The organism is Nocardia sp. 2TAF39 (genome assembly GCF_052114905.1).
Lineage (GTDB): Bacteria > Actinomycetota > Actinomycetes > Mycobacteriales > Mycobacteriaceae > Nocardia.
In genome coordinates, this window is sequence record NZ_JBFRFQ010000015.1 from 115,344 (window position 1) to 172,697 (window position 57,354).

55 protein-coding genes and 2 pseudogenes (1 of these 57 cut by a window edge) are annotated in these 57,354 nt (G+C 67.1%); 26 read left to right on the top strand and 31 right to left on the bottom strand.

Features of this window, described 5'->3' with window-relative positions:
* Nucleotides 1–13: 13 nt before the first annotated feature.
* The 3 genes from AB4Z47_RS12105 (at nt 14) to AB4Z47_RS12115 (ending at nt 2,342) form a co-directional block, all read left to right on the top strand.
* Nucleotides 14–526, top strand: coding sequence for an SgcJ/EcaC family oxidoreductase (locus AB4Z47_RS12105; protein WP_441950350.1), 513 nt, complete (start codon nt 14–16; stop codon nt 524–526).
* A 252-nt stretch (nt 527–778) separates the two neighbouring features.
* Nucleotides 779–1,318 (top strand): GNAT family N-acetyltransferase, encoded by a 540-nt coding sequence (locus AB4Z47_RS12110; RefSeq protein ID WP_441950352.1) that lies wholly within the window; start codon nt 779–781, stop codon nt 1,316–1,318.
* Between the two features lie 127 nt (nt 1,319–1,445).
* Nucleotides 1,446–2,342 carry a hypothetical protein gene (locus AB4Z47_RS12115; protein ID WP_441950354.1) on the top strand — a complete coding sequence of 299 codons (897 nt, stop codon included), beginning with the start codon at nt 1,446–1,448 and terminating at the stop codon, nt 2,340–2,342.
* Between the two features lie 11 nt (nt 2,343–2,353).
* On the opposite strand, the gene AB4Z47_RS12120 is transcribed toward AB4Z47_RS12115, so the two are convergent.
* The 7 genes from AB4Z47_RS12120 to AB4Z47_RS12150 form a co-directional block, all read right to left on the bottom strand.
* Nucleotides 2,354–3,487 (bottom strand): SCO2521 family protein, encoded by a 1,134-nt coding sequence (locus tag AB4Z47_RS12120; RefSeq protein ID WP_441950355.1) that lies wholly within the window; start codon nt 3,485–3,487, stop codon nt 2,354–2,356.
* Nucleotide 3,488: 1 nt separating this feature from the next.
* On the bottom strand, nt 3,489–4,502 hold the full coding sequence (locus tag AB4Z47_RS12125; protein ID WP_441950357.1) for an SCO2522 family protein: 1,014 nt from the start codon (nt 4,500–4,502) through the stop codon (nt 3,489–3,491).
* A 55-nt stretch (nt 4,503–4,557) separates the two neighbouring features.
* Nucleotides 4,558–5,469, bottom strand: a complete 912-nt coding sequence (locus tag AB4Z47_RS12130; protein WP_441950358.1) for an SCO2523 family variant P-loop protein — start codon at nt 5,467–5,469, stop codon at nt 4,558–4,560.
* A 4-nt stretch (nt 5,470–5,473) separates the two neighbouring features.
* Entirely contained in the window at nt 5,474–7,366 is a 1,893-nt protein-coding gene (locus AB4Z47_RS12135; protein WP_441950360.1) for an SCO2524 family protein, read from the bottom strand.
* Nucleotides 7,367–7,536: 170 nt separating this feature from the next.
* Nucleotides 7,537–8,388, bottom strand: a complete 852-nt coding sequence (locus tag AB4Z47_RS12140) for a TIGR02569 family protein (RefSeq protein WP_441950361.1) — start codon at nt 8,386–8,388, stop codon at nt 7,537–7,539.
* Between the two features lie 346 nt (nt 8,389–8,734).
* Nucleotides 8,735–9,919, bottom strand: coding sequence for an adenylyltransferase/sulfurtransferase MoeZ (gene moeZ / locus AB4Z47_RS12145; RefSeq protein ID WP_441950363.1), 1,185 nt, complete (start codon nt 9,917–9,919; stop codon nt 8,735–8,737).
* Nucleotides 9,920–10,314: 395 nt separating this feature from the next.
* The gene (locus AB4Z47_RS12150) at nt 10,315–11,493 is read right to left on the bottom strand and encodes a DUF3152 domain-containing protein (protein WP_441950364.1); all 1,179 of its coding nucleotides are present in this window, start codon (nt 11,491–11,493) and stop codon (nt 10,315–10,317) included.
* Nucleotides 11,494–11,776: 283 nt separating this feature from the next.
* On the opposite strand from AB4Z47_RS12150, the gene AB4Z47_RS12155 reads away from it, so the two are divergent.
* Nucleotides 11,777–12,442, top strand: a complete 666-nt coding sequence (locus AB4Z47_RS12155; RefSeq protein WP_357266911.1) for a TetR/AcrR family transcriptional regulator — start codon at nt 11,777–11,779, stop codon at nt 12,440–12,442.
* A 78-nt stretch (nt 12,443–12,520) separates the two neighbouring features.
* Here AB4Z47_RS12155 and AB4Z47_RS12160 read toward each other — a convergent pair whose 3' ends face one another.
* Together AB4Z47_RS12160 and AB4Z47_RS12165 are read right to left on the bottom strand one after the other, a co-directional pair.
* Nucleotides 12,521–12,748, bottom strand: coding sequence for a DUF3107 domain-containing protein (locus AB4Z47_RS12160; protein ID WP_441950545.1), 228 nt, complete (start codon nt 12,746–12,748; stop codon nt 12,521–12,523).
* 298 nt (nt 12,749–13,046) lie between these two features.
* Nucleotides 13,047–13,598, bottom strand: coding sequence for a YceI family protein (locus AB4Z47_RS12165; RefSeq protein WP_441950366.1), 552 nt, complete (start codon nt 13,596–13,598; stop codon nt 13,047–13,049).
* A gap of 102 nt (nt 13,599–13,700) precedes the next feature.
* On the opposite strand from AB4Z47_RS12165, the gene AB4Z47_RS12170 reads away from it, so the two are divergent.
* Complete coding sequence (locus AB4Z47_RS12170; RefSeq protein ID WP_441950368.1) at nt 13,701–14,537, top strand: helix-turn-helix domain-containing protein; 837 nt, start codon at nt 13,701–13,703, stop codon at nt 14,535–14,537.
* A 15-nt stretch (nt 14,538–14,552) separates the two neighbouring features.
* Here the strand turns inward: AB4Z47_RS12170 and AB4Z47_RS12175 are convergent, their stop codons facing one another.
* The 3 genes from AB4Z47_RS12175 to AB4Z47_RS12185 are packed head-to-tail and all read right to left on the bottom strand — an operon-like array spanning nt 14,553 to nt 16,537.
* Nucleotides 14,553–15,254: a ferritin-like fold-containing protein gene (locus AB4Z47_RS12175; protein ID WP_441950370.1), complete on the bottom strand. Its 702-nt coding sequence runs from the start codon at nt 15,252–15,254 to the stop codon at nt 14,553–14,555.
* Between the two features lie 27 nt (nt 15,255–15,281).
* Entirely contained in the window at nt 15,282–16,337 is a 1,056-nt protein-coding gene (locus AB4Z47_RS12180; RefSeq protein ID WP_441950372.1) for an alpha/beta fold hydrolase, read from the bottom strand.
* A gap of 56 nt (nt 16,338–16,393) precedes the next feature.
* Entirely contained in the window at nt 16,394–16,537 is a 144-nt protein-coding gene (locus AB4Z47_RS12185; RefSeq protein ID WP_441950374.1) for a hypothetical protein, read from the bottom strand.
* 404 nt (nt 16,538–16,941) lie between these two features.
* Here AB4Z47_RS12185 and AB4Z47_RS12190 point away from each other — a divergent pair, with 404 nt between their 5' ends.
* From AB4Z47_RS12190 to AB4Z47_RS12210, 5 genes are all read left to right on the top strand, one after another.
* Nucleotides 16,942–18,690, top strand: a complete 1,749-nt coding sequence (locus tag AB4Z47_RS12190) for a DEAD/DEAH box helicase (RefSeq protein ID WP_441950547.1) — start codon at nt 16,942–16,944, stop codon at nt 18,688–18,690.
* An 18-nt stretch (nt 18,691–18,708) separates the two neighbouring features.
* Nucleotides 18,709–19,938 carry an Rv3212 family protein gene (locus tag AB4Z47_RS12195; protein WP_441950376.1) on the top strand — a complete coding sequence of 410 codons (1,230 nt, stop codon included), beginning with the start codon at nt 18,709–18,711 and terminating at the stop codon, nt 19,936–19,938.
* A gap of 62 nt (nt 19,939–20,000) precedes the next feature.
* On the top strand, nt 20,001–20,606 hold the full coding sequence (locus tag AB4Z47_RS12200; protein WP_441950377.1) for an acid phosphatase: 606 nt from the start codon (nt 20,001–20,003) through the stop codon (nt 20,604–20,606).
* Nucleotides 20,603–21,133 carry a GNAT family N-acetyltransferase gene (locus AB4Z47_RS12205; protein ID WP_441950379.1) on the top strand — a complete coding sequence of 177 codons (531 nt, stop codon included), beginning with the start codon at nt 20,603–20,605 and terminating at the stop codon, nt 21,131–21,133. Before AB4Z47_RS12200 ends, AB4Z47_RS12205 begins: the two co-directional genes overlap by 4 nt.
* A 68-nt stretch (nt 21,134–21,201) precedes the next feature.
* A complete protein-coding gene (locus AB4Z47_RS12210; protein WP_441950380.1) occupies nt 21,202–21,855 on the top strand; it encodes an endonuclease V in 654 nt (217 codons plus the stop codon).
* On the opposite strand, the gene AB4Z47_RS12215 is transcribed toward AB4Z47_RS12210, so the two are convergent.
* The gene (locus AB4Z47_RS12215) at nt 21,852–22,271 is read right to left on the bottom strand and encodes a hypothetical protein (RefSeq protein ID WP_441950382.1); all 420 of its coding nucleotides are present in this window, start codon (nt 22,269–22,271) and stop codon (nt 21,852–21,854) included. The two genes, AB4Z47_RS12210 and AB4Z47_RS12215, sit on opposite strands and share 4 nt — an antisense overlap.
* Nucleotides 22,272–22,555: 284 nt before the next feature.
* Here AB4Z47_RS12215 and AB4Z47_RS12220 point away from each other — a divergent pair, with 284 nt between their 5' ends.
* Together AB4Z47_RS12220 and AB4Z47_RS12225 are read left to right on the top strand one after the other, a co-directional pair.
* Entirely contained in the window at nt 22,556–23,500 is a 945-nt protein-coding gene (locus AB4Z47_RS12220; RefSeq protein WP_441950384.1) for a diacylglycerol/lipid kinase family protein, read from the top strand.
* Between the two features lie 253 nt (nt 23,501–23,753).
* A complete protein-coding gene (locus AB4Z47_RS12225) occupies nt 23,754–24,008 on the top strand; it encodes a WhiB family transcriptional regulator (RefSeq protein ID WP_011211115.1) in 255 nt (84 codons plus the stop codon).
* A gap of 135 nt (nt 24,009–24,143) precedes the next feature.
* Here AB4Z47_RS12225 and AB4Z47_RS12230 read toward each other — a convergent pair whose 3' ends face one another.
* The gene (locus tag AB4Z47_RS12230) at nt 24,144–25,658 is read right to left on the bottom strand and encodes a sensor histidine kinase (RefSeq protein ID WP_441950386.1); all 1,515 of its coding nucleotides are present in this window, start codon (nt 25,656–25,658) and stop codon (nt 24,144–24,146) included.
* Nucleotides 25,659–25,680: 22 nt separating this feature from the next.
* A complete protein-coding gene (locus AB4Z47_RS12235) occupies nt 25,681–25,896 on the bottom strand; it encodes a biotin/lipoyl-binding carrier protein (RefSeq protein ID WP_441950387.1) in 216 nt (71 codons plus the stop codon).
* Nucleotides 25,897–25,986: 90 nt separating this feature from the next.
* Here AB4Z47_RS12235 and AB4Z47_RS12240 point away from each other — a divergent pair, with 90 nt between their 5' ends.
* Entirely contained in the window at nt 25,987–26,061 is a 75-nt protein-coding gene (locus tag AB4Z47_RS12240; protein ID WP_110293457.1) for a 50S ribosomal protein bL37, read from the top strand.
* A gap of 80 nt (nt 26,062–26,141) precedes the next feature.
* On the opposite strand, the gene rsrA is transcribed toward AB4Z47_RS12240, so the two are convergent.
* Together rsrA and AB4Z47_RS12250 are read right to left on the bottom strand one after the other, a co-directional pair.
* Nucleotides 26,142–26,408, bottom strand: coding sequence for a mycothiol system anti-sigma-R factor (gene rsrA, locus AB4Z47_RS12245; protein WP_441950549.1), 267 nt, complete (start codon nt 26,406–26,408; stop codon nt 26,142–26,144).
* A gap of 85 nt (nt 26,409–26,493) precedes the next feature.
* Nucleotides 26,494–27,174: a sigma-70 family RNA polymerase sigma factor gene (locus AB4Z47_RS12250; protein WP_441950551.1), complete on the bottom strand. Its 681-nt coding sequence runs from the start codon at nt 27,172–27,174 to the stop codon at nt 26,494–26,496.
* 247 nt (nt 27,175–27,421) lie between these two features.
* Between AB4Z47_RS12250 and ybaK the strand changes: the two genes are divergently transcribed.
* On the top strand, nt 27,422–27,916 hold the full coding sequence (gene ybaK / locus AB4Z47_RS12255) for a Cys-tRNA(Pro) deacylase (protein ID WP_441950389.1): 495 nt from the start codon (nt 27,422–27,424) through the stop codon (nt 27,914–27,916).
* 73 nt (nt 27,917–27,989) lie between these two features.
* Complete coding sequence (locus AB4Z47_RS12260) at nt 27,990–28,310, top strand: hypothetical protein (protein WP_441950391.1); 321 nt, start codon at nt 27,990–27,992, stop codon at nt 28,308–28,310.
* Between the two features lie 63 nt (nt 28,311–28,373).
* Here AB4Z47_RS12260 and AB4Z47_RS12265 read toward each other — a convergent pair whose 3' ends face one another.
* Nucleotides 28,374–29,165: an SOS response-associated peptidase gene (locus AB4Z47_RS12265; protein WP_441950393.1), complete on the bottom strand. Its 792-nt coding sequence runs from the start codon at nt 29,163–29,165 to the stop codon at nt 28,374–28,376.
* Between the two features lie 168 nt (nt 29,166–29,333).
* Here AB4Z47_RS12265 and AB4Z47_RS12270 point away from each other — a divergent pair, with 168 nt between their 5' ends.
* The 3 genes from AB4Z47_RS12270 (at nt 29,334) to rsgA (ending at nt 33,242) form a co-directional block, all read left to right on the top strand.
* Nucleotides 29,334–30,845 (top strand): aldehyde dehydrogenase family protein, encoded by a 1,512-nt coding sequence (locus AB4Z47_RS12270; protein WP_441950395.1) that lies wholly within the window; start codon nt 29,334–29,336, stop codon nt 30,843–30,845.
* Between the two features lie 103 nt (nt 30,846–30,948).
* Nucleotides 30,949–32,241 (top strand): 3-phosphoshikimate 1-carboxyvinyltransferase, encoded by a 1,293-nt coding sequence (gene aroA / locus AB4Z47_RS12275; protein ID WP_441950396.1) that lies wholly within the window; start codon nt 30,949–30,951, stop codon nt 32,239–32,241.
* Nucleotides 32,190–33,242: a ribosome small subunit-dependent GTPase A gene (gene rsgA / locus AB4Z47_RS12280; protein WP_441950398.1), complete on the top strand. Its 1,053-nt coding sequence runs from the start codon at nt 32,190–32,192 to the stop codon at nt 33,240–33,242. The genes aroA and rsgA overlap by 52 nt, the downstream gene beginning before the upstream one ends.
* Before the next feature lie 239 nt (nt 33,243–33,481).
* On the opposite strand, the gene AB4Z47_RS12285 is transcribed toward rsgA, so the two are convergent.
* Entirely contained in the window at nt 33,482–34,624 is a 1,143-nt protein-coding gene (locus tag AB4Z47_RS12285; protein WP_441950399.1) for a Fic family protein, read from the bottom strand.
* 303 nt (nt 34,625–34,927) lie between these two features.
* On the bottom strand, nt 34,928–37,789 hold the full coding sequence (gene secA, locus AB4Z47_RS12290; protein WP_441950401.1) for a preprotein translocase subunit SecA: 2,862 nt from the start codon (nt 37,787–37,789) through the stop codon (nt 34,928–34,930).
* A 666-nt stretch (nt 37,790–38,455) separates the two neighbouring features.
* Between secA and AB4Z47_RS12295 the strand changes: the two genes are divergently transcribed.
* From AB4Z47_RS12295 to AB4Z47_RS12315, 5 genes are all read left to right on the top strand, one after another.
* The gene (locus AB4Z47_RS12295) at nt 38,456–39,871 is read left to right on the top strand and encodes a WS/DGAT/MGAT family O-acyltransferase (protein ID WP_441950402.1); all 1,416 of its coding nucleotides are present in this window, start codon (nt 38,456–38,458) and stop codon (nt 39,869–39,871) included.
* A gap of 40 nt (nt 39,872–39,911) precedes the next feature.
* Nucleotides 39,912–40,445, top strand: a complete 534-nt coding sequence (locus AB4Z47_RS12300; RefSeq protein ID WP_441950553.1) for a DUF6912 family protein — start codon at nt 39,912–39,914, stop codon at nt 40,443–40,445.
* Between the two features lie 143 nt (nt 40,446–40,588).
* The gene (locus tag AB4Z47_RS12305) at nt 40,589–41,746 is read left to right on the top strand and encodes a ferredoxin reductase (protein ID WP_441950404.1); all 1,158 of its coding nucleotides are present in this window, start codon (nt 40,589–40,591) and stop codon (nt 41,744–41,746) included.
* 45 nt (nt 41,747–41,791) lie between these two features.
* Nucleotides 41,792–43,255, top strand: a complete 1,464-nt coding sequence (locus tag AB4Z47_RS12310) for a fatty acid desaturase (protein ID WP_441950405.1) — start codon at nt 41,792–41,794, stop codon at nt 43,253–43,255.
* Between the two features lie 94 nt (nt 43,256–43,349).
* Nucleotides 43,350–44,594: a fatty acid desaturase family protein gene (locus AB4Z47_RS12315; protein ID WP_441950407.1), complete on the top strand. Its 1,245-nt coding sequence runs from the start codon at nt 43,350–43,352 to the stop codon at nt 44,592–44,594.
* Between the two features lie 101 nt (nt 44,595–44,695).
* Here the strand turns inward: AB4Z47_RS12315 and AB4Z47_RS12320 are convergent.
* Nucleotides 44,696–44,893, bottom strand: a pseudogene (locus AB4Z47_RS12320) (hypothetical protein); the annotation flags it as partial.
* Between the two features lie 207 nt (nt 44,894–45,100).
* Here AB4Z47_RS12320 and bluB point away from each other — a divergent pair.
* Together bluB and AB4Z47_RS12330 are read left to right on the top strand one after the other, a co-directional pair.
* Nucleotides 45,101–45,721 (top strand): 5,6-dimethylbenzimidazole synthase, encoded by a 621-nt coding sequence (gene bluB / locus AB4Z47_RS12325; RefSeq protein ID WP_441950554.1) that lies wholly within the window; start codon nt 45,101–45,103, stop codon nt 45,719–45,721.
* 158 nt (nt 45,722–45,879) lie between these two features.
* Nucleotides 45,880–46,068, top strand: coding sequence for a hypothetical protein (locus AB4Z47_RS12330; RefSeq protein WP_441950409.1), 189 nt, complete (start codon nt 45,880–45,882; stop codon nt 46,066–46,068).
* A gap of 167 nt (nt 46,069–46,235) precedes the next feature.
* Here the strand turns inward: AB4Z47_RS12330 and AB4Z47_RS12335 are convergent, their stop codons facing one another.
* From AB4Z47_RS12335 to AB4Z47_RS12345, 3 genes are all read right to left on the bottom strand, one after another.
* Nucleotides 46,236–46,379: a hypothetical protein gene (locus AB4Z47_RS12335; RefSeq protein WP_441950410.1), complete on the bottom strand. Its 144-nt coding sequence runs from the start codon at nt 46,377–46,379 to the stop codon at nt 46,236–46,238.
* 209 nt (nt 46,380–46,588) lie between these two features.
* Nucleotides 46,589–47,293 (bottom strand): ribosome hibernation-promoting factor, HPF/YfiA family, encoded by a 705-nt coding sequence (hpf, locus tag AB4Z47_RS12340; protein ID WP_441950555.1) that lies wholly within the window; start codon nt 47,291–47,293, stop codon nt 46,589–46,591.
* 229 nt (nt 47,294–47,522) lie between these two features.
* Entirely contained in the window at nt 47,523–48,167 is a 645-nt protein-coding gene (locus tag AB4Z47_RS12345; RefSeq protein ID WP_441950412.1) for a ComF family protein, read from the bottom strand.
* Here AB4Z47_RS12345 and AB4Z47_RS12350 point away from each other — a divergent pair.
* Complete coding sequence (locus AB4Z47_RS12350; RefSeq protein WP_441950566.1) at nt 48,076–48,345, top strand: hypothetical protein; 270 nt, start codon at nt 48,076–48,078, stop codon at nt 48,343–48,345. The two genes, AB4Z47_RS12345 and AB4Z47_RS12350, sit on opposite strands and share 92 nt — an antisense overlap.
* Before the next feature lie 325 nt (nt 48,346–48,670).
* On the opposite strand, the gene lpqB is transcribed toward AB4Z47_RS12350, so the two are convergent.
* The 7 genes and pseudogenes from lpqB to AB4Z47_RS12385 form a co-directional block, all read right to left on the bottom strand.
* The gene (gene lpqB / locus AB4Z47_RS12355; protein WP_441950414.1) at nt 48,671–50,482 is read right to left on the bottom strand and encodes an MtrAB system accessory lipoprotein LpqB; all 1,812 of its coding nucleotides are present in this window, start codon (nt 50,480–50,482) and stop codon (nt 48,671–48,673) included.
* 649 nt (nt 50,483–51,131) lie between these two features.
* Nucleotides 51,132–52,692 (bottom strand): annotated as a pseudogene (mtrB, locus tag AB4Z47_RS12360) (MtrAB system histidine kinase MtrB); the annotation flags it as partial.
* A 108-nt stretch (nt 52,693–52,800) separates the two neighbouring features.
* A complete protein-coding gene (mtrA, locus tag AB4Z47_RS12365) occupies nt 52,801–53,478 on the bottom strand; it encodes an MtrAB system response regulator MtrA (protein WP_039800350.1) in 678 nt (225 codons plus the stop codon).
* A gap of 78 nt (nt 53,479–53,556) precedes the next feature.
* Nucleotides 53,557–54,204, bottom strand: a complete 648-nt coding sequence (locus AB4Z47_RS12370; RefSeq protein WP_441950416.1) for a dTMP kinase — start codon at nt 54,202–54,204, stop codon at nt 53,557–53,559.
* A 149-nt stretch (nt 54,205–54,353) separates the two neighbouring features.
* Nucleotides 54,354–55,835 carry an adenosylhomocysteinase gene (gene ahcY / locus AB4Z47_RS12375; protein ID WP_441950418.1) on the bottom strand — a complete coding sequence of 494 codons (1,482 nt, stop codon included), beginning with the start codon at nt 55,833–55,835 and terminating at the stop codon, nt 54,354–54,356.
* A 60-nt stretch (nt 55,836–55,895) separates the two neighbouring features.
* Entirely contained in the window at nt 55,896–57,053 is a 1,158-nt protein-coding gene (locus tag AB4Z47_RS12380) for an alkane 1-monooxygenase (protein WP_441950420.1), read from the bottom strand.
* Between the two features lie 192 nt (nt 57,054–57,245).
* Nucleotides 57,246–57,354, bottom strand: the 3' portion of a protein-coding gene (locus tag AB4Z47_RS12385; protein WP_441950421.1) for a TetR/AcrR family transcriptional regulator. 512 nt of this gene lie beyond the right edge of the window; only the last 109 of its 621 coding nucleotides appear in the window; its start codon lies off the right edge, out of view; it ends in the stop codon at nt 57,246–57,248.

Consider the following 57,354-nt stretch of genomic DNA (forward strand, 5'->3'; position numbering starts at 1 on the left):
TAAAGGACACAGCATGAGCGGTCAGGCCCGGAGGCGGCAGCGGAGCGTGACCACCGAGGGCCCCGCGCATGCGAGAAAGGACTTCGCCATGACCACCGACACCGACCACACCGCCATCCGCGCACTCATCGAACGCAGCCAGGACGCCTGGAACCGGGCAGACGGCGACGCCTACGGCGCCTGCTTCACCGACGATGCCACCGACATCACCTACGTCGGCACCGTCTACCACGGCGGCCGGGAAATCGGCAGCGCGCACCAGGCGCTGTTCGACAGCTTCCTGAAGGGCACGCAGCTCATCGTCGACATCGTCGAGATCCGCCGCTACGGCGCCGATACCGCCGTGGTCGTGACCCGCGGCGAATCCGCGAAGGGCACACCGAAGAAACTGGGCAAACTCGCGACCTACACCGTCGTCCGCGTCGACGGCCGGTGGCGGATCGCAGCCGTGCAGAAGACCCAGCGCAAACCGCTCATGGAAGCCATCTCCTTCAGATTCCAGCCGGCCACCCGGCCCGCCCGCTGATAGCCGACCGATCTCGCCGTCACCGGCAGGACGCCAGCAGACGACGGGTGCAGGGTCAGCCGTCCACGGTGATCTCGAGCTCGTCGTGACCGAGTATGCGGATCCGAAATACATCACCGTCACCACCTTGCCCCGAAAATCGCACTCGGCGAACTGATCTCACAGGTATGGCTTTCGACCGTCTCCACCCCTCAACTATGGGAGCGCTCTACCCTGGAAGGCGGACTCACGCCGGGGTGGAGAGGTGAGCATGTGAACATCGCGAAAAGACTTGGGACACCGGTGTTCCGGTCTGCGCTGTTGGATGATCTCGCGGATATCGCCGCACTGGAGCAGACGGAGTTCGCGGAACTGGCGTACCCGTACTTCGCGCTGCGTCAGCTGTTCGATCTGCACGGAACACAGTGGGTGGTCGCTGATCTCGACGGCACGGTCTGCGGCTATGCGATGGTGGCACTCGGCTCGCCACAGTGCGCCTGGGTGATCGGGCTCGCCGTCTCGCCGCATTGCCGTGGCCGCGGCTACGGGCGTGCGCTGATGGACGGCGCGCTGGCCCGGTGCCGGGCCGCCCGGGTGGACGACGTGTTCCTCACCGTCCGGCCCACTGATGAAGCGACAGCGCACCTGTACAAGAAGTCCGGATTCGTCTGGGCCGGATACGAAGAGCGCTATTTCGGTGCCGGCGAGCCGCGTGACGTTCTGGTACGCCGAATCCAGTACCGCCCCAGTACACCGTCGATCACCGATCCGACCTCGGATGTCTGGCGCAAGCGCAGTCCAGGCTCGGACTAGGGCGCCGATGCCGGCGTAAGTACAGGAGATCCGAGAAGGACGCTGCCTACCAACCTTTTTCGGTCGGGAGAGCGTTGTATGGTGGATATCACGTCGCACGACGCGCAGGCCCGGGGGAGGAACATCGATGACCGAATTCGAAGACCCGGTCACCCATGTGCAATTCGGGAATTCACCCGACATCTGGATCGATCAGCATGCCACGGGCTACGCCCAGGAAGTCGCGGACTACCTGGACGAGTTGATCGCCGGGACCAGACGGCCGGACGAGAAGCCGCTCCTGGATTCGTTCAACAGCCACGTCGAAAAGGTGGTCACCGCCTTCGATCATTCGAAGATCAAGCATCGCGGCGACAGCCTGCTCTTCACCGACATCTACGCGGCAGCCGCCGACACCACCACCGCGATGGACGAGGTCCTGCAGCGGGCGCACGTCGAATTGCTGATGGCGCTACTGGCCGCAGAGGTCGAGCTGCGCGGCCCGCTACGCCTGAGCCGCACCCAGAACATGCGGCTGGCCGACACCTACGAGCAGCTCGGCCATCGACTCCTCGCCGCCGAGGCGCCCGGTCAGAAAGCCAAGACGTTTCTCCCCGGGCACGCGGCCATGGCCTTTCTGCGCGCCTCTGGTCTGCACGCGCTCAATGAAGACATCGATGCGCAAGACCGCTGTGGCCTCGCGCTGGCCAGAGCGCGCAGGACGACGATCTACCCGGCCTGGCGGCGCAGCGCCGGCTGGGCCTCGGACCTGATGTGTGGCTACGGCTACCGACCGTTCCGGCTGCTCGTCTGGATCGCCGCGCTACTGCTCGTGTTCACCGTCGCGCTGTGGCTGAGCACACCCATTCCGATCACCACATCGCTGCACATGTGCCTGATCAACTTCCTCAATCCGCTCGGTCTCGGCGATATCGGAGAGGTCAGCCGGGCAGGGCACGTCTTGCTCATCATCGAGTCGTACGCCGGGATCGTCGCCACCTCGGTCTTTTTCGCGCTACTCGTCCGTCGATGGTTCCGACTGTGACCGGACTGAGCTCAATCCGGTGTGTTTATCTTGGAGGGGCGCATAGCAGCCAGGGTCGCTGCCGACATCCGGTCGCGCAGCTGGCCCACCTGCGCCTGCCATTCCCGGGTGAAGCCGGGGTTGTGCTCCACTTGTTCCCAGAGGCCGCACAACACCCCTGGCGTGTGCGCACCAGGCATCCAGAGGTGCGCCAGATGCGTGAGCAGCGGCGCGATGATTTCGGCCGACTCCGTGCTGGACGGCGGGTGGAGATCGGCCTCCTCGACGACCGCGCGGGCGACCGTCAGCAGCCAGTCGTGCAGCGCGAGATCCTCGCAGAACCGGCGCGTCACCGCGAGTTCCGACTCGTCGCGCACCGTCACCAGCACGGTGCGCACCAACTCGTCCTGCAACTGGAACCTCAGGATCGGCTGCGGCACGTCGGCGATCCGCGCGGCCCAGCGCAGCCGCGCCGTCCGCGTCTGCATCGGCGCGTGCTGATCGAGCCCCATGTCCATCCGGATCCTGGCGAGCAGCCGCTGACTGATCGAGGCCAGATCCAAGGTGCCCTCGGGCGGCTCGCCCGGGGCGAGAAAACACTCGCCCAGCTCACCGCTGGTCGCGTCGGTGACCTTCGAGACCACCTCCATCACCCCGATTTTGGTCAGATAATGCGACCAGGTCTGCCGCTGACGTGTCTCGGCGGGAACGACTGTGGTGTGCGCCGAACTCTGCAGCACCCGTCCACCGACGACCACCGCATTGGTGGCTACCGTCCCGACCGCGCGGACGCCGCCGCGCGGCCGGGTGGCCAGCTGGCAATCGACTCCGACCGCGATGGTCGGCGAAGTGGCCAGGGTCGTCGGCCGCTCGCGCCACGGCATCTTCTCGCCGGGAATCAGCGCGAGCAGTTCCTCCAGCATGTCTCGGCTGAGTGCCGTCGAATCCGGCACCAGACAGGTGCGGACCTCACCGAGCAGGATCAGCGGCCGGGTACCGGCAGGTGCTGGCGTCGGGGACTTTTCGGGGACCGCGCGCGTGGTCCTTCCGGCCAGGGGTGGCTGCCGGGCCGTGCGCCGACGACGGGGCATTGCCGGCCGTCGGCGCAGCCGCCTGCCGTGCGAGGGCCGATCGGGGTCGGAACCGAAGTCCGATGATTCGCCCATATCAGGATCCCTCCAGCAGCAGGTGGCTCATCCGCTCGGTCACCTTGCGCGGCACCATGATCGGGACATCCTCGTCGGTGCCCCGCGCGATGATCTGATCGACCACTTCTTCCTCGAGATCGATGTGATCCAGGATTACCCGCACCGCGTGTTCGATACCCAGGTACCGCTGCGGCAGCAGCGACAGCGAGCGGTAGGCAGCGAAGGGTTTGGCCTGCGGATTGAGTTTCACCACGGCGGGCATCTCCCACCACTGCTGCGGCCAACCGTCCTCCGGCCGCCACAGCTGCGGATCCACGACGGGTTCGCCGTCGTAGCGCAGCATCCCGAGCCGCAACAGCTGCCAGATCGAGGCCAGGAAGGGGCACGACCATTTGGTGTGTACCTCGGCCCGCCCGTTCACCTTCTTGGTCTGCTTGGTCCACATCTGCACGTCGAGGAAGATCGAATGCTCGCGCCTGCCGAACTCCTCCGGCGGCTCGTACGGCAGACGATGCATGGCCTGGCCCGGCTCGTCGTCGGAAGCGCGACGCCCGTTGCACAGCCAGCCGGACTCCGCGGTGGGCGGACGACGCCCGGTCGAACCCTCCGGCGGCTCGGCCACGATGCGCGCGGCGACCATTTCGGCCAATTGGATGCGGCGCTCACCGGTCGAGCCGGACGGCGTCTCCCAGCAGCCCGCCTCGCGTGCCAGATAGTCGATGGTCACCCCGCACTGCGCGGCGGCGCTGAGCAACTTGCCGAGGATCTCGGTCGGGTCGGTGTCGTGCCGAAAATAGTCATCGATCAGGAAGCAGGTGCTCACCCGCGCGCGCGGCCCGAACTCCGCCTGCGCGGCCGCGGTGAAGGCCGTGACCAGTGGAGCGATCTTGCGGAACTGCGCGCGGATGCGATCCTCGCCATTGCTGAGATCGTTCATGTAGAAATGCCCCACCTCGATGGACAGGTGGGACAACGGAACCTGGGCGATCCGCGTACGCTCGGTCGCCTCGCTATAGCCAGCTACGTAGTCCACGGGGATCGAAAACCCTTCTAGGATGGCGCTTTCGGGAGCAATGGCGAGTTCGGTTCTATTCCCAGGTGGCCGCGTGCACGAGTCGCCCGGCAAGCTGGTTGAAGGCGGCGGCGGTGTCCTCGTTGGCGATGCTGTTGGCCACATCGGCGTCGAGGATGATCTGCTCGCGCCATTGCAGCACGGGCTCCACCGGCGTCTTGCCGAGCAGGGATGTCGCGCCGAGCCGATTCTTCCCGGCCAGCGTGACCAACGCTCCGTTCTGTTCCTGCAACCACTTGACCTGAGCCGCACCGGGACCACCGGTCATCTCGTTCAATTGTGGCACCGCGGTGCGCACATAGCGGATGTTTGCGAGCAGCTTCTTCGGGTCGTGTTTCCACTGGCCGCCGGTTTCCAACAACCCGTGCGGACCGTGCACCAGCCCGCTCGCCGCCAGGATGTGCTGGCGGGTCCAGCGGTGGAAGACCAGCCAACGCACCGTCTTCGAGGCCAGCTGCGGCGCCGCCGTCGCCCGTAACACCAGCTCCATCGCCAGCGAACGGCCCGCGCTCAGGTCCACGAAACAGACTTTGAATTCCTGTTCGAGGCCGACGAGTAGTTCCGTACAGCGCTTGACCACGTCGTCGTTGATGCTGTCGAACTCGGCGCCGCCTTCGTCACCAGGAAACAGGACGAGCCTTCCGGTCCTGGTCCGCATCTTGCGCAAGCCACTGCGGTCGGTCTTGGCGCGCACGTCGATCTGCCGGGCGATGCCGTTCTTCCCGAGCAGATACTCGTGCAGTCCGTCCCCATCGGGAGTTCCCCGCTCCACGGAACCGATCTCGAACAGGGCGCCCGCGGTCGGCGAACCGAAGTCGAAATCGAGATAGACCACGCTCATACCGCTGAGGCATAGGCGGTAGGCGAGATTGCAGCTGGTCACCGAACGTCCGGTGCCGCCCTTGTCGGAGGTCGCGAACACGATCATGCGATTACGTGCTCCTTGTCGCGTCCATGCGGGCATAGGCCAGTTTGTGCAGTTCGCGTAGCGCGTCGGCGGCGAGCACGAACGCGGTGCCCGCCTGTCTGCGAACCACCAATTGCCTGGCTTGCTCGAGGTGCTCCTCCACCCGGTCCAGGGTGATCCGGTTCTCCGAGAAGTCCTCGATACTGACGCCGAGCATTTCCTGGTTGAGCAGATGCTCGGCCTCGTTGAGCAGTTCGACCGCGCGCACCACCATCGCGCGGGAGGTCAACGGTGGCTCGCGGAACGTCCGGTCCGCGGTGACCAGGCATTCGATCACGCGTTCTGTCATGTACCAGGACGGATCGGTTTCCCGCTGCGTCCCGTTGCCGAAGATCCCGGCGGGATCGTCCCAGAGCCCGGACGCCCTGCCGGAGCTGATCATTCGCGCTTCCAGATGATCCATTGTCGATTTGGCCAGATCCATCAGCCGGTCGCGAGCGGTGATGTCGCCGGAGAGACGGGCGGCCTGCAACGTGCGCTTCAACAGCACTGCGGCGAAATCGGAGACCTCCCAGTGCAACAGCGGACCGTTGTCCACGGTTTCGCTGCCGCGCAAGGTCAATCGCACGCCCGGCGCGTGCAGCTCCACCGCGGGATCGTCGCGTGTGGTCCTGCGAATGATCCGGCCACGCCTGGCCAGTTCGTCGAAAATCGAGACAGCCCTGGTCAAGTCGTCGTCGGAGGCAGTTCGGGCGACCAGGTCCTGGATCAGCACGGCGGACACGATGAGACTGAAGTAGTCCGATTCCTCGCCGTCGGAGGTGCGCCACGGGATATCTTCCAGCGGCCACGAACCGGAGCCGAATCGGGCGACCGTCGACCAGTAGCGCTGAGTCAGGTCCCAGCGAATGCGCAGTGCCTCGGCCAGCCGGTACTGCTGTTCGTCGAGCAGGTCCAGTTCCCTGGTGCGCTGGGAGATCAGGTCGTTGATGCCGTCGAGCGCGATGACGGTGAAATACAGGTAGGGGCGCGGATCGGCGACACCCGGCTTTCTGGCGATGTCGCTGTCCACGAAGCCGACCGGCGCGGCATCGCGGACCAGCCCCCAGCTCCAACCGCATTCGAACAGCAGATCCTCGTCGTCCAGCTCCGTGTCCGGTGTCTGCCCGAGCGTGATGTCATTGCGCAGCCGCGCGCGGACCCGCTGCAGGCTGTTCGTGATGCCCTCGGCGACCGTTTTCTCCGGCAGGTCGTTCTGATTGAGCATGCCGAGCATCACCTGTCCGGCATCGGATTTCGGCTCGACGGTCGTGACGACGAAACTGCGCACCAAGCCGGTCATCGCGGCGGTCAGGCGGGTGCTGAGCCTGGCGGCGAGCTTCTCGATCCGTTCGGCGAGGCTGCCGCGTGCCTCCGCACGCACCCAGCCCTCGTAGACTCGCAGGAAGCGCAGCCCGGCGAGACACAATGTCAGCGACATGGAATACGAGTCGACGACCTCGATTCCCCGCTGCGCCGCAGTGGGTTCCCGCTCGTCGGCGGAGCGCAGGTAGCTACCTGCGGCGAAGATGGGCTCGCCGTCCGGTTCGCCGGCGCTGTCCGGTTCGAAGTCCGGTCCCAGGCGTTGGGTGTTGCGGAGGATGTAGTCCTCGAGCAACGTGACTATGACGGTGCCGATCTTCGTCTGGCCACCGAACGGCGAGAGCACCGAACTGACGTCGTCGGCCATGCTGTCCGGACGATCCAGTGCGAGGCTTTCGATCTCGGTCGCCGGATAGAGCAGGCACAGCAACTGCTCGGAATCACTGATCGAGTTGGCGGGCTCACGACCATCCCAGCGCCACTCGGCACCGTTCCAGGATCGGGCCAGCACAGATCGCCACAGATCCAGAATCTGTTGTCTCGGTTGAATTCTCACCTGCCGCCGTCCTCACCCCTCGTCGCGGGCCGCGCTGGCCTCCAGCCCAGCAGAGACCCACGGCGGCGATACTGCGCAAAACTTATCACGGGGGCGAGCGCGGCGTCGGGCTCCGCGCGATTCGATATCGCGCTGCGCGCACAACCATTCCGTACAGCAGGTATTCCGATTCAGAGCATGAGGCGCACCATGTCGGCGGTGCGTGCGAGACCAGGGAACGCCTCGGGCGTCGAGCGCGGGTGCAGAGCGTGTACCGCGAGCCGGAACATGACCGCCCGCAACAACATCTGCGACCACTCCGGCAGATCCGCCCAGCGCTCGAGCAACCCCTCGTCCGCGCCGCCCCAGGCCAGCGCGTCCACCACGATCACGCCCGCCGCCCACGGTGCGGGCCGCCAATACGGCGTGATGTCGGTGAGGCCGGGCGTGTAGGAGCCCGCGAACAGCACGGTGCCGAACAGGTCGCCGTGCACCACTTGCGCGGGCGCCCGCACCGGCTTGCGCAGCGTGGCAAGCTGACCGATCAACTCCATGCTGCGTTGACCGTCCGGCGAGGTAGACAACAGCGCACCGCCCGCGCGAAGGCTGCGCAGCGGCACCGCCTCCCAGGCGGCGCGGTCCGCGGCGACGAAAACATCCACATCCACCCACGGCGCGACCGGCGGCTGCACGAGAAAACGCGGCCGCTCCAGCGTCGCCGTGGCCTGGTGCAGTCGCAGCGACAACGACACCACCTCGTCGTGGCGCGGTTCGGGGGTGCCCTCCAGATAGGTATCCGCCCGCCAGCCCGACACGACATAGCGGCCGTCGGTCGCGCGCACCGGACGGGCCACCCGCAGCCCGTCCACCTTCAGCGTCTCGCGCACCTTCGCCGACCACGCCGCACGCGCGTGATCGGCGACCGGGCTGAGCACCACGTCCCCCAAGCGCCAGCCACCGTCCCAGTCACCCAGCGAAACCGGGGTCACTTCGCGCAGACCGAACGTGGCACGCACGTGCTCGGGTGGTTCCACAGAAGTCACGGCCGTACCGTACGCTCTGTTAGATTTGGCGCGCCTTCGGCGCGCCGTGTTCGCGGCCCCCTTATGGCTCGCGTCCGAGCGACCGCCGCTGGCGACTTCGATTGCGCCGGAAGGCAAACGCGGTATCGACTGGCTGCGCTGTGTTCAATTGGCAACGCCTGCGCGGATGTGTTCGCGGCCGCCTTGTGCCCGCGAACAGGAAAGCTGGGTCTCGCTGCGGTCGGAACCCAGAGTGGCCGATGCAGTTGTTTTGGGAGGCAAACGCGGTATCAGTCGCAGTGCTTGCGCACCGCGGGTTCGCGTTGCGTTGTTCGGCCGCGGCTTCGCGCGGCCGAACAAACACTGCTCAGTACACCGGCAGCGACTTGTCCACCTGGTTGGCCCAGGCGATCACGCCACCCTGCAGGTGACTGGCGTCGGAGAAGCCCGCGCGCTTGAGTGCGGCCAGCGCCTCGGCGGAGCGGACACCGGTTTTGCAGTGCAACACGATGGGGCGGTTCTGCGGCAGCTCGGACAGCGCCTCACCGGACAGGATGCGGTCCTTCGGGATCAGCTTGGCCCCCTCGATGTGCACGATGTCCCACTCGACCGGCTCGCGGACGTCGATCAGCTCGATCTCCTTGCCCGCGTCGATCAACTCCTTGAGCTCGCGCGCGGTGACCGTGGACCCGGCGACGGCCGCCTGGCCCTCCTCGGACACCACGCCGCAGAACGCCTCGTAATCGATCAGCTCGGTGATCGGCTGACGCTCCGGATCGCGGCGCAGCTTGATCGTCCGGTAATTCATGTCCAATGCGTCGTACACCATCAGCCTGCCCAGCAACGGCTCACCGATACCGGTGATCAGCTTGATCGCCTCGGTCACCATGACCGACCCGATCGACGCGCACAGCACACCCAGCACGCCGCCCTCGGCACAGGACGGCACCATGCCGGGCGGCGGGGCCTCCGGGTACAGGTCGCGATAGTTGATGCCGCGGCCGTCCGGCGCGTCCTCCCAGAACACCGAGACCTGGCCCTCGAAACGGTAGATCGAGCCCCACACGTAGGGCTTGGCCGCCAACACCGCGGCGTCGTTGACCAGGTAGCGGGTGGCGAAGTTGTCGGTGCCGTCGACGATCAAGTCGTACTCGCCGAACAGCTCGACCGCGTTGTCCGGCTCCAAGCGGATCTTGTGCAGCCGGACCTCGATGCCGGAGTTGATCTCCAGGATCGAGTCGCGCGCGCTGTCGGCCTTGGGGCGGCCGATGTCGGATTCGCCATGGATGATCTGACGCTGCAGGTTGGAGGCGTCCACCTCGTCGAACTCGACGATGCCCAGGGTGCCGACACCCGCGGCGGCCAGGTACAGCAGGGCGGGCGAGCCGAGCCCACCGGCGCCGATCACCAGCACCTTGGCGTTCTTCAGCCGCTTCTGCCCGTCCACACCCAAATCCGGGATGATCAGGTGACGGCTGTAGCGGGCGACCTCGTCCCTGGTCAGCTCCGCGGCCGGCTCGACAAGTGGCGGCAGAGACTTCGGTGATGACACGTCCAGGACTCCTCGAATCGCGTTGGCCGATCGCAACGGCGGTGTGGCGCCCTTCGTGGGCTGCTCTTGTGCAACACCGGCGACCGGACCATTCTTCCCTCACATCGTCCCGCATCACCAACCCACAGCGAAACCGCCCGGCCGGTCGCGGATAGATCGCTACCCGGTGCCGCGAACACGCCGCAAGTGCTGCAAAAACAATCACCGCCTCCCAACGCAACCACATCGGCCCAACCCCCGCTTCCGAGCGCAGCGAGACCGAGCATGCCCCGTTCGCGGCCCGGCTCGCGTCCGAGCGGCCGTCGCGTCCGCGACGAAGTCGCCAGCGGCGGTCGCTCGGACGCGAGCCATAAGGGGGCCGCGAACACGCCGCGCCCGCGCGGCCGAAAACACCCTTACCCGCGCGGGTAGGGCCAGGGGTTGAAGCGGCAGCGCTTGCCGTCCATCGGGACGACACCGTCGGGGTCGAGGGCGGCGATGTCGTTGTTGTACGTGCCGAAAGTCTGCTGCATCATCACCGGCGCCAGTCCGCCATCGGTGTCGCACGGCTGATGGTGGTGGTAGCCGATGGCGTGGCCGACCTCATGGTTGATCTGGTACTGCCGATACGAGCCGATGTCACCTTCGAAGGCCAGCGCCCCACGGACCCAGCGAACCTCGGAGAGCACCACGCGGCGGCTGTCGGCGTTGTAGCAGGAGGTGTCGATCGGAATGTCGAAACCGCACTCCTTGCGGCTGGATTCGCGCGAGGTGAGCGAGATGCGGAAGTCCGCGGCGCCCTGGTCGACCCGGCGGAACGCGAACTTGCGGTCATGCGCCCAACTCTTCGGATTGGCGAGAGTGGAGTCCACCATTGTGGCGAAGGACTCGTCGCCGCCGAAACCGGAGGTGTCCACGCCGTCCTCGATCTCGACGGTATAGCGGAAGACGCTCGTTCCGGTGCCGACCTGGGCGGTGGTGCCCGGCACCACGCGCCAGGTGCCCGCGCCGGTCACGGCGAACGCGCCACCCTCGGGCAGCGCCCCGGTCGGCAGATCGGTGGGAAAGTGCCCGTCCCCCGGCGGGGCGCCGATAATGCCCGCGGTCGCGGTGTGTGGGCTGAGCTGTCCGAGTCCGGGAGCCCCGCCCGCGCCTTCCGCGGTGTCGGTGCTGCGGATCGCGTCCGCGACCACAAGCACGGTGATCACGAAAAGCACCGGGAGGGCGTACGCCCGCCAGCCATAGGTGGAGACGAATCTGCCGAGTGCGCTTTGCTTCTTCGCATCCCGCTCGGGGCGGTCCCGCACTCTGCCCTCGTCGGGAGAGGTGGGATCCCAGTGGGCACGCAGCGGTTGGTGGGATAGGTCGTCTGCGCTGTAGAGGCCGAGCGGATCGTAGATCTCGACGCCGTCGCGATCGCGCCGCGGTGGGTTCGAATCGGACTGCTGCCCAGGGGGTTCGGTGGTTCGAGCCGAGCGCTTCCGGTTGCCGGGCTCACCGCCCCGGCCTGGTGATCCGCCACCGGCCCCGGACGGTGCCGCGGCGTCGGGTCGAGCCGCTTTACCCGATCGCGCGTCTGGCCCGGTTCTCGCCATGGGGCCCGACACTACGGAACCGGACGCGCCGGAGCCAGCGGGGCGGCGCGCTCCGCGCCTCCCGCCGGACGGTCTTTCCGGTCGGTCGGACACGCAAACCAGAGTCTCACAGCGGACGAGTCCGCACGGACGGGGAAATTCGCCGGCCGCCTCGATGCGACAATTCTCACCGGCTGGCACGAGTTGCCCGACCCCGAGCTGCGGGCTGGCGACTACCGGGTATCGTTCATGGGATAACCCGGTGCACATCCCTTTTGCCGGGGAATCGACTGGGAGAGCCGACATGACTGACCTCGTGGACCGGATGACGTCCCGCCGATCGTCGTCCGGGGCAGCGGCACCCGCCAAACGCGGTACCCGGCTTCCGCGCGACGAGCGACGTCTACAACTACTCGCGGCGGCAAGCGAAGTCTTCGTGCAGCGCGGCTACCACGCCGCGGGCATGGACGAGATCTCGCAGTGCGCAGGCGTGAGCAAACCGGTGCTGTACCAACATTTCAGCAGCAAGCTGGAGCTGTACCTCGCGGTGCTGCAGAACTATGTGGACATGCTGGTGTCCAGCGTGCGGCAGGCGCTGCGGTCGACCACCGACAACCGACAGCGCGTGCGCGCGGCGGTGCAGGCCTACTTCGACTTCGTGGACAACGAGATGCAGGGTTTCCGGCTGGTCTTCGAGTCCGACCTGACCAGCGAGCCGCAGGTGCAGCGCCGGGTCGAGCAGGCCACCGAGGCCTGCGTGGACGCGGTCTTCGACCTGGTGGCGCACGACTCGGGCCTGGACCCGTACCGTGCGCGCATCCTGGCGGTCGGTCTGGTCGGCGCGAGCCAGTTCACGGCGCGCTACTGGCTGGAGGCCGATCGGCCGATCCCCAAGGAAGAGGCGGTCGATACCACCGTCTCGCTCGCCTGGGGCGGCCTCAAGCACGTGCCGCTGCACCCGATCGGCTGAGCGAGCGCAGCGACGAACGAGCCCCTGTTCCCCACCGATCGGGAACAGGGGCTCGACGCGTATCGGCCGGAGACCAGGTCAGACGGCGGCGAAACCGACGCGGCCGCCCGTGGCGGTGCCGATCTCGACGTAGGCGACCTTCGAAGCCTGGATCAGGAACTTCCGGCCCTTCTCGTCGGTGAGCGACACGACGCCGCCTTCACCGCTCAGCGCACCGGACACCACCGCCTCGACCTCGTCCGGGGTCTGCGCGCTGTTGATCACCAGCTCACGCGGGCTATCCGAAATACCGATCTTGACCTCCACGGCCAACCTCCGAACCTAAGAGTCCTGTGTTGTCGTTCCCAGGCTAATGCCAGTCCGCCTCTCCGAGTATTCAGGCTCCCCCGCCTCTCCGGGTCCTTGGGCCGTACAAGTCGGGTAACGCGAGATTTGCGTTCAGGTCCTGCCTCGGGTGCCGCTGCAGTTCTGGGCGTACCCGGCGAGTTACCCATGTATCAACGAGATCAGTCGGCACGTCTGGCGATCGGAGATCGCGTTGTCCGTTCGGGACGGACGGTGTTCGCCTTTCGCGAACACCGTCCCGGCAGGCCATCCGCAGGGCTTACTTCGGCTCGATGAGCTGAACCTCGAGCTCGATCTTCACGGTGTCGCTGAGCATGCCCGGCATCAGGCCGCCGACGCCGAAATCGGTGCGCTTGATGGTGCCGGTCGCGGAGAAACCCGCGTGCCGGTCGCCGGTCGGCCCGAAGTCCTGCACGCCGCCCCATTCGACCTCGAGGGTGACCGGCTTGGTGATCGCGCCGAGTGTTGCCTCGCCTTCTACCTCGAAGGTCTCCGCGACGGCCACCGGGTGGGCGGCGCGGAAGGTCAGGGTCGGACGGTTGGCGACATCGAGGAAGTCGGCGGTGCGGACGTGCGCGTCCCGGTCCGGGTTCCCGGTGTCGAACGAGTCGAGGTGGATGGTCGCGCCGATGGTGGCGGCGCCGGATTCGTCGACCACGAATTCGGTCTCGAACCGGGTGAATCGACCCCGCACCTTGGAGATGCCGAGATGACGAATGGTGAAGGCGACCGAGGAGTGCGCGGTGTCCAGCGCCCACGAACCGGTTTTCAGCGTCTGGGTCGCCGTGCGGGATTCCGAAGAAGTTGTCATACTCTCGACGATTGCCGGACCGCGGTCCGTTAACCAGACCGCCGTTATCCTGGACCTGCCAGGGCGCGGCTAACAATCCCAGGAAAAGGCACGATGGGGCACATGGCCAGGAACGGATTCGCGGAATTCCTCATCGCCCGGCGCGCCGAACTGCGGCCGTCGGACGTCGGGTTACCCGAGGGCGGACGGCGCAGGACACCCGGCCTGCGCCGCGAAGAGGTCGCTGTCCGCGCGGGAGTCAGCGCCGACTATCTCGCCCGACTGGAGCAGGGTCGCGACACCAACCCGTCGGTCGCGGTCATCGACGCGTTGGCCGACGCGTTGTTGCTGCGCGGCGGCGACCGCCACCACTTCAGCATGCTTGCCCTGGCCTCGGGCAATGAATCCCGCTGTCCTGGAAGCGAATCCGCTGAGGAACAGGTAGCGGAGACGATCGAGACCATCCTGCGCGCCCTGCATCCCACGCCCGCGTTCGTGGTGGGCCGTCGGCTGAACGTGCTCGGCTGGAATCAGGCGTGGGTCGACTTCGTCGCCCCGCTCGGCCTGCTGGACGATGACGAACAGCCCAACCTGGCCTGGTACACCTTCATGCATCCGGCGGCACGGCGCGTCCTGCGCAACTGGGACGAGGCCGCCGACATCTTCTCCGCCGCGCTCAGCGGTGCGAAACTCCGCTGGCCGGCCGACGATTCGCTGCTGGAGACGATCGATGCGCTGCGCCGTCACCCGGACTTCGAGCAGCGCTGGAAGCCACACCGGGTCGGCGCCCACATCTCCGGCACACTGCAGCTCGACCATCCCGTCCACGGGCCGGTCGACGTGCCGTTCGAGACCTTGGAAGCCGACCGAGACCAGAGCCTCATCGTCTGGCTCGCCGACCGCGCCAGCACACACGCGCCCGGCCTGCGGCTGGTCCCCAACCGCGCGGTGAACGAGTAGGCGCCGCACAGCAAATCAGATACCCAGCACCGCCATTCGTTCGGCGTGGCTGGCCTGCATGCGCTCGAAGAGCTCGGCGATGCCGTTGAGGTCGCCGGTGGCGATGAGGACCAGATCGGTGAGTTCGTCGCGCTGGGCCATCACGTACTGGGCCTGGGTGATCGCCTCACCGAGCAGGCGTCTGCCCCACAGTGTGAGACGGTCACGCTCGGAGCGATTGTGGACGACCGCGCGACGCACCTCTTCGACTACGAACTCCGAATGTCTTGTCTCGGCGAGTACATCGCGGACCACCGCGGCGACGTCGGGAGTGAGCGCGCCCGCGATCTCGGTATAGAAGTCGGCGGCGATGCCGTCGCCGACGTAGAACTTCACCATCGACTCGAGCCAGGTCGAGGGATCGGTGGAGGCGTGGTAGTCGTCCAGCGCCCGCACGAACGGCGCCATGGCGTCGAAGATGTCGGCGCCGCGCTCGGCGAGCGCGGCCTGAAGTGTTGTGAAGTGCTCCATCTCGGCGGCGGCCATCGTCGCCACGGCCACCTTGCCCCGCAGCGTCGGCGACAACTTGGCCTCCTCGGCCAGCCGGTAGAACGCGGAGATCTCACCGTAGGCGAGGACCGCGAACAGATCGGTCACGCCGGGATGGCTCACGGGGATGGAGAGGTTTGCTGGGTCGGTCGACGTAACACCTAGCGCGGCAGGTGACTGTGCTCCCATACGCCCCAGCCTAATACCCGGCGCGGGTCATGCGGCCTCCGCGAGAAACTTCTCGAGGTAACTCCATGTCGTGTCGCGGGCGGTCGGTCCGGCGAGAATGCCGAGGTGGCTGCCCGGCGCCGTCTCGTAACGGACCGTGGCCGCGCCGGTGAGAGTGCCGATACCTGCCTCGACGGCGGCGGCGGGGGTGATCACGTCGGCGGGCCCGCCGACCAGCAGGACGGACGCGGTCACCTTCGCCAGCTCGATGCGGCGGGCGCCCAAGCGGACGACGCCGCGGCCGATGTCGTTGTTCAGGATCAGCCTGCCCCACAGCTGGTTGTAGAAACGGCCGGGATAGCCCGGCATCTCGGCCATGAAGCGGTCGATCGTTTCCATTCTGGCGAGCGCCTCGGTGCGGGCGAGATTGCTCGCGACGAACCATGGCCGGGTCAGCTCGCGATCCCAAGCGGTGATCTTGTAACCGATCCGGGTCAGCGTCGCGGGTACGCCACCGACCGCGCGGATCACGGTGGAGGTGGCCAGTCCGCCGGTGAGTTTCGCGACCGCACGCAGCTGCGGCATGCCGGTCATCTTGTCGTAGTCCAGCGGCGCGCCGACCGCGGCGATGGACCGGATCGGCAGTTCGGGATGCGCCGCGGCGGTCAGCAGGGCCAGCGTGCCGCCGATCGACCAGCCGACCAGGTCGACGGGTCGTCCGTCGCGGTCGGCGGAGGCCCGCAGTACCGCTTCGGGGAGGATATCGTCGATCCAATCCTCGAAGCCCATCCGCCGGTCGTCGAACGTGATCTCGCCGTAGTCGATGACGTATGGGCAGTGGCCGGTCTCCAGCAGGAACCGCGCCAGGCTCTGGTCGGGTCGCAGGTCGAAGCAGGTGGCGGGCGCGGCGAGCGGCGGAACCAGTAGCACGGCGGCATCGCCGCCCGCTGCGCCGCCGTCCGCGACCTCGAACCGGCGCAGTCGGCGATGCGGCTGGTCCCACAGCACCGTTGACGGCGTCGGGTCCGGCTCCTGGATCCCGGAGCCGAACGTGAGGGCCCAGGCGTTACGAGCGGCGATAGTGACAGTGTCGGCAAGGCTCACAGCGAAGAATCTCCCACAGGTCGGTACCGACGGTTACAGGCAACTCCCGATTGCGCCTACAGCTTCCCGACGCCGATCGAGTTCAGCGGCGGAATCAGGAGCAGTCCGAGCCCGACGCCCGCCTCCTCGACACCGAAATACACGGCGTGGTGGGACGGCTCGAGCGTCGACCGGATTTGCCACGCCGGATGAATTACCATGTGGGGCAGCGTACGTCGGCGGCTGACGCGACGAAATCACACTTCGGATTCCGGAAAATTCGACAGCACGCCGTGGCGGCAATTCGAGCCGCGCACAATATCACGCTACAATCACTACGGACAACGAAAGTTTCGCTCGACAGAGTTGCCGGACGCCGCGCCCCGCACATCGCGGGGACGCCGCTACGACCGCCGACCGGTTTCGGGTGCGAGGTTTTCGTTGGACAGGAGAATGTGCGCGCACCAGATCCGCGTCACCAGTGCGCCGCGCCGATGTCTTTCCAGGTAGCCGCCGTTTTTGTGGCCGGCACCGACATCCAGAGCGTGGCCGGGTGAGTATCGCAGGCGGAGACGTGGTTGTCGCGGGCCGCCCGGCCCGCCCCACCTCGTGCGCGCGTGACGCGATTACGAGGAAGGCACGAACCCTGAGCAAGATCACAGTCGATCAGGAACCCGGACTGGCGGACACCCTGTTGACGGCCGAACTGGACGCAACGCACACCGCCCCGACTTTCGCCGAATTAGGAGTTCGCGAGGAAATCGTCCGCGCGCTCGGTGAGATCGGTATCGAACGTACTTTCGCCATTCAAGAACTGACCCTCCCACTGGCGCTCGGCGGTGAGGATCTCATCGGTCAGGCCCGCACCGGTATGGGAAAAACCTTCGGATTCGGTGTGCCTCTGCTGCACCGGATCGCGACCGCAGAATCCGGCACCACACCTCTGGACGGCACCCCGCGAGCGCTCGTCATCGTACCGACTCGGGAGCTGTGCATTCAGGTCACGCAGGACCTGGAGAACGCGGGCAAATATCTGAGCAATCACCAGGGCCCGCTGCGCGTCGCGTCCATCTACGGCGGCCGACCCTACGAGGCGCAGATCGCGGCACTGCGTTCGGGCGTCGACGTGGTGGTCGGCACCCCGGGCCGACTACTGGACCTCGCCGACCAGCAACACCTGATCCTCGGCAAGATCGGCGTGCTCGTGCTCGATGAGGCCGACGAGATGCTCGACCTCGGCTTCCTTCCGGACATCGAGCGCATTCTCGGCATGGTCCCGGACAAGCGCCAGACCATGCTGTTCTCGGCGACCATGCCCGGCCCGATCATCACGCTGGCGCGCACCTTCCTGACTCGCCCGACGCACATCCGGGCCGAGGAGCCGCACGACTCCGCCGTGCACGACCGCACCGCGCAGTTCGTTTACCGCGCACACGCCCTGGACAAGAGCGAGCTGATCGCCCGCGTGCTGCAAGCCGAGAGCCGGGGCGCCACGATGGTCTTCACACGCACCAAGCGCACCGCGCAGAAGGTGGCCGACGAGCTGGCCGAGCGCGGTTTCGCGGTCGGCGCGGTGCACGGCGATCTCGGTCAGATCGCCCGCGAGAAGGCGCTGGCCAAATTCCGCAAGGGCACCATCGACGTGCTGGTCGCGACCGATGTCGCTGCCCGAGGCATCGATATCGACGACGTCACGCACGTCGTCAACTACCAGTGCCCGGAGGACGAGAAGACCTACGTGCACCGGATCGGCCGCACCGGCCGGGCCGGACGTACCGGCGTCGCGGTGACGCTGATCGACTGGGATGAGCTGAACCGCTGGTCCGCGATCAACACCGCGCTCGGCCTCGGTATCCCCGATCCGGTCGAGACATATTCGCGCTCGCCGCACCTGTACTCGGACCTCGGCATTCCGGAGGGCGTGAGCGGCATGATCCGCAAGCCCAAGCCGGAACGCGACCCGGACGCGGTCGTGGTCGAGCGCCCCGAGCGCGCGCCGCGCAAGCGCAACCGCAGGCGCACCCGCGCCGGTCAGCCGATCGACGGCGTCGAACCGAACGGCACCGGCGACGAAACCACCGGCGACGAAACCGGACCGGTAGCGGAAACGTCCGCCGACGCCGAGCAGGCCGACAAGCCCGCACGCCGCAGGCGCAGGCGGCGCAAGCCCGCCGGTGACGCGACGGACAACGGCTCCTCGGACAATGCGGCCGAGGGCACCGAGGCCGAGGCCCCGCACAACAGCGGCGAGTGCGACGCCGAGTCGGCGGACAAGCCCGCACGCCGTCGGCGCAGGCGGCGTAAGCCCACCGAGGGCGAGGCGACCGAGAGCAATGGGAGTACGGCCGAGACCACGGCGGCCGCGTCGGTCTGATCCGCTAGTCTCGCACTCGTGCTCGCACCCGAGCGGCGGACGCGCGCCGACATCATCTCCGCACTGACGATCGCGGTTCTCGTGATGGTCGCGGGGATTGTGGTGTGGGTGCACGGTGACTCGCACGGCACCGAATCGGTGACCGCGGGCACCACCGTGCCGACGCCGGTCGCGGCCGATCAGCTGCCGGCCTCGCTGCGCGAACTGTGGCGTGCGCCGGACAGCGCGAGTACGCGAGCCCTCGTCTCCGGCGGCGTCGCGGTGACCGGTGCCGACGGCACCGTGACCGGCCGCGACCCGCACACCGGCGACCAGCTGTGGAAGTACCAGCGCGACATGCCGCTGTGCGGGATCGAGGGCCAGTTCGGGATGGTGGTCGCGGTGTACCGCGACCACCGCGGCTGCAGTCAGGCCACCTTGCTCGCCGGAGACAGCGGCGCCCGGCGAACCGCGCGCAGCAGCTACATGGACCCGAGCGTTCGGCTGTCGGTCGACGGCACGTATTTCGTGGCTCAGGGCCCGGAGCGGTTGGAGGTGTGGCGCTCGGATCTGGTGCGCACCCTGGAGTACGGCTTCGTCGACGCGCCGGTGAACGTGAAAACCCAACCGCGCAAAGGCTGCGCGCTGCTATCGGCGAGTTCCAGCCCCTCCAGGCTGGGTATCCTGGAACGCTGCCCTGCTGACCCCGCCAACCGGCTCACCGTGCTCAACCCGGCGCCGAAGGACAACACGGTGCCCGAAGAGTACGGCTCGCACATCTTGACCGGTCCCGGCGCCGAGTCTCCCGACGCGCGGGTGATCGCGGTGTCCGACAGCCGAATCGTGCTGTACCTCCCTGGCGCATCCTCGGGTCCCGAAAAGCTGCCGCCGCGTCTTGCGGTGTACGACGGGAACGGGAATCCGATTGTGCTGCATGATCTTTCGGCGCCGCTGAGCGAGACGAGCACGACGACCCGGATCGGCTCGGCATACCTGGTGTTCACCGGCAACAGCGTGATCGCCCTGAACGGCAGCACATTCGATCCGCTGTGGACCGCGGGCGGAGCTCTCGGTGCGCCCGCGCTCATGGCGGGCAAGCTGCTGCTACCGACGGCGGGCGCGATCACGGTCCTCGATCCCGCGTCGGGCGCCCAGATGAACCGAATTCCCTTGGAGCGCACAAGTTACGACGGCTCGCCCATCTCGCTGACGGTGGTCGGCAGCACGATTCTGGAGAAGCGGGACAGCGAGCTCGTCGCCCTCGGCTGACCTGTCCATCGCGACGTCGGGCCGCGGTTCACCATGATCATCGGGTGGCTCATGATGGATTCATGTCCGCACTCGACGACGCCCGCGTTGTGCTGCTCCGGCACGGCGAGACCGGCTGGTCCACCCAAGGGCGGCACACCGGCCGCACCGATCTGCCGCTCACCGAACGCGGCGAGGAACAGGCCAGGGCGGCGGGCACCCTGCTGACCGCCCTCAACCTGCGGGACCCACTGGTGCTGACCAGCCCGCGGCAACGCGCGGTACACACCGCGACGCTGGCCGGGTTCACCGACATCATGCTCGACGACGACCTGGCCGAATGGGACTACGGCGCATACGAGGGATTGACCACGCTGCAGATCCGCGAGTCCGTACCCGACTGGACCATCTGGACCGGAACGGTCCCCGACGGCGAGACCGCCGACGAGGTGCGTGCCCGCACGGACCGGGTGCTCGCCTCCGTGGCACCGGCGCTGCCGGACCGGGATATCGTGCTGGTGGGGCACGGCCACTTCTCCCGGGCGCTGATCGCCCGATGGGCCGAATTCGACATCCGGGAGGGCCGCCGCTTCGCCATGTCGACCGGCGCGGTGACCGTGCTCGGCTACGAACACGACACGCGAACCATCCACGCGCACAACCTGCTACCCAACGGAGCGTCACTGTGACCCGATCCGGCCACGCCGCCACCGACCCCGCCGCCGACCTCGGCGCGGCCGTCCTGCGCCGCGCCGTCCCCTCCGACGTGCCCTCGCTCGTGGACCTCGTCCACGACTTGGCCGAATACGAGAAGTCGCAGCACGAGTGCACGGTCACCGCCGAGCAGCTGGACACCGCGATGTTCGGGCCGGAGCCGAAAGTCTTCGCGCACGTGGTGGCGGACGACACCGGTCTGGTCGGCTGCGCCATCTGGTTCCTCAACTTCTCCACCTGGGACGGGGTGCACGGCATCTACCTGGAGGACCTATATGTCAAGCCGGAGACCCGGGGCAGGGGTTACGGCAAGGCGCTGCTGGCGGCGCTGGCGAAGGAGGCCGTGGACAACGGCTACAGCCGCGTCGCCTGGTCGGTGCTGACCTGGAACAAGCCCTCGATCGACTTCTACGAGTCGATCGGCGCCGTGGTACAGGACGAGTGGATCGGCTACCGGCTCGCGGGCACCGCTCTCGGCACGCTGGCCGCCGACGCGAGGTAACGGCACCGGCCATGTCGTGGCTCGCGCACGCCTATCGCGTTACCTGGCCGACGACCGCACAGGAGGCTATGGCGATCCAGGACGACCTGCGGCCACAAGTCGATCAGCGCACCGCGCCGGGCACGCGGTTCCGCATGGCGGCCGGGCTCGACTCCGCCTACGACGACACCAGCGCCGTCGCCGCGGCGGTCGTCCTGGACGCCACCACGCTGAGGCCCGTCACCTCCACCGTCGCGCACGGTGTCGCCACCTTCCCGTACGTGCCCGGCCTGCTCGCCTTCCGCGAGCTTCCGACCGCACTTGCCGCCCTCGAAAAGCTCGATACCGCACCCGATCTGCTGGTCTGCGACGGGCAGGGGCTCGCGCACCCGCACCGTTTCGGTTTGGCCTGCCACCTCGGACTGCTCACCGGAGTGCCGACGATCGGCGTCGCGAAGACTGTGTGGGGCGACTATGTCGAGCCCGGCCGCGAGCGCGGCGCCACCACCGACATCACCATCGACGCAGAAGTGGTCGGACGCGCGCTGTGCACCAGGACCGGCGTGAAACCCGTGTTCGTCTCCGTCGGCCACCGCATCGACCTCGACACGGCATGCGCGCAGGTGCTCGCCCTGACCCCGCGCTACCGGCTGCCCGAAACCACCAGGCACGCCGACCAGCTCTGCCGTGCGGCGCTGCGCACCGCCCGTTACCACGCTTCCGGAGCGGCCGCCGCGGACTAATCGGGCTCGAGCCCGTAGTCCTGCGCCATCCAGCGGGTCGACGGCGGCGCGAACAGGAGCACGAGCGCAGCGACCGCGACGATCCCGAGCAGCGCGCCATAGATCGGCTGGTGCGAATCGGTGAGCAGCGACCAGGTGACCGGCAGCAGCAGCAACTGGGCGATGACGGCGATCGCGCGACCCCAGCGCTTCCCCAGCAGTAGTCCGATGCCCGCGGCCAACACCGCGCCGCCGAGAATGCCGAACCAGGCGGCCGTGCCGTACCCACTCGCCGCGCTCTGGTCGTGGCCGAGCAACCCGCGCGCAACCAGCACGACCGCGACGACGACGGCGACCACCCCCTCGAGGGTCACCACACCACCGGCCGCACGCACCGTCGTCGGCACACCGGCCGAACCCGCACCCTTATCACTCATCGGCGCGCCTCGCCGGCACTCGGCTCCGCCATGACCGARCAATGCTCGGCTGTACCCACGGTTCGCTCGCTCCGCTCGCTCATGACTCCACCTCGCTGACGCTCGGCTCCGCCATGACCGAGCAATGCTCGGCTGTACCCACGGTTCGCTCGCTCCGCTCGCTCACGGCGGCAAGCCTACGACCCGGACGAACGGGACACCTCCGTGGCATCGGCGGAGGCGCGACCCCCCGGGTCGCGTTTGCCGCTTTCCGGTGCGGGTCCGGAGCAAACTAGGCTGCGAACGTGCGGACGCTCCTGATCGTGAACCCGAATGCCACCTCGACTACGCCGGCAACCCGGGACCTGCTGGCGCACGCGCTGGAGAGCCGCACCCAGCTGACCGTTGCACACACCCAGCACCGCGGCCACGCCGCCGAATTGGCACAGTGGGCCGCTACCAACGAGATGGACCTGATCGTGGTGCACGGCGGCGATGGCACCGTCAACGAGACCATCAACGGTTTCCTACCGCTACCCGAACTGAACGACGGTCAGGCCTGGCTGCCCCGCCTCGGCGTGATCCCCGGCGGCTCGGCGAACGTCTTCGCCAGAGCGCTGGGCATCTCGCCCGACCCGGTCACCGCGACCAACCAGCTCATCGACCTGCTGACGCTGGACAAGGACCGCCGCATCGGGCTCGGCACGGCCGACGACCGCTGGTTCTGCTTCAGCGCGGGTGTCGGTTTGGACGCTGACGTGTGCGAGGCGATCGACGCCAGCCGCGCCGACGGTCACGCGGCGACCGCGGCGCGCTATGTTCGAACAACTGTGCGACAATTCTTCCGAGCCAGACGCAAGGAACCGAGCGTTCGGATCGAAATCCCGGGCCATGCGGCCGTGAGCGGCGTGCATTACGCCTTCGTTACGAACACCACACCGTGGACCTATCTGAACGACACCCCGGTGCACACCAACCCGGGCACCCGGTTCGAGAACGGACTCGGACTGTTTGCTGTGCGCTCGATGGCGGTGCTCCCAACCCTCCGGCTCGCGCGTCAACTTCTCGCCGCTGGAGGAAATCCCAAGTCCCGCAATCTATTTCGCGACGACGACGTGCCCTCCGTAAGGATTGAGTCCAAGGAACCCATCGGTCTGCAACTCGACGGCGACTTCATCGGGAAGCGCAACGTGGTGGAGTTCACGTCGGTACCCGACGTCCTCGGGGTGATCGCGCCGCAGCCGGACTGAGTGCGAAACACCGCGAAAAACATCGCGGTTGTGCTGCAAAAACCCGGTAGAGCGAGTACAAAGGACCGGGCAGGTTCCCCGTACGGGGACCTTGAGAGCGTGAGCTTCCCCACGGTGCACCGCATGCCTATTGACATCTACGGTGTTCGTGAAAGCATTCACAAGCAACCGTGCGGAAACATTCGAGTCGCACAAGTGAACGAACCAGAAACCATAGGCGCCTTCTTGCGGCGCCCAGCAAAGGAGCAGAGGAATGGACTGGCGCCACAAGGCCATCTGTCGCGATGAGGACCCCGAGCTGTTCTTCCCGGTGGGTAACAGTGGTCCGGCGCTCGCACAGATTGCCGATGCCAAGCTGGTCTGCGCTCGCTGCCCCGTCACCGCCGACTGCCTGTCCTGGGCCCTGAAGTCCGGACAGGATGCCGGTGTATGGGGTGGTATGAGCGAGGACGAGCGCCGGGCGCTCAAACGCCGGAACGCGCGCACCCGCACCCGCACTGTCGTCTAGCCAGACGATCCGCCTTACCGGGCCATTCAGCCCGGCCCGGTAACGCATTTTCAGCCCGGCACCCACAAAGGTGCCGGGCTGTGTTGTCTTTGCAGCTGTGTTTTTGGCCGCGCGGGCGCGGCCAAAAACACAGCATTATCGCGCGGAGCGGCGGCCCAGGGGGACGCGCAGTACCGCGTCGGTGCCGATGTCGGCACCGGGGTGCAGTCCGATGGAGCCGCCCAATTCGGCGGTCACGAGGGTGCGGACGATCTGGAGGCCGAGGCGGTCGGAGGATTCCAGGCTGAAACCGGGGGGGAGGCCGCGGCCGTCGTCGCTGATGATCACGTCGAGCCAGCGGGCCGAGCGTTCGGAACGGATGGTGACCGTGCCGTTCTCCCCGGAGTCGAAGGCGTGCTCGATGGCGTTCTGCACCAGTTCGGTCAGCACCATCACCAACGGGGTCGCGCGTTCCGCGGAGAACACACCGAGCGAACCCGCCCGGCGCACCTTGATCCGGGCGGTGTGCACGGTGGCGACGTCGGCCATGATCGGCAGCAGCCGGTCGACGACCTCGTCCAGGTCGACCTCTTCGTCCACCGACATAGACAGCATCTCGTGTACCGATGCGATCGAGGTGACCCTGCGTACCGACTCGGTGAGCGCGACCTGCGCCTCCTCGTTCTCGGTGCGGCGAGCCTGGAGGCGGAGCAGCGCGGCGACGGTCTGCAGGTTGTTCTTCACCCGGTGGTGGATCTCCCGGATGGTGGCGTCTTTGCTGAGCAGCGCGCGGTCGCGGCGCTTGACCTCGGTGACGTCGCGAACGAGTACGGCGGCGCCTGCCAGTTCACCGTGCGGGCGCAGCACCAGAGTGCGCAGCAGCACGGTCGCGCCACGCGCCTCGACCTCCATGCGCCGTCCGGTCCGCCCGGCCAGGGCAGCCTGGATGTCGCCGACCACTTCTTGCGCGTCGAACGGGTCGGTGATCAACGAGCGGGTGGTGACAGCGAGATCCTGTCCCGCGAGATCGGCCTGCAAACCCATCCGGTGGTATGCCGACAACGCATTCGGGCTGGCGTAAACGACGATGCCCTCGGTGTCGAGCCGGATGAAACCGTCTCCGGCGCGCGGACTGGAGTGGGTGGCCGCACGGTCCTCTGTGGTCGGGAAGGTGCCGTCGGCAATCATCTGGCACAGGTCGTCCGAGCAGGCGACGTAGGCGATCTCCAGCGTGCTGCGCACCCGGGAGCGTTGCAGGTCGGTGTCCCGGCTGAGCACCGCGATCACGTCGTCGCCGCAGCGCACCGGAATGGCCTCGCGGACCGCGTGCACCGGGCGCGGATGGTAGACGCCGGAGGCCTCGACATCGCTGTCCGCGCGCACGACCTGTCCGGTCACCAGCGCGTCGAACACTTGAGGATGATCGGCTTTCAGGGCAAGCGTGCCGACCATGTCCTCCTGATGCACGGTGGGCGCGGTGGTAGGGCGGCACTGGGCGACGCATACGATGTCGGCCCCAGCCGATACCGGGCCCGCTCCGACCCAGAGCAGGAGGTCAGCGAAGGACAGATCGGCGAGCAGCTGCCAATCACCCACCACCCGCTGCAGATGGTCGACGGCGACGCCGGGTAGGTCGGTGTGCTCGGCCAGGAGCTCGCTCAGAGTCGCCATAAAGGTCTACCGCCGCAATAGGTCAGGAGATGACCGCGATCAGGTGGCCCGCCTTGATCGCGTCGCCCTCCTTGACGCCGATCGAGGTCACCGTGCCGTTGGACTCCGCGACCACCGGGATCTCCATCTTCATCGACTCGAGGATCACCAGGGTGTCGCCCTCCTGCACGTTGTCGCCTTCCGCCACGACCACCTGGTAGACGACCGACACCAGCTCGGCGAGCACTTCCTCAGCCATGACACCCCATTCACTCGTTGGCCTGTATCCGCTGAAGCTACAGCCAACCACACATGAAACAATGTGCTTCAACCAGAAGGGAGACTACTCATGGGTAAGCGCGGACGTAAGAAGCGTAGCAGGAAGGGCAATGCGGCCAACCACGGCAAGCGGCCCAACTCCTGAGCGAAACGCTCGGCCGAAAAGCACGAAGCGGCACGCACTTCCCGCTGGGGAAGGCGTGCCGCTCGGCTTGTCCGGCTCGACTACTCCGAGGTCTCGATAGTGCTTTCGATGAAGGTGGTCGATTTACGGATCTCGATGGTCAGTCGCTCGCGCAGAGAATCCGGCGCGCGGTCGCCGCCGCACTTGCGGCTGAGCAAACCCTTGATCTTCTCCTCGATGCCGTAGGCCTCGATACAAGGGCTGCAATGGTCCATGTGGTGCTGCAACCGGGCCTTGGTAGCGTCGTCGCATTCCCCGTCCAGTATCAACCACACATCGGCGAGTACCGCCGTGCAATCGAGCTCCATATCGGGGTCCCGCTCGATACTCACGACTCCACCTCGCTGTCGCTCGGTTCCGTCGTGGCGTTTGCGGTTCGCTCGCTACGCTCGCTCACTGCTTGACCTCCTGGCGTTCCCCCGAACGGTTGAATCCGCGCTCGCGCGCCACATCGGCGAGCAAACCCTTCAGTTGCTTGCGGCCGCGGTGCAGCCGGGACATCACCGTACCGATGGGAGTGCCCATGATGTCGGCGATTTCCTTGTACGGGAAGCCCTCTACGTCGGCGTAGTACACCGCCATCCGGAATTCTTCCGGCAGTTCCTGCAGTGCTGCCTTGATGTCGTCGTCGGGCAGCGCGTCCAGCGCCTCGACCTCGGCCGACCGCAGCCCCTGCGAGGTGTGCTCGGCGGTCGCGGCCAGCTGCCAGTCGGTGATCTCGTCGGTCGGGTACTGCGCGGGCTGACGCTGCTTCTTGCGGTAGGAGTTGATGTAGGTGTTGGTCAGGATTCGATACAGCCAGGCACGGAGGTTGGTGCCTTCCCTGAAGGATTTGAATCCCTGAAACGCCTTGACATACGTCTCCTGCACCAAGTCCTCGGCGTCGGCCGGGTTTCTGGTCATGCGCAGCGCGGCGCCATAGAGCTGGTCGAGCAGCGGGAGCGCGTCCCGCTCGAACCGCTGAGCCAGCTCGGCATCGTCGACCGCGGCGACATCGTCGGCCACCACGTCATCGTCGCTCGTCACACCTGTCCCTTCGATCGCCGTACTTGCCAAATCTACCGGCAACGGCATGTCGAGCGAGAATCCGGCTCGTGTCGGTAACGCCTCGGTCCATACCGGACGATCGTCGAGCAGCACGGGCACCGACATCTCCTTCACGTTGTTCACAGGGCCTGGTCACGTGCGACAGAGGGTGGAGATTCCTCCGAGCGCTATGTATCGCCTACAACATGCGCGGCCCGCACGGTGTTCCCGTAACCATGTCCGGCAGCAAAAGCCGTTGCCGCCCCGTGCAGGTCGCGCCGCTAGAGTTCCGGCCATGGCAGGAGCCTCGACCCCGGCGATCCGCACCCTGGCCCAGGCTGGGGTGGCCCACCGCGTGCACGCCTACAAGCACGATCCGCGTGCCGACTCCTACGGCACCGAGGCAGTCGACGCGCTGGCCGCCGAGCTCGGGCTCGCGGCCCAGCAGATCTTCAAGACCCTGGTCATCGAGCTGACCACCGGCTCGCTCGCGGTGGCCGTGCTTCCGGTGCCGAACACGTTGTCGCTCAAGGCCGCCGCCGCGGCGCTCGGGGCGCCGAAGGCGAGCATGGCCGACAAGACGCGGGCGGAGAAGACGACCGGGTACGTGCTCGGCGGCATCTCCCCGCTCGGCCAGCGCAAGCCGCTACCCACCGTGGTCGACGCGTCCGCGCTGTCCTGGGACCGGGTGCTGTGCTCCGCGGGGCGGCGCGGACTGGAGATCGAGCTGGCGCCCGCCGACCTGGTCCGGCTGACTTCTGCGGTGACAGCGCCGGTGGCGTCGGTGTAATTCGGACCCGATTCGCTGTGATCTGTGCGTTACTGAACAGGCCAGGTTCATTCGACTCGAGGATGTGATGCGAATGTCCGCGCAGCATTTGCGCACCATGATCGTCGCGTTGTTCGGAGCTCTCGTCTTGGCTCTCGGTTCGGTAACGCTCTGTGCCCCGGAGTCCGCCGCAGCGCCGAACCTCCCGTCGATCACGCAGGTCAGCGACTTCCCCTTCGACGGTCTAGGCGCCGATGACTCCCCGTCCGGTGGGTTCAAGCTGAAGAAGGACGACAAGTCCGAGAAAGCCGAGAAGCTCGGCGGGAGCGTGACCAGCAAAATCATCGATCTCTTCGCCGGGGTTATCAAGTGCGGGCTGAATATCATGACCCCGAGCGTGAAGTGCTCGTTCTGACCGGCTGATCTCGACGAACCGGGCAGCTCGGCTGCCCGGTTTCGAGTCTCTCGGTCGGGTGGATCAGAGCAGATTGATCTGCCCGTCCTCAGCCCGATCCCGCACTCGAGCAAGCAGTTCCGGCCCATTGTTGCGCACGCTGTTGACCAGCGCGGGAACCGGCCGCGGCACGATTCCCGCGACCACCTCTTCGCTCGGGGTGTCCAGCAGGCCGGCCGGAGCAGGGTGATCCGGATCCAGCCAGGCGTCCCAGTGCTCCTTCGGCATGGGCAGTGGCATCCGGTCGTGGATGCGGGTCAGGTCGCCGATCGCGTCGGTGGTCAGGATGGTGCACGACAGCAGCGGTTCGCTTTCCGGCAGAGAACGATCGCGCCACACCGACCACAGACCCGCCATGTACAGGCGGGAGCCATCGGCATTCGCCATGTAGTACGGATGCTTGGCGACCTTGCCCTTCGCGCCCGGCTCGGCGTTCGGGGCGACGACCCACTCGTACCAGCCGTCCATCGGCACCAGGCAGCGCCGATACCTCACCGCGTCGCGGAAGGCCGGCGTGGTGGCTGCCTTGTCGGCGCGGGCGTTGAACAGCGGCTTGCCCTTCACCGGGACGCCGCGCTCGGCGGCCTTGGTCCAGACCGGGATCAGCCCCCAGCGCATGCGCCGGATACGCAGTGTCGGACTGTCGTCCGCGCGCTCTCGTTGGTGCCGCTCGACCACGGTAAGGATCTGGGTGGTCGGGGCGACGTTGTAGTTGGTGAATGCGGTTCGAGCGCCGCTGGTCTCGGTCTCGTCAATCGCATCCAGTTCGACCGCGAGCCTCCCGGGATCGGTAGTGGTCGCATATCGTCCGCACATATCTCGATACTCCCACCCGTCACCGACAGTCTCGGGGACAATCGATCAGTAGTTGATGACTAGTTGAGAGTTTTGAAATAACATTCTCTCACAAAGGTGGTCATTGCGCCCGTGCACTCGGGCGCGCGCACCAACCAAGCCACCGCAGACGGCAAGAGGAGATCCACTGTGACATCCACCGACACCAAACCGGCCGATCACGATTCGGCACTCACGTCGGTCAATCCGGCGACAGGCGAGGTGATCGGCACGCACGTCATAGCCGACGACGCTGCGGTGGCCGCGGCGGTCGCGAAGGCCCGCGCCGCGGCGACCACCTGGGGCGCGCTGAGCTTCGACGAGCGGCGCGGGTATTTGCTGCGCTGGTCGAGCAAGTTGGTGCAGAACTCGGAGAAGTTCTGCGAGCTGATCCACGCCGAGAACGGCAAGCCGCTCGACGACGCTTTCCTGGAGCTGATGACCGCGCTAGAGCACATCGCATGGGCGGCCAAGCACGCCGAGAAGGTTCTTTCCCCCAGGAAGATCTACCCCGGCGCGCTGATGGCGAACTTCGCCGCCCGGCTCGAGCAGCGCCCGCTCGGCGTCATCGGCGTGATCGGTCCGTGGAACTACCCGGTCTACACCCCGAACGGCTCCATCGCCTACGCCCTGGCCGCGGGTAACACGGTGGTGTTCAAGCCGAGTGAATTCGCCACGAGCATCGGCAATTTCCTCGCCGACGCGTTCGCCGAGGCGAACCCCGAACTGCCCGAGGGCGTGTTCGTCACGATCAACGGTTACGGCGCCACCGGCGCGGCACTGGTCCGCTCGGGCGTCGACAAGATCGCCTTCACCGGCTCCACGGCCACCGGTAAGCGGATCATGGCCACCGCGGCGGAGAACCTCACACCTGTCCTGCTGGAGTGCGGCGGCAAGGACGCGGTGATCATCGCCGCCGACGCCGACATCAAGGCTGCCGCCGACGCTGTCGCCTGGGGCGCTACCTCCAATAGTGGCCAGACCTGCGCGGGTGTGGAGCGAGTGTACGTGGACCGCTCGGTGCGCGAGGAGTTCATCGCCGAGGTCAAGCGCATCTTGACCGACATCAGGCCCGGCTCCGACGACAAAGCCGACTACGGTCCGATGACCATGCCGAGCCAGGTAGATATCGTGCGCCGCCACATCGAGGACGCGCTGAAGAACGGCGGCACCGCGGTGCTCGGCGGGACGGCGTCGGTCAAGGCCCCCTTCATCGAGCCGGTCGTGCTCGTGGACGTGGACGAGAGCTCCGAGGCGGTGTGCGAGGAGACCTTCGGGCCCACCGTCACCATCCGCACCGTGGACAGCGTGGACGAGGCGGTCGAACTGGCCAACAACTCCAAATACGGCCTGGCCGCCGCGGTGTACTCGAAGAAGAACGGCCTGGATATCGCACGCAGGTTGCGTGTCGGCGCCACCTCGGTGAATTCGGTGCTCGCCTTCGCCGCCATCCCCGGCCTGCCCTTCGGCGGAGTCGGCGACTCCGGCATCGGCCGCATCCACGGCGAGCCCGGCCTGCGCGAATTCGTCCGGCCGCACTCGATCGCGCTGCAGCGCTTCGCCATCCCCGGCATGGCGCTGCTCAGCTATTCCCGCACCAACGCCACCATGAAGCTGCTGCGCAAGCTGGTCCCGTTCCTGCACGGACGGCACAGTGTTTGATCGGTGTTTTTGGCTGTGTTTTGGCCGCTCGGACGCGAGCCACAAGGGGGCCGCGAACACGCCGCGCCCGCGCGGCAAACAAACACAGTGCGATGATGGACGAGTGACTTTCTGGCCAGCGCCCCATGTCGATGTCCCCGTGCACGCGACCGTGACCCTGCCCGGATCCAAATCGATCACGAACCGGGCGCTCATCCTGGCCGCCTTGGCCGACGGCCCCTCGACGATCGCAGGCGCGCTGCGCAGCCGGGACACGAACCTGATGATCGCCGCGCTGTGCGCGCTCGGCGCGCGCATCTACGGCGACGGCGACATACTGTCCGTCACCCCGGCCGCGCTGGGCGGCGGCACGGTCGACTGCGGGCTCGCGGGCACCGTGATGCGCTTCCTCCCCTCGGTCGCGGCGCTGGCGTCCGGCGATGTCGCGTTCGACGGCGACGAGCAGGCCAGGATCCGCCCGCTTCGCACGATCCTCGACGCGTTGCGCAGCCTCGGCGCCGATATCGACGGCGACGCGCTTCCGTTCACGGTGCACGGAACCGGCGCGCTGCGGGGCGGCACGGTGACCATAGATGCGTCCGGGTCGTCTCAGTTCGTCTCGGGCCTGTTGCTTTCGGCTGCCCGCTTCGAGGAGGGGCTCGTCGTCCACCACGACGGCAAGGCGCTGCCCTCGATGCCGCACATCGAGATGACCGTGGAGATGCTGCGTCGCGCTGACGTGCGGGTGCAGGCGCCCGCGGACAATCGCAAGGCGCAGACCTGGACCGTCGAGCATGGACCGATCCGGGCGGTGGATTGGGAGGTCGAGCCGGATCTGTCCAACGCAACCCCGTTCCTTGCTGCGGCCGCGGTCACCGGCGGTGAGGTCAGCATCCCGCACTGGCCTCGGTTGACCACTCAGCCGGGCGACGTGATCCGCGAGATCCTGGTGCGGATGGGCGCCGAGGCACGGATCTTCGACGGTGTCCTGACCGTGCACGGACCCGACCGGCTCGCGGGCATCGACATCGACCTGCACGACGTGGGCGAGCTGACGCCAACCGTCGCGGCCCTGGCCGCGCTGGCCGATTCCCCGTCCCGGCTGCGCGGGATCGCGCACCTGCGCGGACACGAGACCGACCGGCTGGCCGCATTGTCCACCGAGATCAACCGGCTCGGCGGTAAGGTCACCGAGGCCGAGGACGGGCTGGAGATCGTGCCCGCGGAGTTGCACGGCGGCAAGTGGCATTCCTACGCCGATCACCGGATGGCAACGGCGGGAGCAATTCTCGGTCTTCGGCTGCCCGGTGTCGAGATCGAGGACATCGAGACTACCGCCAAGACGCTACCGAATTTCGTCTCGCTGTGGGAGCGGATGCTCGACCCCGCGCTATCCGGTCAAGGAGGAGCACGCTGAGCCGGGCAGGACGCTCCACCGCCAGCTACGACGAATCCGACGTCCGGGTCCGGCCGGGGCGAAGTTCCCGCCCCCGCACCAAGACTCGGCCGCAGCACAGCAATGCCGAATCCGCCATGGTGGTCTCTGTCGACCGTGGCCGCTGGGGGTGTGTACTCGGCGGCGATCCGGATCGGCTGATCGTCGCCATGCGGGCCAGGGAACTCGGGCGCACTCCTATCGTGGTCGGCGACCAGGTGGATGTGGTCGGCGACCTGTCCGGAAAGCCGGACACTCTTGCCCGGATCGTACGGGTCACCGATCGTCGAACGGTATTGCGCCGCACCGCAGACGACACCGATCCGTTCGAGCGGATCGTGGTGGGCAACGCCGAGCAGCTGTTCATCGTGGTCGCCCTGGCCGACCCGCCACCGCGCACCGGTTTCGTCGAGCGCGCGATGGTCGCGGCGTATGCCGGTGGGCTGCAGCCGATCCTGTGCCTGACCAAGCACGACCTGGCGGCGGACTCCGAATTCGCCTCGTCCTTCGACGATCTGGATCTCATCATCATCTACGGCGGCGTCGACGACCCGTTGGATCCGGTGCTCGAACTGCTCGACGGCAGACTTACCGCCCTGATCGGGCATTCCGGCGTCGGCAAGTCGACGTTGGTGAATCGTCTTGTGCCGGAAGCAGACCGGGCGGTGGGCGCGGTTTCCGGCGTCGGCAAGGGCAAACACACCTCCACCCAGTCGGTGGCCATCCCCCTTCCCGACAGTGGCTGGGTGATCGACACCCCGGGCGTCCGCTCCTTCGGCCTGGCCCACATCACCCCCGACGACGTCATCGCCGCATTCGACGACCTCGCCGCTGCTATCGAGGACTGCCCTCGCGGCTGCACCCACCTCGGCCCACCGGCCGACCCCGAATGCGCCCTCGACAACCTCCCCGGCAAGGAACGGCGGGTTGCCGCCATCCGAATGTTGCTGACCGCCCTCAACTCCAACGAGAGCTGGTCGTAACCATCGCGGTTGACCGAGCACAAGCGGCCTGATGCCCGTCGGGTTGTGCCGGTACGAATGGCCATTCCTCGAACCACGTGCAGCCCGTCGTCATCGAACCGCAGCAGCCACCCGAGCGGGGAACCACGCCCACAGTGATCGACCCCCTGCTTCAAGACACCCCGGCCCGCATGCCGGCTGGGGACAGCCCGGATTGATCCGGCGACTGCATCGCCTGTGCCAGCCTCCGATCGCACTACTCAGCGCTGTTCGTCGTACGGGTCGACCAGAACCACCGGGGTATGCGCGAGGTCCGACGCCGTCTCCGGAAAGTGCGGTCCGGCCATGTAGTAACGGGCACGCGTGCGCCCGACGGGCTCCAGGATCCGGGCGCGGACGAGGTCGCGCAAATCGCGCTGTGCTTGCTGCAGGCTCAGGCCCTCGTTCTGTTCGTAGCGGGTGCGACGGACCCGGCCGGATATCGCGACGTCGTGCAGGGCGGTGACCAGGCGTTGATCGAGAGCTTCGCGATTCGCGAAGTCGGTCAAGGCATCCCACACCTGGCCGGAGCGACGGAAACGAGCGTGCACGGTCTGGGCCTGCTGATGGTAGGCGGTCAGGTTGAACCGAAGCCATTCGGCGACGTCCTGGTCGGGCCGATACTCGCGCCCGCGCCTGCCGAGCACCTGGTAGTACTCCCAGGTATTGCCAGGGCGGCCCAGCCATGCCTCGATCGACGAAAACTCCGGGGCGAGAACACCTTCGCGCGCGATCATCAAAGTCTGCAGCGACCGCGACATTCGGCCGTTACCGTCGGCCCACGGGTGAATCGACACGAGATGCAGATGTGCCATAGCGGCGCGGACCAAGGTGTGTGAGCCGTCGTCGTACTCGAGCCACTCGGTCAACTCCGCCATCAACGCGGGAACGACATCGGCCTCCGGCGCGGTGTAGGCGGCGATGCTCGGATCACGAGTATCGGTGACGTAGACCGGTCCGCGCCGCCACTGGCCTGCGGGCTTGCGTGATGCATGCCGGTGTCCTTGCAGCATCCAATGCAAGGCGTTGAGGAAGCCCGTGCTGTAACCGAAGTCCTCCACGTCGTGCAAGGTCTGGATATACGTCATCATTTGCTCGTACGCGAGCGTCTCCTGCCGATCCTCGTCCGAGACGTCGACGTCGCGCTCACCGGCGATCAGGTCTTCCACGTCCACGGTGGAGACCTTGAAGCCTTCGATGGAGTTGGACGCGGCGACAGCATCGGCAGTGAGGAACTTTCGCAGGCCGCCGGTCAACTTCGCCGGAGTGGCCAGCAGCTGATGACGTAGGTCATCCCGCATACGGTCGACCTCCGCCAACACCACCGCATCCGCTGCCGTCAGCGACGGTGTAGGGAACAGCATGACCACCAGACTGCAATGATGTAATGATTACGTCAATGCGACTTCGCGTATCTCATCGCCCACAACGAGTCGTCGGCGCACGCTGCCCTCGGCCTCGGCGTCGGGTGACGGATCGGAGCATATGCCGCGTCCGAGACGAGTTCGTTACCAGCGGTGGATGGTTCGGTTTCCACGATCCAGGCAGTGTTCACATCAATGTTTCGGCGCAGCGCATCGGAACTCGCTACGCCGATCCGGCATGAAACCCCCATGACATCACGAAGGCGCCCAGGGAAACCCCGGGCGCCTTCGTGATTCAGCTGATCAGTGCCGGCGACGCGACTTCGGTCCGCGCCTGCCCTTCGCCTCGGTGCGGGCGGCTTCACGGCGCTCGCGGCGGGTGGGCTGGGCACCGTCCGCGCCGTACTCCTCGGCATCGCTGTGCACCGCGGCGCGACCGCCCTCGTCCGGACCCGAGTAGCTGAAGCCGCGCGGGCCACCCTCGTCGATGCCCTTGGCCCGTAAGGCAGCCGGGACACCGTTACCGTTGGCGACGCGCGCCTCCTCGGTGGGCAGGGGGCGCGGTGCGGTCATGGCGCCGACCGGCGAACGCAGGCCCGGGTCGACCGCAACGCCCTCCGGCTGCGGCTGCTGCACCTCGACCTGAAGGTTGAACAGGAAGCCGACCGACTCTTCCTTCAGGCCTTCGAGCATCGCGGCGAACATGTCGAAGCCCTCGCGCTGGTACTCGACCAGCGGGTCGCGCTGCGCCATGGCGCGCAAGCCGATGCCCTCCTTGAGATAGTCCATCTCGTAGAGGTGCTCGCGCCATTTGCGGTCGAGCACCGAAAGCAGTACCTGTCGTTCGAGATTGCGCATGCTGCCCGCACCCGCGAGTCCGTCGATCTCGGCTTCGCGGCGCTCATAGGCATCATGCGCGTCGTCCAGCAGCGCCTCGAGCAGTTCCTCGCGGGACAGCTCGCCCGCTTCGCCGATCTCGGTTTCGCCGGTCAAATCCTTGTAGTCCACGCCCACCGGGTACAGCGTCTCGAGCGCCGTCCACAGCTTGTCCAGATCCCAGTCCTCGACGTAGCCCTCGGCGGTGGCGCCGTCCACGTAGGCGGTGGTCACGTCCGTGATCATGCTCTGGACCTGGCCCTCCATGTCCTCGCCGCGCAGGATCCGGTTGCGCTCGCCGTAGATGACTGTGCGCTGCTGGTTCATCACCTCGTCGTACTTGAGGACGTTCTTGCGTATCTCGAAGTTCTGCTGCTCGACCTGGGTCTGTGCGCTCTTGATGGCCTTGGAGACCATCTTCGCCTCGATCGGCACGTCGTCGGGCAGGTTCAGCCGGGTCATGATCGCTTCCAGCGCGGCGCCGTTGAAGCGGCGCATCAGCTCGTCGCCCAGCGACAGGTAGAAGCGGGACTCGCCGGGGTCGCCCTGACGGCCGGAGCGACCACGCAGCTGGTTGTCGATGCGGCGCGACTCGTGGCGCTCGGTGCCGAGCACATAAAGGCCGCCCGCATCACGCACCGCATCGGCGTCCTCGGCGGTCTGCGCCTTGACCTGATCCAAGGTCGGCAGCCAGGCCCGCTCGTACTCCTCGGGCGTCTCGACCGGGTCGAGACCCTGCTTGCGCAGCAGGATGTCGGTGATGATGTCCGGGTTGCCGCCGAGCACGACGTCTGTACCACGACCGGCCATGTTCGTCGCGACGGTCACCGCGCCCGGCCGTCCGGCCTCGGCGATGATCTCGGCTTCTTTCTCGTGGAACTTCGCGTTCAGCACGTTGTGTGGGATGCCGCGCTTGGTGAACTGCTTGGACAGGTACTCCGAGCGCTCGACGCTGGTGGTACCGATCAGCACCGGCTGGCCGTTCTCGTGCCGCTCGGTGACGTCGTCGACCACGGCGGAGAACTTGGCCTCTTCGGTCTTGTAGATCAGGTCCGACTGGTCGGCACGGATCATCGGCTTGTTCGTCGGGATCGGGACCACGCCGAGGGAGTAGATCTGGTGCAGCTCGGCGGCCTCGGTCTCGGCGGTACCGGTCATGCCGGACAGCTTGTCGTAGAGGCGGAAGTAGTTCTGCAGCGTGATGGTGGCCAGCGTCTGGTTCTCCGGCTGGATCTCGACCTGTTCCTTGGCCTCGATCGCCTGGTGCATGCCCTCGTTGTAGCGGCGCCCGACCAGGATGCGGCCGGTGAACTCGTCGACGATGATCACCTCGCCGTCGCGGACGATGTAGTCCTTGTCGCGGGCGTAGAGCTCCTTGGCCTTGATGGCGTTGTTCAGGTAGCTCACCAGCGGCGAGTTGGCGGCCTCGTACAGGTTGTCGATGCCGAGCTGATCCTCGACGAATTCGACACCCGCCTCGTGCACACCGATCGTGCGCTTCTTGATGTCGACCTCGTAGTGCAGGTCTTTCTTCAGCAGCGGCGCGATGCGCGCGAACTCGGCATACCACTTCGAGGAGGCGTCGGCCGGACCGGAGATGATCAGCGGGGTGCGCGCCTCGTCGATCAGGATGGAGTCGACCTCGTCGACAATGGCGAAGTTGTGTCCGCGCTGCACCAGGTCGTCCAGCGAGTGGGTCATGTTGTCGCGCAGGTAGTCGAAGCCGAACTCGTTGTTCGTACCGTAGGTGATGTCGGCGTTGTAGGCCGCCCGCCGCTGGGCGGGAGTCATGCCGGACAGGATCACGCCGACCTCGAGACCGAGGAAGCGGTGCACGCGGCCCATCCACTCGGCGTCACGTTTGGCCAGGTAGTCGTTCACCGTGACGACGTGCACGCCGTCGCCGCTGATCGCGTTCAGGTAGGCGGGCAGCACACAGGTGAGGGTCTTGCCCTCACCGGTCTTCATCTCGGCGATGTTGCCGGTGTGCAGCGCAGCGCCGCCCATGACCTGCACCTTGTAGTGCTTCTGGCTGAGCACCCGCCAGGACGCCTCGCGCGCGACCGCGAACGCCTCGGCCATCAACTGGCCGAGCGGATCGCTCTCGCCGTCGTCGACCATCTCCGCGTAGCGCTCCCGGAACTCGTCGGTCTTGCCGCGCAGCTCGGCGTCGGTGAACGACTCGTAGTCCGCCTCGAGGTCGAGCACCTGGTCCGCGAAATGCGAAAGCCGCTTGACAATGCGACCCTCACCAATCCGTAGCAACCTCGTCAGTGTCAGCGCAGGCACGGGTCTCGTCAGTCCTCTGGTCGGTGTGTCTATCGTGTCGTCGGCCCCCGGGGCCGGTGCGGGCCCACGCGGTGGCGCGGAATCCGCGGCGTCCTTCATGGTAATGCGGCATCCATGGTAGGCGCCGACGAGCAGCGACGTGCCGCCTCCCATGTCGTCAGGACCCCCTGACGCGCGCGTTGTCCCCCACAGTACGCGCGGCTGACGGGCCGAGTCCGCCGGCGAGCGGGCTCCACACCGGAAACCCGGTGAATGCTCGGTCACCGCCCGCGCCGGTGTCACCGCGGCCGCAGGACAGCGAACTATCGGCGAATCCATTGGCGCCGAAGCTGTTTCACGAAGAGCCCGACGACGCAAAACGTCTGCGCAGCGCGTGTTTCACGGGTGGGCTGCCGTGACGGAATCGCTGACGCGATGGCCTGGCCCTCGGTCGACGTCGCCGCAGTCCGACACGCTGAGCGACCGAACGCCCAGCCGACCGTGCATCCCGGTCCCCGCTGTGATCGAATCGAGTTCCCGAACTCGAACGGAAAAACGTGCCATAAACCACCTGGAGGGTTGCGGGGCACACCGATTTCACCGGATATGCCACAACGGGGCGAGGCAACCGTTGTCGCGGCAGCACAATAGGCAGGGACGGCATCGGGAAAAGGAGCACCGGGCAGCGTGATCACGAGACTGACGCCGCAGGACGCGTCGTTCTACCGGCTCGAGTCGAGCAGCAATCCGATTCACATCGGCTCCCTCGCGATCGTCCAAAACACCGACCCCGGCTCCAGCGCGCCGATCCTGAACTACGACCGGCTACTCGACCTGGTCGAGGGCAGGCTTCCGCTGGTGCCGAGGTACCGGCGCAGGGTGCGGGAGATCCCGCTGTCGCTCGGGCGGCCGGTCTGGGTCGAGGACAGCCGATTCGACATCACCTACCACATCCGGCGCTCGGCGCTGCCTGCTCCCGGCACCGATGAGCAGCTGTACGACCTGGTCGCCCGGCTCGCCTCCCACCCCCTGGATCAGAGCAGGCCGCTGTGGGAGATGTATCTGATCGAAGGTCTGTCCGACGGCCGCTGCGCGATCTTCACCAAGTCGCACTCAGCACTCGTGGACGGAGATACCGCGCTGGAGATCGGCCACGTGATCCTCGATGCCGGGCCCGCACCGCGCGAGCTGGCCGACGACGCCTGGATCGCGCCGCGCGAACCCAGCGACGTCGAACTGCTGGTCGGAGCGCTGGCCGACCTCGCGGCCCAGCCACGCAAGGCGCTGGAGGTAGCCCGCGACGCGAGCGCGGGCGCGTTCGCCGTGATCGGCACGGCGGGCAAGGCGGTGGACTCGGTGGTGTCGGCGGTGCGGGCCGCGGCGACCGGCGCGCCGGACAGCCCACTGAATGGCCCTACCTCCCGCAGCCGCCGCTTCGACGTGGTGCGTACCGACCTGGAGGACTACCGCACGATCCGCACCCGTTTCGACTGCTCGATCAATGACGCCATCCTCGCGGTGGTCACCGGCGCGCTGCGCAACTGGCTGCTGTCGCGCGGCGAGGCGCTCACCGAGTCGACCACACTGCGGGCGGTCGTACCCATGTCGGTGTATGCCGAACCGAACGGCGGGGATCGGCCGAAGCCGGCAGGCGAGGTGTTGTCGCTCCTGATCGACCTTCCGGTCGGCGAGCCGAATCCGGTGATGCGGTTGTCGCACATCTCGCACGCCACCGAACTGAACGGCAGAAACCAGCGTGCCGTCCGCGCGCGCACCCTCGTTCATCTCGCCGGGTTCGCTCCGGCCAGCCTGCATGCGATGAGCGTGCGCGCGGCGAGTACGTTCGCAGAGCACACGTTCAACTTGGTGATCACCAACGCGCCGGGTCCGCAGACGCCGATGTTCATCGGCGGCGCGCGGATGCTGGAGATGTACCCGGTGGCGCCACTGCTACGCAACCAGGCGTCGAGCATCGGGATCACGTCCTACGACGGACGCGTGTTCTTCGGACTCAACGCCGACCGCGACGCGATGGCCGACATCGGCGTGCTCGCCGCGTCGGTGCGCGATTCCATGGAGGAGATGCTCGGTGCCTGCGTCTGACCAGAAGAAGCTACGGGTCTACATCCCGGCGACGGTGCCGATGCTGCGTGAGCTGGTCGCGAACCGGGAGCTGGCCCCCATCGGCGGCACCGCGTTCGCGGTCACCCCCGCGCTGCGCGAGGCATACGCCTCCGGCGACAACGAGGAGCTCGGCGAGGTGGCCATCGGGGAGGCCGCCCGCGCGTCGCTGCGGCTGCTCGCCGCCGAGCGCGAACAGATCGCCGAGTCCGACGAAAACGCAGCGAACGCAACGCCGGACGACGACGCACCGGTTGCCTCCGGCAGCCCGGTCTACCGGCGCGCGGTGATCGCCGCCGACGTGACCGGCGCGACGCTGCGGCCCGATCTCGATGACGCGGTGGTGCGCCTGGCGGGTCCGATCGGCTATCAGCAGATCGCTTCGGTACACGTCGACTTGGCGGACGCCGAGCCAGAGGTGGCCAAGGCGGTCGACGTGATCGATGCGGCCGATCTCGGCGACACCGACGCCGAATTCGTGCTCGGCGACGCCGAGGACCACCAGTTGGCCTGGTACGCCGCGCAGGAGCTGCCATTCCTGCTCGAACTGCTCTGAATCGCGCATCGTCCGAGCCGCAGGGTAACCGAACGACACCGTTCGCCCGGGCTTGCCCACCACATGAACCTACGATGCCGTAACCTTGCAGGCGAGGCGGCGTCCGATCGACGCATCCGACGACAAGGAGACGAACGGCAGCGATGGGTTCGAAAAGAGGCGGATTCTCGGTGCGGGGCGTCCGCGAGTGGCTGGAGGCGCCGGCCGCGAGTGTCGCCGAGCGCGGCGGCAGGCTGAACGTCCTGCGCGGAGCCGTGGCCCGGGTGACCACCCCGCTGCTGCCGGACGACTACCTGCACCTGGCCAACCCGCTGTGGTCTGCGCGCGAGCTGCGCGGGCGCATCGTCGAGGTGCGCAAGGAAACCGCGGACTCCGCGACACTGGTGATCAAACCGGGCTGGGGCTTCGACTTCAAATACCAACCCGGTCAGTACATCGGTATCGGCATCCTTGTCGACGGCCGTTGGCACTGGCGCTCGTACTCGCTGACCTGCCCCCCGAACTGGACCGAACCGGGACACGGCGGCAAGCGACTGATCTCGATCGCTGTGAAGGCGATGCCGGAAGGCTTCCTGTCCAGCCACCTGGTCAGCGGCGTTCCGGTCGGCACCATCGTCCGGCTCGCCGCGCCACAGGGCGGATTCGTGCTGCCCTACCCCCCGCCGGAGAAGGTGCTGTTCCTCACCGCGGGCAGCGGCATCACCCCGGTCATGTCGATGCTGCGCGCGATGGACCGCCGTGAGCTGGTCACCGACGTGCTGCACCTACATTCCGCGCGCACCGCCGACGACGTGATGTTCGGCGCGGAACTGCGCGCGCTGCACGACCGGAATCCCAGTTTCCGCTCGCACCTGCATCTCACCGGCGAGCACGGCAAGTTCGCGCTCGCCGACCTCGACACGAAGTTTCCCGACTGGCGGGAGCGGCACACCTGGGCGTGCGGCCCCGCGGCGATGCTCGACGAGATCGGCAACCACTGGCGCGACGCCGGCCGGTCCGACCGGCTGCACGTGGAGCGATTCGAGATCGAGCGCTCAACGGTCGGCGAGGGCGGCACGGTCACTTTCGGTAAGTCCGGGCGCAGCACCGAGGTGGATGGCGCGACCAGCCTGCTGGAGGCGGGCGAGTCCCTCGGCGTACAGATGCCGTTCGGCTGCCGCATGGGGATCTGCCAGACCTGTGTCGTCACCGTGAGTTGCGGTTACGTGCGCGATCTGCGCAACGGAGACGAGCACCACGAGGGCGACAAGGTGCAAACCTGCATCTCGGCCGCCGCAGGCGACTGCGCCCTGGACGTGTAGTCCGGCAGGTACCCTCGATCTAGTTCGAGTAGGGAAAGGACCCCGGTGGCCATCACCGACATCAAGACCTTCGCCCACCTCACGGCGGCCGACATCGAGACACTGGGGCAGGAGCTCGATTCGATCCGGCGCTCGGTGGAGTTGTCCCGCGGTGCGCGCGACGCGAAGTACATCCGACGCTCGATCGCGGCGCAGCGCGGTCTCGAAGTGGCGGGCCGCGCCGTGCTGTTCGGCAGTCGCAACCGCTGGGCCTGGCTGACGGGTACCGCGCTGCTCTCGGTCGCCAAGATCATCGAGAATATGGAGCTCGGGCACAACGTCAGCCACGGGCAATGGGACTGGATGAACGATCCGGAGATCCACTCCAGCTCCTGGGAGTGGGATATGACGGGGCCCTCGTCGCAGTGGCGCCGCGCGCACAACTACTCCCACCACACCTACACCAACGTCCTCGGCAAGGACGAGGATCTCGGCTTCGGCATCCTGCGGATGACCCGCGACGAGCAGTGGAGACCGATCCACCTGGTGCAGCCGCTGGCCAACCTGCTGCTGGCCGCCACCTTCGAGTGGGGCATCGCGCTGCACGACTGGAGCATCGAAAAAGAGCTGTCCGGCACCCCGCCCCGCGAGCTCATGTCGCAGCCGAACAAAGACTTCGGGCGCAAGATCTCCCGGCAGGTGGCCAAGGACTACCTGATCTATCCCGTACTGACCGGACCCGCCTTCAAGCAGACCCTGAAGGCGAACGCGATGGCCAACCTGGTCCGCAACCTGTGGGCGTACGCGGTGATCTTCTGCGGCCACTTCCCCGACGGCGCGGAGAAGTTCACCATCGAACAACTCGAGAACGAGACCAGTGGTGAGTGGTATCTGCGCCAGATGCTGGGCAGCGCCAACTTCAAGGCCGGATCTGCCATGGCATTCATGAGCGGCAACCTCTGCTACCAGATCGAGCATCACCTGTTCCCCGATCTGCCGAGCAACCGGTATCCGGAGATCGCGGTGCGGGTGCGCGAGCTGTGCGACAAATACGACCTGCCTTACACCACCGGCTCGCTGGGCAAGCAGTATCTGCTCGCGTTCCGCACCATCCACAAGCTCGCGCTGCCGGACCGGTTCCTGAAGGCGACCGCCGACAACGCCCCCGAGACCTCTTCGGAACGCAAGTTCGCGGGCATCACCCTGCAGTCGATCGGCACCGGCTGGGATCTGACGCTGCCGGGTGCGGAGTCCACGCATTGGCTCCGCATCGATCCGGAAACCGGCAAACGGCGCGGTCTGCGCTCGGCGCTGCATGAGGCGAAAGTTGTGCTCAAAGAGAAGGCGCGGCAGGAGAAGGAGCTGCTGCGCGAGGCCAAGGCTGCGTTGCGGGAGAAGGCCAAGCACGAGCAGGCGATGCTGCGTGAGGCCACATTCGCGCTGCACGAGCGTGCCCGCCACGAGCAGGCAGCGCTACGCAGGAAAGCCGTGCGGGACAAGCCTTTTCGCTTCGGCCGTAGGCGGCGCTGAACTATCCGGTCGCTGACCGCAAGAGCGTGCTCCATCCAGTAGTGACGACTTACGCACAACCTACGGCCTCGTAACCTACGGTATAGTAACCGGCATGGCCATCTCGGATGTCAAGGAATACGCGCACCTGACCGAGGCCGACGTGGAGGCACTCGGCGCGGAGTTCGATGCGATCCGGCGGGAAATCGAGTCCTCGCGCGGCGAGCGCGACGCGAAGTACATCCGCAACGTCATCCGGCTCCAGCGCGCGCTCGAGATCAGCGGCCGCGCTGTACTGTTCGGCAGCTTCCTGCCGCCCGCATGGCTGGCCGGCGTCGCCCTGCTCAGCACCGCCAAGATCATCGAGAACATGGAGATCGGGCACAACGTCATGCACGGGCAGTGGGACTGGATGAACGATCCGGAGATCCACTCCAGCTCGTGGGAATGGGACAACACCGGTACGTCCAAGCACTGGAAGCACACGCACAACTACCTGCACCACAAGTACACCAACGTGCTCGGCATGGACGACGACATCGGCTACGGCCTGCTGCGGGTGACCCGCGATCAGCGGTGGAAGCCGTTCAACCTGGGCAACCCGCTCTACAACCTGGTGCTGCAGCTGTTCTTCGAGTACGGCGTGGCCATCCAGCACCTGGAGCTGGGCAAGCTGGCCGCGGGCCGATACAAACCGGGCACCCCGGAACGGGCCGAGTTCGAGCGCAAGCGCGGCGAGGCGCTCACCAAAATGGGCAAGCAGGTCCTCAAGGACTACGTGATCTTCCCCGCGCTCACCGGTCCCGCGTTCTTCTCCACGTTGACCGCCAATCTGGCGGCCAACGCGATCCGCAACGTGTGGTCCAACGCGGTGATCTTCTGTGGCCATTTCCCGGACGGCGCGGAGAAGTTCACCAAGGCCGACATCGATGGCGAGACACACGGCCAGTGGTACCTGCGTCAGATGCTGGGCAGCGCCAACATCTCCGGCGGGCCACTCACGCATTTCATGACCGGCAACCTCAGCCATCAGATCGAACACCACCTGTTCCCGGACCTGCCGAGCAACCGGTACGCCGACATCGCCGTGCGGGTGCGCGAGCTGGCCGAGAAGTACGACCTGCCCTACACCACCGGTTCGCTGCCGGTGCAGTACTTCAAGGCGTGGCGGACCATCCTCAAGCTGGCGTTGCCGAACAAATACCTGCGCGCCACCGTCGATGACGCGCCCGAAACAGCCTCGGAGCGCAAGTTCGGCGGGAAGACCACAGCCACCATCGACCCGGTGACCGGGAAGCGCCGGGGTCTGCGCACCGCGATCGCCAAGGGCCGACGCCGGATCACCCGTCGCCCGGTCTGATCGTTTTGCCAGCACGCACACGCATCAATCCGACTGCGCCCGCCCACAACACGGCTGCGCCCGCTCACAACACGAGTGCGCCCGCTCACAACACGGCTGCGCCCGCTCACAACACGAGTGCGCCCGCTCACAACACGGCTGCGCCCGCTCACAACACGAGTGCGCCCGCCCACAACACGGCTGCGCCCGCCCACAACACGAGTGCGCCCGCCCACAACACGAGTGCGCCCGTCCACAACACGAGTGCGCCCGCCCACAACACGAGTGCGCCCGCCCACAACACGAGTGCGCCCGCCCACAACAGTGCTGACCTACCCACCAGAAGCGGCTCAACCCCCGTTTCCGAGCGTAGCGAGACCGAGCATTCCCCGTTCGCGGCCCGGCTCGCGTCCGAGCGGCCGCCGCGTCCGCGACGAAGTCGCCAGCGGCGGTCGCTCGGACGCGAGCCACAAGGGGGCCGCGAACCCGCCGCGCCCGCGCGGCCAAAAACACAGCGTGCTGATGATCTGACCGTCTACGAAGCCATCCAGCGGCGCCGCGACGTACGCGCGGAGTTCACCGGGGAACCCGTGGACGATGCCACGCTGTGGCGGATGCTCGGTGCGGCGCACCGGGCGCCGAGCGTGGGCAACTCGCAGCCGTGGGACTTCGTCGTCGTCCGCGACCCGGCGACATTGCGGAATTTCGCCGACCACGTGGCGGGCAAGCGCGGCGAGTTCCGGGACGCGCTGCCACCGGAGCGCGCCGCGACCTTCGAGCCGATCAAGATCGAAGGCGTTACCGAGAGCGGCACCGGCATCGTGGTCAGCTACGACCACGACCGGGGCGGACCGCAGGTGCTCGGCCGGGCCACCGTGCCCGAAACCGGGATCTACTCGGCGGTTCTCGCGATCCAGAACCTCTGGCTGGCCGCTACCGCCGAAGGCATCGGCGTCGGCTGGGTTTCGTTCTACGACCCCGAATTCCTCGCCGAGTTGGTGGGTCTCCCCGACGGCATCCACCCCGTAGCCTGGCTGTGTGTTGGCCCAGTGCACGAGTTCCAGCAGATTCCCGACCTGGAACGATTCGGCTGGCGCGCCGGAAGGCCACTCGCGGATGCCGTGCACCAGGAGACCTACCGAGGCTGAGGCTACGGCCGAGATGCCGGAGTAGCGCTGGCTCGACGAGGTCGAGTTCGACGATGCGGGCCGAGTGAGTCGTTCATGATTCAATTGCCCGCAGAGTGGGTACGCCTTGGGCGAAACTGCTTCTGACGCAGCGTTCTTCGTTTCAGGAGGTTTGTGCAATGGCCAATGTCGCTGCCGTTCGGCTATCGAGCGAGCTGGGCATCGATCTGGCTCAGGCGATGTTGCGCCTGCGGCGGGAGGGCGTCCCCGGCGAGACCAAGCACCAGACCTGCCTGCGGATCATCGCCGACGAGGGCCGCGACCGTCGGCCCGACCCAGCCTCTGGGCAACCTGAGCAGAGGCGCTAGCGCCACAGACGGCGCGCTCGCGCACTCGTCCCGTCCCACGGGAGTTCCATCATCCGGACTCCACCGCGCCCGACCCGCGTCTGGTCGGACCCGCTCGAGCACCGCTGAAGCGCGGATGCCGCCAGCGGCGCAAATGCCGAGCAGCGCCGTGCTCTTGCCGGCGCGGGTCACCTCGTCGGCATGGTGGTCACCATGCGCTCCGCGGTGGCGCCGAACGGGTGCCTGAGGGCGCCCCAGCCGCCGTGCGCGTTCAGTTCGTCGATGCCCACCGCGCCGACGGCGGTGTCGCGATCCCGCCAGTCTTGGTTCACTCGTCGCTGGAGAGGCGCACTCGACACCGACAGCAACTGCACGGCGAAGGCCTCTAGCTCGCGGCAGCGACCTCGGGCTGCGCTGCTTGACCCGGCGATCCGAGTTGCTCGTTCCGGCGCGCCGATGACCAAGGAAGAGAAAGGCTTTCACAACGATCTCCGGGCACCCAGCAGTCGAGCTGGGCACCCGGAGAAACGGACGGATTCGATCAGGCGAGCCGGATCAGGCCGTAGTCGAAGGCATGACGGCGATAGACGACCGACGGCCGGTCGGTCTCCTTGTCGTGGAATAGGAAGAAGTCGTGGCCGACGAGTTCCATCTCGTAGAGGGCGTCGTCGACGGTCATCGGAGTCGCCGGATGCACCTTCGTACGCACGATATGACCGGGACCCGTGGCGTAATCCGTGTTCTCTGCGTCGTCGATGCGGCGGCTTTCACCTTCGGGATGAGCATGCGCGGCGCTCGACCCGCTCGGCCGCTCGAACAGGGACTCATCCACCAGGTCGGCCGTAGCCTGGGCGACAGAGACCGGGGTCTTGTCCCCGTAGTGCACCCGGCGCCGATCCTTGGTACGACGCAATCGGCTCTCCAGCTTCGCGGTCACCGACTCGAAGGCGGCGTAGAAGCTGTCTGCGCGGGCCTCGGCCCGGACGACGGGACCTCTACCGCGCGAGGTGATTTCGACGCGCTGGCAGCTCTTGCGCTGGCGACGGTTGCGTTCATGAAACAGCTCGACGTCGAAGAGGAAGATCGACGGGTCGAAGCGCTCGAGGCGGGAGAGTTTTTCCGCGACGTAGATTCGAAAATGATCAGGCACCTCGACATTGCGGCCTTTCACCACGATATCGGCGAGCGGAGCCCGTGGGCTTTCCGCTACAGGTCGCTCTGTCGCATCCTGGGCGCCGGAATCCAGCACCGAAGGAGCTGCGTCTTTCACTGAAGGTCGTGAAGAAGTCGTCACGCGTACCTCCCGGATATGGCCGCACAGACCGATTCATGCGGCGGGATTGAGCAGTGCCGATCGAAAATCGCTCGGCACATGTTGTCCGAGGCGACACCTCCAAACTCCCGGTTCGGGTGTGTGATCGCGACGCTAGTACGACATCGGGCGGACCGCCAGTCTTCACGCAAATTTCCCGGCGTCAAGCGGCACAGATAACCAAAACCCCACGTATCGGAAGTCCGATCCCCGCGAGCGCACGGACCGATTCCCGAGCCGTCGCGCCGGTTGTCAGTACGTCGTCGACCACCACTACCTCGGCGTTCTTCTCTATGCCCCACTCGGAGGCGCAGCCGGGTACAGTAGTCACCCGCCCACGGAGATTGTGTACCCGCTCACCGGGCGTCAAGCCGACCGAATCACGCACCCCGCGCCACACTCGCAACACTGATACCACCCGGCTATCGGGCAGCCACCTCGCGGCTACCCGCGCCGTGCGCAGCACCGGATCTCCGCCCCGCAGCCGAGCCGCCGCCGCCCTGCTCGGCGCGGGCACCAGTACCAGCGGCCGATCCCACGACCGCAGCCGCGCCAGTCCGCCCGCGAGCGCCGCGCCGAGCGGCTCCGCGAGATCCCGCCGACCCCGCTCCTTGGCCGCGAGCACCGCGCGGCTGCCCGGCCCACGGTAAGGACCGAGCGCCCAGCACGGGACACCCGGATCCGTGCGCGGTCGCACCCGGACCGGCGGCGCGGCCATGGCGGCCCCGCAGCCGGCACACCACGCCGCCCCGGCCAGCCCGCACCCCCCGCAGGCCGTCGGCAGAATCAGATCCAGCAGCGTCCCCATCGCCCGAGTCTGCGCCCGGGCACCGACAACTTCGCCGTACGACGGCTACGGCTACGGCTACGGCTACGGCTACGGCTACGGCTACGGCTACGGCTACGGCTACGGCTACGGCTACGGCTACGGAATACGATGCCCTGGAAGTAATTACGACGACCCAGCCGCAGTTCGAGGACCGTAGGCGCCGGCTACCGCCAGAGCGATCGCTATAGCCGCGGTCGTGTCGTCGTCAACTCCGAGGCGGTGGGGCCTCGTCGCTCGGTATCGTGCACACGGCTGCGCGGCGGACCTGATCGAGACCGGAGTGCGCGAACTCGGCGCACACCGCCGCGCGAGCGGTGGGACGGCCGCCAACTGCTGCTCCCCGAACGACCGACCGCCACGGCGTTTCCGCCCGCCGACCGGTTGCCGTCCTCGACGACCTCCGCGGTCACATCAATGCGTCGACAACCCGACGATCACGCCGCGGGTCACGGCGAGCCGGAGGGACCGACCAAGGCGCGATCTCAGCCGGGCAGGACCGGAACAGCGTTCGCGCCGAGCCCGGGCACCTCGCGCCAGTACGGCTCACCGCCGTCCGGATTACTGGTCAGCTCGAGCACCGCGCGTGAGTCCGCGACGTACTGGTGTTCCGGCGACGCGCTGACCTCTCGCACCGGAGGCGTCAGGTTCCGGCTGGTCTGTGGCATCGGCTGGGAACCATCCACCGCGACGGTGTTCACCGGGTCGACATTGCCCTCGCGGGCGATGATGATCGTGTCCACGGTGAGCCAGCTGAGCGACACAGCGCGGGTGCTCAGGGTGATCGCGACGGGCAGCGGCGCAGTAAGGGCGTAGTGGCCGTTCGGACGCCGTTCCACCACCGCCACATAGACTTTGCCGTCGGCGATCAGCGCAGCCTGGACGCCGGTGCGTGAGATCTGCAAGTCGGTGATCGGCGACCTCGGCGCGAAACCGGAGGACACCGTGGCCAGCGCCGAGGTGTCGACCTCCTGCACCGAGACCGTCGAGGTGGCCCGGTCGTTGATCGCGCGGATCACCCGCTCGCCGTCGACCACCGCCCACGCCGCGCTGCCGTCCGAGGTCCACGAAGGTCGGGTGATGGTCGAGCCGGCGGCCACCGGGAAGGCGTTGCCGCCGTAGGTGCCGACCATCAGTGTGCGGGACTGCTCGGACCTTCCCGTCTCGGCCACCGCAGCCACCAGCTGGCCGTCCTGGGACAGCGCCGCAGACTGCAGGTTGTTCACCGCGCCGAAGTACCCCGGTGTCGGCGTGATGCCGCCGTTGCCCTGGAACTGCACCAGTCCGCCGCCGCGCAGCGCGTGCAGCCCGACCTGGTTGCGTGCGGATGTCGCCGGATTCAACTGCTGCACGTCACCAACGGTCCATCCGTTCGCGGCGAACCGGTCGTCCAGCGGTTTGCCGTCGGCGAGCAAGACGTAGGGGCCGAGGACATCGGCACCGGACAACGTCAGAATCACCTGGGCGGCGAGCAACTCGCGATCGCGTGGGTTCAAGGCGGAGGCACCGGCGAAGTCGATCTTGACGCCGCCGAGTCCGATGCCGACCCCGTCCGGGTCGCCGTTCGACTTGGTGATCGGACCGCGGAGGGCGACCGGCCCGGCCAGCTGGTTGCGCAGGACCGGGGTGAGCGCCGGTTGGGTGCCCTCGCTCAGCAGGCTGAGCAGCTTCTGGGTCAGCTGAACCTTGGCCACCGAGATCCAGCGCAGATCCGGGACGACGGTGGTACCAGCGGGGTCGACGAAGTACAGCACGTAGCGCCGATAGGACCTGGCGAACGCGGTGGAGTCCATCACGACGCCGTCGGGCAGCTCGTCGATGCGCCACTCGCCATCGACCTTGGTCAGCTCGATCTTGTTCTCGACGAGGTCGTCACTGGCGCGGTACGCGCCGTCCGCGGCCAGCTCGCCGACCTTGCGCGCGCGGATTCGGTACGTCGCCTTATCGCCGGTGCGCGATTCACGCAATGTGTCCGGCTTCTCCACGATCACGGTGTTCGCGGCGTCGTCCCACTGGGTCGAGGCCGCGGGGGTCATGTATTGGCGCGCGGCCAGGTGACGATTGGCCGGATCGGCGGTGGCCTGCAGGAAGTCGCGCAGCAGCAGATCCGGATCGCGGTTGGCGATGGGCGGCGGCGGACCCTCGGATGTGGGCTCTCGATCGATCGTGCCCAGCGCCTGCGGCGCGGAGGATTCGGGCAGACTGGCGCATCCGGTCAGTGACAATAGGATCGCGACCACGACCGCGACCAGCGTGGACAACCGCTGCTTCCGCGCAGACCTGGCACGCATGCTCATGACTGTACGTCCCCGGACTTGCGCTCCGCCCCGCCCCCGGCCTGCGCCGACCGGGGCGCCTGCAATCCGTTCGCATCGGGGGCGGGCCGGTCACCGAATGCAGGCGTGGCACCGGACACGGTCCCAGAACCCGACACCGGCGCGACCCCGGACACCGTCCTGACACCCGGCGCAGGCGCGTCCCCGGACGGAGTCTTCCCGTCGCCGCGCGCAGGCATGCCACCAGAAGCAAGCGCACCACCAGACGCCGACGCCCCGCCAGAAGCGGGCCCGTCACCGGACGTGGATGTGCCACCGGACGCTTGCCCGGTTCCGGACACGGGCGCCGCATCGGAAGCAGGCGCACTATCGGACGCGGGCCCGGCGCCCGGTGCAGACGCACCACCAGAATCCGACACGCCACCCGAGGCAGGCCCGTCACCGGACGCGGAAGGGCCACCAGACGAAGGCTCGCCACCGGGCACAGACGCAGCCGCAGCACCCGATGCCGAAGCGCCACCATGGGCAGGCGCGTCACCGGGCACAGAAACATGTGCTGTACCCGACGCGGTATCGGCGGGCGTTGCTGCGCTGTCGCCCGCAGCGTCCGGATTCGCGGCAACGGGATCGGCGGCCGGCGCCGGCTCGACCACCCGCATCGACTTGCGGGCAGGTTCCAGCGGCAGCGGACTCGCGCCGAGTTTCTTCCCGCGCAGCAGCGGCAGCGTCAGTCGGAAGGTGGCGCCGACGCCGACCTCGCCCCACGCCTCGAGCTTGCCCTCGTGCAGGTTCGCGTCCTCCACGCTGATCGACAGGCCGAGGCCGGTGCCGCCGGAGCGGCGCATCCGGGACGGGTCCGAGCGCCAGAACCGGTTGAAGACCAGCTTCTCTTCGCCGGGTCGAAGGCCGATGCCCTGATCGCGCACAACGACGGCGACCGCGTTGGCGTCGGCGTCGCCGCGCATCCGGATCAGCACCGGCTTGCCCTCGCTGTGGTCGATCGCGTTGGCCAGCAGATTGCGCAACACCCTCTCCACCCGGCGCGGGTCGACCTCGGCGACCAACGGCTCTTCCGGCATATCGGTGATCACCTCGACACCGGCATCCTTGGCCAGGTGCCGCACGGTGGAGATCGCGGCCCGCGCGCACATCCGCACGTCGAGCGATTCGACCTGGAGTTCGGCGACGCCCGCGTCGTGGCGGCTGATCTCGAGCAGATCGTTGAGCAGGCCCTCGAACCGGTCCAGCTCGTTGACCAGCAGCTCGGCGCTGCGAGCAAGGGCGGGGTCGAGGTCGTCGCTGCTGCCGTGGATCAGATCGGCGGCCATGCGCACCGTGGTGAGCGGCGTGCGCAGTTCGTGGCTGACGTCGGAGGTGAAGCGGCGCTGCAGGTTGCCGAACTCCTCCAGCTGGGTGATCTGGTTGGAAAGGCTTTCGGCCATCTCGTTGAACGCCTGGGCCAGCCGCGCCATATCGTCCTCGCCGCGCACCAGCATGCGTTCCTTGAGCCTGCCGTCGGCGAAACGACCTGCGATCCTGGCCGCGGAGCGGATCGGCAACACCACCTGCCTGGTCACCAGCGCGGTGATCGCCGCCAACAGCACCAGCAGCACGATGCCGCCGACGAGCATGGTGCCGCGCATCAGTGCGAGGCTGCGTTCCTCGTTGGCCAGCGGGAAGATCAGGTAGATCTCCAGTGTGGGGATGTCGGCGCTCGGGCTGCCGATGATCAGCACACGACCGTTGTAACCGCCCGGGTCGTCGACTGTAGCGAACTGGTAGCTGACCTGGTTGCGCTGCACGAACCGGCGCAGCTCGTCGGGCACCTCGTGGATCGGGCCGGTGGAGATCTGCTGCTGCGGCATGCCACCGATGATGGTCAGCGCCGAATCGAAAGTGCCGGCGGCACCAGTCGATTGGCCGGCGTCGCCGCGGTTGGACAGCGCGTTACGCGCATCCTGCAGACGCTGCTGCTGGGTACCGATGTCGTGCACGCCGGCCAGCTGGCTCTGCACCGTATTGCGCGCGCGGTCCATTTCCTCGACCGCCGCATTGATCTTGGCGTCCAACAGGCGGTCGGTGATCTGACTGGTCAACACCACGCCGAGGATCGTGATGACGATCAGCGACAGGGTCAGAGTCGACACGATGACGCGCAACTGCAGCGAGCGGCGCCAGAGGTGGCCGAGGGCGCTGCCGACGGCTTGGAACCAGACCACCACCGGTGCCATCGATCGTCGAAGACGTGCGATCACGCCATCGGTGTCCGAATCCCGGCCTCGGCGGGGCCCTTCGTGGTCACGCAAGCTACCGCCTCCGGGCTATGAACTCGGACCGGGTCACGGTGGTCCGGCCTTGTAGCCGACGCCACGCACGGTCAGCACGATCTCCGGGTTCTCGGGATCCTTCTCGACCTTGGCGCGTAGTCGCTGCACGTGCACATTCACCAGGCGGGTGTCGGCGGCGTGCCGGTAACCCCAGACCTGCTCGAGCAGGACCTCACGGGTGAACACCTGGCGCGGTTTGCGGGCCAGCGCGACGAGCAGGTCGAACTCCAGCGGCGTCAGCGAAATCTGCGCGCCGCCGCGGCTGACCTTGTGCGCGGGCACATCGATCACGATATCCGCAATCGACAGCAGCTCGGCAGGCTCCTCCTCGGTGCGGCGCAGACGGGCGCGCACCCGGGCGACGAGTTCCTTCGGCTTGAACGGCTTGACAATGTAGTCGTCGGCGCCTGACTCGAGACCGAGCACGACGTCGACCGTGTCGGTCTTGGCCGTGAGCATCACGATCGGAACCCCGGAATCGGCCCGCAGCACGCGGCACACGTCGATGCCATTCATGCCGGGCAGCATCAGGTCCAGCAGCACCAGATCCGGGCGGATCTCCCGAACCGCCGCAAGGGCCTGTGTGCCGTCGCCGACCACATGCGGGTCGAACCCTTCCCCGCGCAAGACGATCGTGAGCATCTCAGCGAGTGCCATATCGTCGTCGACGACCAGAATCTTCGGCTTCATAACTACTATGTTGTCATCTCCCAGGCCAGGATCGGGCCGCCACGCCAACACTGGTGTGAACCCGCGGCACAGCCAACCTTATCGACCAATGATTTCGGTGATCCGCGCGGTCAGCGTAGCCGGGTCGTCGTCGGATCGGTATGTCCACCATGGCCCGTGCCAGTCGCGTTCAGCCAGCTGACGGTACACCGCACCGGTTCGGTGCTGCAGACCGCCGTCGCGTTCGTAGGCGTCCAGCGCGCGGGCGGCGTCGAGTTCGCCTCGCCTGCGGGCACGCTCGGCCGCAACCTCGGTCGGCACGTCCAGCAACACCTGCAGCGTGGCCGCGGGAAGGTCGAACCTGCCGAACTCCAATTCGCCGACCCAGCCGACGATTTCGTCGTCGGCCGACTGTCTGAGCCGGGCAGCGGAATAGGCTGCGTTGGAGGCGACATAGCGGTCCAGAATCACAACGTCGTTGTCGGCCAACAGCTTCGACAGCTCATCGTGGGCGCCCGCGCGGTCCAGCGCGAACAGCAACGCCATGCCGCGGACGGAGTCGGCCAGATCGCCGTGCACGCCACGCAGCGCCTCGGCGGCCAAGTCGGCGTGTACCGAGCGGTGGTATCGCGGGAAGGCCATCGCCTGCACCCGCAGGCCACGTTCGCGCAGATCGGCGACGACCCGGTCGATCAGCGTGCGCTTGCCCGCGCCGTCGAGGCCCTCGACCGCTATCAGCACTCCCATAGGCAGGCACGATACCCCGCCGCCTGTTCACCGCCGACACGGACTTACCAGGGCCGATACCGGGCAGACATGGCCGGACACGGCTCGGTTGTCCACCACGCGGTGCCCGCCGACCGGACGGTCGACGGGACACCCCGCCCGCCGGCCGCTCAGTAGCGGTAGTGCTCCGGCTTGTACGGGCCTTCCACGTCCACGCCGATGTACTCGGCCTGGTCCTTGGAGAGCTTGGTCAGTTCGCCGCCCAGCGCCTCGACGTGGATGCGAGCGACCTTCTCGTCCAAGTGCTTCGGGAGACGGTAGACCTCGTTGTCGTACTCCTCCGGCTTGGTCCACAACTCGATCTGCGCGATCACCTGGTTGGAGAAGCTGTTCGACATCACGAACGACGGATGTCCGGTCGCGTTGCCCAGGTTCAGCAGGCGCCCCTCGGACAGCACCAGGATCGATCGGCCGGACTGGAACGTCCACAGGTCGACCTGTGGCTTGATCGTCAATTTCGTTGCGCCGGAACGCTCCAACGCCGCCATGTCGATCTCGTTGTCGAAGTGGCCGATGTTGCCGAGGATGGCCTGGTCCTTCATCGCCTTCATGTGCTCGAGGGTGATGATGTCCTTGTTGCCGGTCGCGGTGATGACGATGTCGGCCTCGCCGATCGCCTTCTCCACGGTCACCACGTCGTAGCCGTCCATCAGCGCCTGCAGCGCATTGATCGGGTCGATCTCGGTGACCTGCACCCTGGCGCCCTGTCCGGCAAGCGATTCCGCGCAGCCCTTGCCGACATCGCCGTAGCCACAGATCAATATCTTCTTGCCACCGATGAGCACGTCGGTGCCGCGGTTGATGCCGTCGATCAGCGAGTGGCGGGTCCCGTACTTGTTGTCGAACTTGCTCTTGGTGACCGAGTCGTTGACGTTGATCGCCGGGAACACCAGTTCGCCCGCCGCCGCGAACTGGTAGAGCCGCAGCACGCCGGTGGTGGTCTCCTCGGTGACGCCCTGGACCGAGTCGGCGATCGCGCTCCACTTGCCCTTGTCGGTCTCGAAGCGCTGGCGCAGCAGGTTCAGGAACACCTTGTACTCGGCCGAGTGGTCCTCGTCCTCCGGCGGAACCAGGCCCGCCTTCTCGAACTGTGCGCCGCGGAGCACGAGCATGGTGGCGTCACCACCGTCGTCGAGGATCATATTGGCGGGCTGGTCCGGCCAGGTGAGCATCTGCTCGGCGGCCCACCAGTACTCCTCCAGGGTCTCGCCCTTCCAGGCGAACACCGGGGTGCCCTCGGGCTCGTCGACAGTGCCGTGCGGTCCGACGACGACCGCGGCCGCCGCGTGATCCTGGGTGGAGAAGATGTTGCACGAGGCCCAACGAACCTCGGCGCCGAGACTTGTCAGTGTCTCGATCAGCACCGCGGTCTGCACGGTCATGTGCAGCGAGCCGGAGATGCGCGCGCCCTGCAGCGGCCGCACCTCGGCGTACTCACGGCGCAGCGCCATCAGACCGGGCATCTCGTGTTCGGCGAGGCGGATCTCCTTGCGACCGAATTCGGCCAGCGACAAGTCCGCCACCTTGTAGTCGATGCCATTGCGGACATCGGCGGTCAAAGATGTGCGTGCGGGAAGTTCTGAGGTGGTCATCAGCCTCTCCTGGTTCGGCAGGTACCGAGGCAAGGCTAGTCGCTGGCCGCCGGATACGGACTAGGCGGTCACCCCGTGTGCCGACAGGATCCGGCGACGCTTGCGCGGCTGTATGTTCGCGAGCGTGATGTCGCCGCCGTAGTGGTCCGCAACGCGCCTGTCCATGATCCGGCGCCACAGCGGCGGGATGGCGGCGAGCACGATCATGGTGGCGTACCCCGCCGGCAGTTGCGGTGCCTGCTGAGAGCTGCGCAGCGTCTGGTAGCGGCGGCCTGGGTTGGCGTGGTGGTCGCTGTGGCGCTGCAGGTGGAACAGGAAGATGTTGGTGACCAGATGGTCGCTGTTCCAGCTGTCCCGCGGCGAACAGCGGGCATAGAGCCCGTTCGGGCGCCGCGACCGCAGCAGGCCGTAGTGCTCGACGTAGTTCACCGTCTCCAGCAGGGCGATGCCGATCACGGCCTGCAACGCGAGATAGGGCAGCACGTGCGGGCCGAACGCCGCGATCAGGCCGCCGAACAGCACCAGGGTCATCGACCACGCCTGCAGGATGTGGTTATCCACGTTCCACCAGCCCTTGCCCTTGCGGGCCAGTCGCTTACGCTCAAGCCCGATCGCCGAACGGAAGCTACCGGACACGCTGCGCGGCAGGAACTCCCACAGCGACTCACCGAGCCGGCCGCTGGCCGGATCCTCCGGAGTGGCCACCCGCACGTGGTGCCCGCGGTTGTGCTCGACGAAGAAATGCCCGTACCCGGACTGAGCCAGGGCAATCTTGGCCAGCCAGCGCTCCAGGTGCTCGACCCGGTGCCCGAGCTCATGGGCGGCGTTGATGCCGATGCCGCTGACGAGACCGAGGGTGGCAGCCAACCCGAGCTTGTCGACCACGCTCAACTCGTCACCGGCCCACATGTAGCAGGCGACGGCCAACCCGATCAGTTGGATCGGCAAGAACAGGTAGGTACACCACCGGTAGTACCGGTCGTTCGACAGCAACTCGTAGTCCTCGTCCCGAGGATTGCTGCCGTCCTCGCCGATCAACCAGTCCAGCACCGGGATCACGACCAGCACGATGATCGGCCCGATCCACCAGAAGACCACAGCGCCCGTGTGGAGCACGAGTTGTGACGGCAACAAGGCGGATGATGGAGCGATCAGGCCGAGAACCCACAGATGGCGTTTGGGGTCGACCGACCCCGCCGGTTTGCCAACCGTTTGCACGTTTGCCCCGCTTAATAAGACCCTGACTTCGACGACGCATGAAGATAGTTGCAGACTCTATGTCTGTTACATCTGGCTGAACGGTTGAAACGTGGCAGAGATTACCTGCCTGGCAGTCGGTTCTTGCGGACGTTCTCATGTGATGAGAATCACTATCCTCGATCGCGAACCGGTTGCCCTGTGCCGATCGGCTCAGCTCTGCACCCGTGCCGCCAGGATCGCCTCGACGTACGGGCCGAGCAGCGCGCTCAACTCCCCCGGGGCATCGCGCCCCGGACCGGGCGGGGTGGGAATGTAGCTC

Bases quoted from the DNA above. Each gene is read 5' to 3' on its own strand.
- AB4Z47_RS12155 (WP_357266911.1), top strand. From the start codon at position 11,777: ATGACTGACCTCGTGGACCGGATGACGTCCCGCCGATCGTCGTCCGGG.
- AB4Z47_RS12210 (WP_441950380.1), top strand. From the start codon at position 21,202: ATGGCGATCCAGGACGACCTGCGGCCACAAGTCGATCAGCGCACCGCG.
- AB4Z47_RS12225 (WP_011211115.1), top strand. From the start codon at position 23,754: ATGGACTGGCGCCACAAGGCCATCTGTCGCGATGAGGACCCCGAGCTG.
- AB4Z47_RS12175 (WP_441950370.1), bottom strand. From the start codon at position 15,254: ATGGGAGCACAGTCACCTGCCGCGCTAGGTGTTACGTCGACCGACCCA.
- mtrA (WP_039800350.1), bottom strand. From the start codon at position 53,478: ATGAAGCCGAAGATTCTGGTCGTCGACGACGATATGGCACTCGCTGAG.
- AB4Z47_RS12105 (WP_441950350.1), top strand. From the start codon at position 14: ATGAGCGGTCAGGCCCGGAGGCGGCAGCGGAGCGTGACCACCGAGGGC.
- ybaK (WP_441950389.1), top strand. From the start codon at position 27,422: ATGGCAGGAGCCTCGACCCCGGCGATCCGCACCCTGGCCCAGGCTGGG.
- AB4Z47_RS12200 (WP_441950377.1), top strand. From the start codon at position 20,001: ATGTCCGCACTCGACGACGCCCGCGTTGTGCTGCTCCGGCACGGCGAG.
- rsrA (WP_441950549.1), bottom strand. From the start codon at position 26,408: ATGGAGCTCGATTGCACGGCGGTACTCGCCGATGTGTGGTTGATACTG.
- AB4Z47_RS12305 (WP_441950404.1), top strand. From the start codon at position 40,589: ATGGGTTCGAAAAGAGGCGGATTCTCGGTGCGGGGCGTCCGCGAGTGG.
- AB4Z47_RS12330 (WP_441950409.1), top strand. From the start codon at position 45,880: ATGGCCAATGTCGCTGCCGTTCGGCTATCGAGCGAGCTGGGCATCGAT.
- AB4Z47_RS12165 (WP_441950366.1), bottom strand. From the start codon at position 13,598: ATGACAACTTCTTCGGAATCCCGCACGGCGACCCAGACGCTGAAAACC.
- AB4Z47_RS12235 (WP_441950387.1), bottom strand. From the start codon at position 25,896: ATGGCTGAGGAAGTGCTCGCCGAGCTGGTGTCGGTCGTCTACCAGGTG.
- AB4Z47_RS12215 (WP_441950382.1), bottom strand. From the start codon at position 22,271: ATGAGTGATAAGGGTGCGGGTTCGGCCGGTGTGCCGACGACGGTGCGT.
- AB4Z47_RS12170 (WP_441950368.1), top strand. From the start codon at position 13,701: ATGGCCAGGAACGGATTCGCGGAATTCCTCATCGCCCGGCGCGCCGAA.
- AB4Z47_RS12370 (WP_441950416.1), bottom strand. From the start codon at position 54,204: ATGGGAGTGCTGATAGCGGTCGAGGGCCTCGACGGCGCGGGCAAGCGC.
- AB4Z47_RS12120 (WP_441950355.1), bottom strand. From the start codon at position 3,487: ATGGGCGAATCATCGGACTTCGGTTCCGACCCCGATCGGCCCTCGCAC.
- ahcY (WP_441950418.1), bottom strand. From the start codon at position 55,835: ATGACCACCTCAGAACTTCCCGCACGCACATCTTTGACCGCCGATGTC.
- AB4Z47_RS12230 (WP_441950386.1), bottom strand. From the start codon at position 25,658: ATGGCGACTCTGAGCGAGCTCCTGGCCGAGCACACCGACCTACCCGGC.
- AB4Z47_RS12265 (WP_441950393.1), bottom strand. From the start codon at position 29,165: ATGTGCGGACGATATGCGACCACTACCGATCCCGGGAGGCTCGCGGTC.
- AB4Z47_RS12300 (WP_441950553.1), top strand. From the start codon at position 39,912: ATGCTGCGTGAGCTGGTCGCGAACCGGGAGCTGGCCCCCATCGGCGGC.
- AB4Z47_RS12285 (WP_441950399.1), bottom strand. From the start codon at position 34,624: ATGCTGTTCCCTACACCGTCGCTGACGGCAGCGGATGCGGTGGTGTTG.
- AB4Z47_RS12350 (WP_441950566.1), top strand. From the start codon at position 48,076: ATGGCGGCCCCGCAGCCGGCACACCACGCCGCCCCGGCCAGCCCGCAC.
- AB4Z47_RS12345 (WP_441950412.1), bottom strand. From the start codon at position 48,167: ATGGGGACGCTGCTGGATCTGATTCTGCCGACGGCCTGCGGGGGGTGC.
- AB4Z47_RS12250 (WP_441950551.1), bottom strand. From the start codon at position 27,174: ATGCCGTTGCCGGTAGATTTGGCAAGTACGGCGATCGAAGGGACAGGT.
- AB4Z47_RS12185 (WP_441950374.1), bottom strand. From the start codon at position 16,537: ATGGTAATTCATCCGGCGTGGCAAATCCGGTCGACGCTCGAGCCGTCC.
- lpqB (WP_441950414.1), bottom strand. From the start codon at position 50,482: ATGAGCATGCGTGCCAGGTCTGCGCGGAAGCAGCGGTTGTCCACGCTG.
- AB4Z47_RS12260 (WP_441950391.1), top strand. From the start codon at position 27,990: ATGTCCGCGCAGCATTTGCGCACCATGATCGTCGCGTTGTTCGGAGCT.
- AB4Z47_RS12315 (WP_441950407.1), top strand. From the start codon at position 43,350: ATGGCCATCTCGGATGTCAAGGAATACGCGCACCTGACCGAGGCCGAC.
- AB4Z47_RS12115 (WP_441950354.1), top strand. From the start codon at position 1,446: ATGACCGAATTCGAAGACCCGGTCACCCATGTGCAATTCGGGAATTCA.
- AB4Z47_RS12150 (WP_441950364.1), bottom strand. From the start codon at position 11,493: ATGGCGAGAACCGGGCCAGACGCGCGATCGGGTAAAGCGGCTCGACCC.
- AB4Z47_RS12130 (WP_441950358.1), bottom strand. From the start codon at position 5,469: ATGATCGTGTTCGCGACCTCCGACAAGGGCGGCACCGGACGTTCGGTG.